The sequence below is a fragment of the Pseudomonas sp. efr-133-TYG-5 genome (genome assembly GCF_030209175.1).
GTDB lineage: Bacteria > Pseudomonadota > Gammaproteobacteria > Pseudomonadales > Pseudomonadaceae > Aquipseudomonas.
On record NZ_JARVSM010000007.1, the window covers coordinates 278,388 to 331,872 of the forward strand.

60 protein-coding genes and 2 pseudogenes (1 of these 62 running past the window's edge) are annotated in these 53,485 nt (G+C 62.5%); 29 read left to right on the forward strand and 33 right to left on the reverse strand.

From position 1 onward, the window contains the following. The 6 genes in view from QRN70_RS23270 to QRN70_RS23295 are tightly spaced (at most 11 nt apart) and all read right to left on the reverse strand, a layout consistent with a single transcriptional unit that may run on beyond the window. A protein-coding gene (locus QRN70_RS23270) for a response regulator (protein ID WP_285420231.1) crosses the window boundary here: on the reverse strand, positions 1-646 show its 5' portion. It extends 17 nt beyond the left edge of the window; the window shows 646 of its 663 coding nt (coding positions 1-646); its start codon is at positions 644-646; its stop codon lies beyond the left edge, outside the window. 11 nt (positions 647-657) lie between these two features. Next, positions 658-1,302, reverse strand: coding sequence for a tetratricopeptide repeat protein (locus tag QRN70_RS23275; RefSeq protein WP_285420232.1), 645 nt, complete (start codon positions 1,300-1,302; stop codon positions 658-660). Further along, positions 1,299-2,108 (reverse strand): SDR family oxidoreductase, encoded by an 810-nt coding sequence (locus tag QRN70_RS23280; protein WP_285420233.1) that lies wholly within the window; start codon positions 2,106-2,108, stop codon positions 1,299-1,301. The genes QRN70_RS23275 and QRN70_RS23280 overlap by 4 nt, the downstream gene beginning before the upstream one ends. Then, entirely contained in the window at positions 2,095-2,769 is a 675-nt protein-coding gene (locus QRN70_RS23285; protein ID WP_285420234.1) for an iron-containing redox enzyme family protein, read from the reverse strand. Before QRN70_RS23285 ends, QRN70_RS23280 begins: the two co-directional genes overlap by 14 nt. Continuing rightward, entirely contained in the window at positions 2,766-4,247 is a 1,482-nt protein-coding gene (locus tag QRN70_RS23290) for an AMP-binding protein (RefSeq protein WP_285420235.1), read from the reverse strand. Before QRN70_RS23290 ends, QRN70_RS23285 begins: the two co-directional genes overlap by 4 nt. Next, positions 4,237-4,914 (reverse strand): thermostable hemolysin, encoded by a 678-nt coding sequence (locus tag QRN70_RS23295; RefSeq protein ID WP_285420236.1) that lies wholly within the window; start codon positions 4,912-4,914, stop codon positions 4,237-4,239. The genes QRN70_RS23290 and QRN70_RS23295 overlap by 11 nt, the downstream gene beginning before the upstream one ends. A gap of 205 nt (positions 4,915-5,119) precedes the next feature. Between QRN70_RS23295 and QRN70_RS23300 the strand changes: the two genes are divergently transcribed. The 5 genes from QRN70_RS23300 to QRN70_RS23320 all read left to right on the forward strand — a co-directional run bounded on the left by QRN70_RS23300 (position 5,120) and on the right by QRN70_RS23320 (position 8,204). Beyond that, complete coding sequence (locus QRN70_RS23300) at positions 5,120-5,674, forward strand: cytochrome b (protein WP_285420237.1); 555 nt, start codon at positions 5,120-5,122, stop codon at positions 5,672-5,674. Positions 5,675-5,882: 208 nt separating this feature from the next. Further along, positions 5,883-6,098 carry a DUF4287 domain-containing protein gene (locus tag QRN70_RS23305; RefSeq protein WP_285420238.1) on the forward strand — a complete coding sequence of 72 codons (216 nt, stop codon included), beginning with the start codon at positions 5,883-5,885 and terminating at the stop codon, positions 6,096-6,098. Between the two features lie 23 nt (positions 6,099-6,121). Beyond that, positions 6,122-6,613, forward strand: coding sequence for a GNAT family N-acetyltransferase (locus QRN70_RS23310; protein ID WP_285420239.1), 492 nt, complete (start codon positions 6,122-6,124; stop codon positions 6,611-6,613). A 39-nt stretch (positions 6,614-6,652) separates the two neighbouring features. Next, a complete protein-coding gene (gene dapF, locus QRN70_RS23315; protein ID WP_285420240.1) occupies positions 6,653-7,483 on the forward strand; it encodes a diaminopimelate epimerase in 831 nt (276 codons plus the stop codon). A gap of 355 nt (positions 7,484-7,838) precedes the next feature. Continuing rightward, on the forward strand, positions 7,839-8,204 hold the full coding sequence (locus tag QRN70_RS23320) for a DUF6124 family protein (protein ID WP_285420241.1): 366 nt from the start codon (positions 7,839-7,841) through the stop codon (positions 8,202-8,204). Positions 8,205-8,260: 56 nt separating this feature from the next. On the opposite strand, the gene QRN70_RS23325 is transcribed toward QRN70_RS23320, so the two are convergent. Beyond that, a complete protein-coding gene (locus QRN70_RS23325) occupies positions 8,261-8,656 on the reverse strand; it encodes a hypothetical protein (RefSeq protein ID WP_285420242.1) in 396 nt (131 codons plus the stop codon). A gap of 235 nt (positions 8,657-8,891) precedes the next feature. Here QRN70_RS23325 and QRN70_RS23330 point away from each other — a divergent pair. Together QRN70_RS23330 and QRN70_RS23335 are read left to right on the forward strand one after the other, a co-directional pair. Beyond that, positions 8,892-10,432: pseudogene (locus QRN70_RS23330) on the forward strand (phospholipase effector Tle1 domain-containing protein). Then, positions 10,432-11,085, forward strand: coding sequence for a DUF2931 family protein (locus tag QRN70_RS23335; RefSeq protein ID WP_285420243.1), 654 nt, complete (start codon positions 10,432-10,434; stop codon positions 11,083-11,085). The pseudogene QRN70_RS23330 and the gene QRN70_RS23335 overlap by 1 nt, the downstream one beginning before the upstream one ends. A 122-nt stretch (positions 11,086-11,207) precedes the next feature. On the opposite strand, the gene QRN70_RS23340 is transcribed toward QRN70_RS23335, so the two are convergent. From QRN70_RS23340 to QRN70_RS23350, 3 genes are read right to left on the reverse strand one after another with little or no spacing between them, the layout of a single operon-like run. After that, positions 11,208-12,308, reverse strand: coding sequence for a DNA alkylation repair protein (locus QRN70_RS23340; protein WP_285420244.1), 1,101 nt, complete (start codon positions 12,306-12,308; stop codon positions 11,208-11,210). Position 12,309: 1 nt separating this feature from the next. Next, a complete protein-coding gene (locus QRN70_RS23345) occupies positions 12,310-12,915 on the reverse strand; it encodes a glutathione S-transferase (RefSeq protein ID WP_285420245.1) in 606 nt (201 codons plus the stop codon). Between the two features lie 60 nt (positions 12,916-12,975). Next, positions 12,976-13,896 (reverse strand): MurR/RpiR family transcriptional regulator, encoded by a 921-nt coding sequence (locus QRN70_RS23350; protein ID WP_285420246.1) that lies wholly within the window; start codon positions 13,894-13,896, stop codon positions 12,976-12,978. Between the two features lie 450 nt (positions 13,897-14,346). Here QRN70_RS23350 and QRN70_RS23355 point away from each other — a divergent pair, with 450 nt between their 5' ends. From QRN70_RS23355 to QRN70_RS23365, 3 genes are all read left to right on the forward strand, one after another. Then, positions 14,347-14,751, forward strand: a complete 405-nt coding sequence (locus tag QRN70_RS23355) for a TraR/DksA family transcriptional regulator (protein ID WP_065260998.1) — start codon at positions 14,347-14,349, stop codon at positions 14,749-14,751. A 224-nt stretch (positions 14,752-14,975) separates the two neighbouring features. Further along, complete coding sequence (locus tag QRN70_RS23360; protein ID WP_285420247.1) at positions 14,976-16,580, forward strand: methyl-accepting chemotaxis protein; 1,605 nt, start codon at positions 14,976-14,978, stop codon at positions 16,578-16,580. 113 nt (positions 16,581-16,693) lie between these two features. Next, positions 16,694-16,897: a hypothetical protein gene (locus tag QRN70_RS23365; protein ID WP_285420248.1), complete on the forward strand. Its 204-nt coding sequence runs from the start codon at positions 16,694-16,696 to the stop codon at positions 16,895-16,897. Positions 16,898-16,937: 40 nt separating this feature from the next. On the opposite strand, the gene QRN70_RS23370 is transcribed toward QRN70_RS23365, so the two are convergent. Together QRN70_RS23370 and QRN70_RS23375 are read right to left on the reverse strand one after the other, a co-directional pair. Then, positions 16,938-17,174 (reverse strand): DUF2789 family protein, encoded by a 237-nt coding sequence (locus tag QRN70_RS23370; protein ID WP_285420249.1) that lies wholly within the window; start codon positions 17,172-17,174, stop codon positions 16,938-16,940. Between the two features lie 63 nt (positions 17,175-17,237). Further along, positions 17,238-17,498, reverse strand: coding sequence for a hypothetical protein (locus tag QRN70_RS23375; RefSeq protein ID WP_285420250.1), 261 nt, complete (start codon positions 17,496-17,498; stop codon positions 17,238-17,240). A gap of 401 nt (positions 17,499-17,899) precedes the next feature. On the opposite strand from QRN70_RS23375, the gene QRN70_RS23380 reads away from it, so the two are divergent. The 3 genes from QRN70_RS23380 to QRN70_RS23390 all read left to right on the forward strand — a co-directional run bounded on the left by QRN70_RS23380 (position 17,900) and on the right by QRN70_RS23390 (position 19,718). Then, positions 17,900-18,370, forward strand: a complete 471-nt coding sequence (locus tag QRN70_RS23380; protein WP_285420251.1) for a hypothetical protein — start codon at positions 17,900-17,902, stop codon at positions 18,368-18,370. A gap of 5 nt (positions 18,371-18,375) precedes the next feature. Next, the gene (locus QRN70_RS23385; protein WP_285420252.1) at positions 18,376-18,573 is read left to right on the forward strand and encodes a hypothetical protein; all 198 of its coding nucleotides are present in this window, start codon (positions 18,376-18,378) and stop codon (positions 18,571-18,573) included. Positions 18,574-18,701: 128 nt separating this feature from the next. Continuing rightward, on the forward strand, positions 18,702-19,718 hold the full coding sequence (locus QRN70_RS23390) for an ABC transporter substrate-binding protein (protein ID WP_285420253.1): 1,017 nt from the start codon (positions 18,702-18,704) through the stop codon (positions 19,716-19,718). Positions 19,719-19,841: 123 nt separating this feature from the next. Here the strand turns inward: QRN70_RS23390 and QRN70_RS23395 are convergent, their stop codons facing one another. After that, the gene (locus QRN70_RS23395; RefSeq protein ID WP_285420254.1) at positions 19,842-21,974 is read right to left on the reverse strand and encodes a TonB-dependent receptor; all 2,133 of its coding nucleotides are present in this window, start codon (positions 21,972-21,974) and stop codon (positions 19,842-19,844) included. Positions 21,975-22,064: 90 nt separating this feature from the next. Further along, positions 22,065-22,451, reverse strand: coding sequence for a DUF2946 domain-containing protein (locus QRN70_RS23400; RefSeq protein ID WP_285420255.1), 387 nt, complete (start codon positions 22,449-22,451; stop codon positions 22,065-22,067). A gap of 94 nt (positions 22,452-22,545) precedes the next feature. On the opposite strand from QRN70_RS23400, the gene QRN70_RS23405 reads away from it, so the two are divergent. Further along, complete coding sequence (locus QRN70_RS23405; RefSeq protein ID WP_285420256.1) at positions 22,546-22,986, forward strand: DUF3995 domain-containing protein; 441 nt, start codon at positions 22,546-22,548, stop codon at positions 22,984-22,986. Positions 22,987-23,082: 96 nt separating this feature from the next. Here QRN70_RS23405 and QRN70_RS23410 read toward each other — a convergent pair whose 3' ends face one another. From QRN70_RS23410 to QRN70_RS23440, 7 genes and pseudogenes are all read right to left on the reverse strand, one after another. Next, positions 23,083-23,445, reverse strand: coding sequence for a Na+/H+ antiporter subunit G (locus QRN70_RS23410; protein ID WP_285420257.1), 363 nt, complete (start codon positions 23,443-23,445; stop codon positions 23,083-23,085). Then, positions 23,442-23,720 (reverse strand): K+/H+ antiporter subunit F, encoded by a 279-nt coding sequence (locus tag QRN70_RS23415; RefSeq protein ID WP_090284207.1) that lies wholly within the window; start codon positions 23,718-23,720, stop codon positions 23,442-23,444. Before QRN70_RS23415 ends, QRN70_RS23410 begins: the two co-directional genes overlap by 4 nt. Then, positions 23,717-24,205, reverse strand: a complete 489-nt coding sequence (locus QRN70_RS23420) for a Na+/H+ antiporter subunit E (RefSeq protein ID WP_285420258.1) — start codon at positions 24,203-24,205, stop codon at positions 23,717-23,719. The genes QRN70_RS23415 and QRN70_RS23420 overlap by 4 nt, the downstream gene beginning before the upstream one ends. After that, positions 24,202-25,881 carry a monovalent cation/H+ antiporter subunit D gene (locus tag QRN70_RS23425; protein WP_285420259.1) on the reverse strand — a complete coding sequence of 560 codons (1,680 nt, stop codon included), beginning with the start codon at positions 25,879-25,881 and terminating at the stop codon, positions 24,202-24,204. The genes QRN70_RS23420 and QRN70_RS23425 overlap by 4 nt, the downstream gene beginning before the upstream one ends. Then, complete coding sequence (locus QRN70_RS23430) at positions 25,878-26,222, reverse strand: Na+/H+ antiporter subunit C (protein ID WP_003192163.1); 345 nt, start codon at positions 26,220-26,222, stop codon at positions 25,878-25,880. The genes QRN70_RS23425 and QRN70_RS23430 overlap by 4 nt, the downstream gene beginning before the upstream one ends. After that, positions 26,222-29,140, reverse strand: a complete 2,919-nt coding sequence (locus QRN70_RS23435) for a monovalent cation/H+ antiporter subunit A (protein ID WP_285420260.1) — start codon at positions 29,138-29,140, stop codon at positions 26,222-26,224. The genes QRN70_RS23430 and QRN70_RS23435 overlap by 1 nt, the downstream gene beginning before the upstream one ends. A gap of 226 nt (positions 29,141-29,366) precedes the next feature. Beyond that, positions 29,367-30,396 (reverse strand): annotated as a pseudogene (locus tag QRN70_RS23440) (DMT family transporter). Between QRN70_RS23440 and QRN70_RS23445 the strand changes: the two are divergent. The 3 genes from QRN70_RS23445 (at position 30,391) to QRN70_RS23455 (ending at position 34,090) form a co-directional block, all read left to right on the forward strand. Beyond that, the gene (locus tag QRN70_RS23445; RefSeq protein WP_285420262.1) at positions 30,391-30,954 is read left to right on the forward strand and encodes a helix-turn-helix domain-containing protein; all 564 of its coding nucleotides are present in this window, start codon (positions 30,391-30,393) and stop codon (positions 30,952-30,954) included. The pseudogene QRN70_RS23440 and the gene QRN70_RS23445 overlap by 6 nt on opposite strands. A 228-nt stretch (positions 30,955-31,182) precedes the next feature. Then, positions 31,183-32,586 carry an LLM class flavin-dependent oxidoreductase gene (locus QRN70_RS23450; RefSeq protein WP_285420263.1) on the forward strand — a complete coding sequence of 468 codons (1,404 nt, stop codon included), beginning with the start codon at positions 31,183-31,185 and terminating at the stop codon, positions 32,584-32,586. 64 nt (positions 32,587-32,650) lie between these two features. Further along, on the forward strand, positions 32,651-34,090 hold the full coding sequence (locus QRN70_RS23455; RefSeq protein WP_285420264.1) for an FAD/NAD(P)-binding protein: 1,440 nt from the start codon (positions 32,651-32,653) through the stop codon (positions 34,088-34,090). On the opposite strand, the gene QRN70_RS23460 is transcribed toward QRN70_RS23455, so the two are convergent. The 3 genes from QRN70_RS23460 to ppnN form a co-directional block, all read right to left on the reverse strand. Continuing rightward, complete coding sequence (locus QRN70_RS23460) at positions 34,084-34,302, reverse strand: hypothetical protein (RefSeq protein WP_285420265.1); 219 nt, start codon at positions 34,300-34,302, stop codon at positions 34,084-34,086. The genes QRN70_RS23455 and QRN70_RS23460 overlap by 7 nt on opposite strands. A gap of 108 nt (positions 34,303-34,410) precedes the next feature. Continuing rightward, entirely contained in the window at positions 34,411-35,145 is a 735-nt protein-coding gene (locus QRN70_RS23465) for a substrate-binding periplasmic protein (protein ID WP_285420266.1), read from the reverse strand. A 161-nt stretch (positions 35,146-35,306) separates the two neighbouring features. Next, positions 35,307-36,680 (reverse strand): nucleotide 5'-monophosphate nucleosidase PpnN, encoded by a 1,374-nt coding sequence (gene ppnN / locus QRN70_RS23470; protein ID WP_285420267.1) that lies wholly within the window; start codon positions 36,678-36,680, stop codon positions 35,307-35,309. Positions 36,681-36,906: 226 nt separating this feature from the next. On the opposite strand from ppnN, the gene QRN70_RS23475 reads away from it, so the two are divergent. Beyond that, the gene (locus QRN70_RS23475) at positions 36,907-37,428 is read left to right on the forward strand and encodes a DUF3087 family protein (RefSeq protein ID WP_285420268.1); all 522 of its coding nucleotides are present in this window, start codon (positions 36,907-36,909) and stop codon (positions 37,426-37,428) included. On the opposite strand, the gene QRN70_RS23480 is transcribed toward QRN70_RS23475, so the two are convergent. Further along, complete coding sequence (locus QRN70_RS23480) at positions 37,425-37,811, reverse strand: DUF2784 domain-containing protein (protein WP_285420269.1); 387 nt, start codon at positions 37,809-37,811, stop codon at positions 37,425-37,427. The genes QRN70_RS23475 and QRN70_RS23480 overlap by 4 nt on opposite strands. A 155-nt stretch (positions 37,812-37,966) precedes the next feature. Between QRN70_RS23480 and QRN70_RS23485 the strand changes: the two genes are divergently transcribed. The 3 genes from QRN70_RS23485 (at position 37,967) to QRN70_RS23495 (ending at position 39,187) form a co-directional block, all read left to right on the forward strand. Beyond that, positions 37,967-38,665, forward strand: a complete 699-nt coding sequence (locus tag QRN70_RS23485; protein ID WP_285420270.1) for an AzlC family ABC transporter permease — start codon at positions 37,967-37,969, stop codon at positions 38,663-38,665. Continuing rightward, complete coding sequence (locus QRN70_RS23490) at positions 38,662-38,976, forward strand: AzlD domain-containing protein (protein ID WP_285420271.1); 315 nt, start codon at positions 38,662-38,664, stop codon at positions 38,974-38,976. Before QRN70_RS23485 ends, QRN70_RS23490 begins: the two co-directional genes overlap by 4 nt. A gap of 64 nt (positions 38,977-39,040) precedes the next feature. Beyond that, positions 39,041-39,187, forward strand: a complete 147-nt coding sequence (locus QRN70_RS23495; protein WP_285420272.1) for a hypothetical protein — start codon at positions 39,041-39,043, stop codon at positions 39,185-39,187. A 46-nt stretch (positions 39,188-39,233) separates the two neighbouring features. Here the strand turns inward: QRN70_RS23495 and QRN70_RS23500 are convergent, their stop codons facing one another. The 4 genes from QRN70_RS23500 to QRN70_RS23515 form a co-directional block, all read right to left on the reverse strand. After that, a complete protein-coding gene (locus QRN70_RS23500; protein ID WP_285420273.1) occupies positions 39,234-39,506 on the reverse strand; it encodes a hypothetical protein in 273 nt (90 codons plus the stop codon). Between the two features lie 272 nt (positions 39,507-39,778). After that, positions 39,779-40,459 carry an SOS response-associated peptidase family protein gene (locus tag QRN70_RS23505; protein ID WP_285420274.1) on the reverse strand — a complete coding sequence of 227 codons (681 nt, stop codon included), beginning with the start codon at positions 40,457-40,459 and terminating at the stop codon, positions 39,779-39,781. A gap of 51 nt (positions 40,460-40,510) precedes the next feature. Next, on the reverse strand, positions 40,511-41,350 hold the full coding sequence (locus tag QRN70_RS23510; protein ID WP_285420275.1) for an ABC transporter permease: 840 nt from the start codon (positions 41,348-41,350) through the stop codon (positions 40,511-40,513). Between the two features lie 62 nt (positions 41,351-41,412). Continuing rightward, positions 41,413-42,393, reverse strand: coding sequence for an aliphatic sulfonate ABC transporter substrate-binding protein (locus QRN70_RS23515; RefSeq protein ID WP_285420276.1), 981 nt, complete (start codon positions 42,391-42,393; stop codon positions 41,413-41,415). Between the two features lie 295 nt (positions 42,394-42,688). On the opposite strand from QRN70_RS23515, the gene QRN70_RS23520 reads away from it, so the two are divergent. The 3 genes from QRN70_RS23520 (at position 42,689) to QRN70_RS23530 (ending at position 45,048) form a co-directional block, all read left to right on the forward strand. Next, the gene (locus QRN70_RS23520; RefSeq protein ID WP_285420277.1) at positions 42,689-43,636 is read left to right on the forward strand and encodes an ABC transporter substrate-binding protein; all 948 of its coding nucleotides are present in this window, start codon (positions 42,689-42,691) and stop codon (positions 43,634-43,636) included. 149 nt (positions 43,637-43,785) lie between these two features. After that, on the forward strand, positions 43,786-44,685 hold the full coding sequence (locus tag QRN70_RS23525) for a polysaccharide deacetylase family protein (protein ID WP_285420278.1): 900 nt from the start codon (positions 43,786-43,788) through the stop codon (positions 44,683-44,685). Between the two features lie 120 nt (positions 44,686-44,805). Further along, positions 44,806-45,048, forward strand: coding sequence for a DUF1652 domain-containing protein (locus tag QRN70_RS23530; protein WP_285420279.1), 243 nt, complete (start codon positions 44,806-44,808; stop codon positions 45,046-45,048). Positions 45,049-45,052: 4 nt separating this feature from the next. Here the strand turns inward: QRN70_RS23530 and QRN70_RS23535 are convergent, their stop codons facing one another. Continuing rightward, positions 45,053-45,415, reverse strand: a complete 363-nt coding sequence (locus QRN70_RS23535) for an NUDIX hydrolase (RefSeq protein ID WP_285420280.1) — start codon at positions 45,413-45,415, stop codon at positions 45,053-45,055. 220 nt (positions 45,416-45,635) lie between these two features. On the opposite strand from QRN70_RS23535, the gene QRN70_RS23540 reads away from it, so the two are divergent. Further along, on the forward strand, positions 45,636-45,824 hold the full coding sequence (locus QRN70_RS23540; RefSeq protein WP_285420281.1) for a DUF2188 domain-containing protein: 189 nt from the start codon (positions 45,636-45,638) through the stop codon (positions 45,822-45,824). Positions 45,825-45,879: 55 nt separating this feature from the next. Here QRN70_RS23540 and QRN70_RS23545 read toward each other — a convergent pair whose 3' ends face one another. Next, complete coding sequence (locus QRN70_RS23545; protein WP_008085812.1) at positions 45,880-46,119, reverse strand: hypothetical protein; 240 nt, start codon at positions 46,117-46,119, stop codon at positions 45,880-45,882. A gap of 175 nt (positions 46,120-46,294) precedes the next feature. On the opposite strand from QRN70_RS23545, the gene QRN70_RS23550 reads away from it, so the two are divergent. From QRN70_RS23550 to QRN70_RS23560, 3 genes are all read left to right on the forward strand, one after another. Further along, a complete protein-coding gene (locus tag QRN70_RS23550) occupies positions 46,295-46,504 on the forward strand; it encodes a hypothetical protein (RefSeq protein WP_285420282.1) in 210 nt (69 codons plus the stop codon). A 72-nt stretch (positions 46,505-46,576) separates the two neighbouring features. Next, complete coding sequence (locus QRN70_RS23555) at positions 46,577-46,912, forward strand: hypothetical protein (RefSeq protein ID WP_285420283.1); 336 nt, start codon at positions 46,577-46,579, stop codon at positions 46,910-46,912. A 206-nt stretch (positions 46,913-47,118) separates the two neighbouring features. Further along, on the forward strand, positions 47,119-47,718 hold the full coding sequence (locus QRN70_RS23560) for a DUF6338 family protein (RefSeq protein WP_285420284.1): 600 nt from the start codon (positions 47,119-47,121) through the stop codon (positions 47,716-47,718). A gap of 139 nt (positions 47,719-47,857) precedes the next feature. On the opposite strand, the gene QRN70_RS23565 is transcribed toward QRN70_RS23560, so the two are convergent. Then, the gene (locus QRN70_RS23565) at positions 47,858-48,742 is read right to left on the reverse strand and encodes a LysR substrate-binding domain-containing protein (RefSeq protein WP_285420285.1); all 885 of its coding nucleotides are present in this window, start codon (positions 48,740-48,742) and stop codon (positions 47,858-47,860) included. A gap of 159 nt (positions 48,743-48,901) precedes the next feature. Between QRN70_RS23565 and ydiJ the strand changes: the two genes are divergently transcribed. After that, entirely contained in the window at positions 48,902-51,931 is a 3,030-nt protein-coding gene (gene ydiJ, locus QRN70_RS23570; protein WP_285420286.1) for a D-2-hydroxyglutarate dehydrogenase YdiJ, read from the forward strand. Positions 51,932-52,001: 70 nt separating this feature from the next. On the opposite strand, the gene QRN70_RS23575 is transcribed toward ydiJ, so the two are convergent. Continuing rightward, the gene (locus tag QRN70_RS23575; protein ID WP_285420287.1) at positions 52,002-53,393 is read right to left on the reverse strand and encodes an aldehyde dehydrogenase family protein; all 1,392 of its coding nucleotides are present in this window, start codon (positions 53,391-53,393) and stop codon (positions 52,002-52,004) included. Positions 53,394-53,485: the final 92 nt, after the last annotated feature.

A 53,485-nucleotide genomic window follows, 5' to 3' on the forward strand; every position in this document is an offset into this window, starting at 1 on the left:
CCAGATAACCGACGCCACGAATGGTGCGGATCAGCTCGGTGGAGAATTTCTTGCGCAAGTGATGGATGTGCACTTCCAGGGTGTTGCTCTCGGCTTCTTCGCTCCAGCCGTAGAGCAGTTGCATCAAGTGATCGCGGGTGATGACCCGCCCTGGCGGCGACAGCAGTTCGTGCAACAGCTGATATTCCTTGGGCGTCAGCGCCACGGGTTGACCGTGATAGCTGACCTGCTGCGTGCCGGGGTTGAGGCTGATCCCGGCATGTTCGATCAACGCCTGGGCGCGGCCGGCGCTGCGTCGCAGCAAGGCGCGCAGGCGAGCCTTCAACTCGTTGAGGTCGAAGGGTTTGACCAGGTAGTCGTCGGCGCCGGCGTCGAGCCCGGCGATGCGGTCCTCGGTGGCGTCGCGGGCGGTGAGAATCAGCACCGGCAGGGTCGAGCCGCTGTCGCGCAAGCGCCGCAGCACTTCGAGGCCGTCCATGCGCGGCAGGCCGAGATCGAGCACCGCCAGATCAAAGGTTTCGCTGAGCAGGGCGTGCAGGGCGCTGCTGCCGTCCTTGAGCCAGTCGACGGTGTAGCCCTCGCGCCCCAGCGCCTGATGAATGCCCTCGCCGAGAGCCACGTCATCCTCGATCAGTAATAAACGCACCTGGACTCCTGTCAGTCGAGTTTCTTGTTCACGTCCGCCAGCAACGCGGCGACTTCTTTGCGGCGCCCGGCATCGGCACTTTCCCGGCCCGGACGCGGCGCGGCCTGCAGGGCTTTTTGCAGCGCCGCCCTGGCTTCAGCGTAGCGTTTCTGACGGTAGAGGTGATCGCCCCAGAAGTACAGCGTGTCGATGCCGTCGGGATTGAGTTGCAGCGCCTGTTTGAGCAGTTGTTCGGCCTTGTCGCTGTCGCCAAAGCCGATCGGCCAGCCCGGCACCCGGTCATACAGTGCGGCGAGGCTGGTGTAGGCCGAGCCTTGCAGGGCTTTCGGGTCCAGGGTCAGCGACTTTTCCAGATCGCCCTTGGCCTGCCTGGCCTTGGCCAATGCGCCGAGCCCGCCCTCGGCTCCGGCCCAGCTGCTGGTGACGATGGCTTGCCAGATCCACGCTTCGGCCACGTCCGGGCGCTCGGCGGTGAAGTGGCTGGTTTGCGCCGCCAGTTGCTCGAACGCGGCCGGGCGCTGTTTCTCCGGGATCTGATATTGGATTTGCGCCCAGCGCTGCTGGATGCTGTCGAGGCGTTGCTGATCGGCGGCGTCCAGCGCCCAGACGCTTTGGCTGAGGACGCCGAGCAGCACGCAGGCGAAGAGTCTTTTCATGATGTTGGCGGCTCGTGGTCGGTTTTTTCACTGAGGCGACGGATCAGCGGCAATTGCTTGCGCAGGCCGCGATCCACCAGGTGCGGCAGCAGGCTGTTGAGGCGCACGAAAAAGCGCTCGGGCCAGCCCAGGTACAAGTCGCGGCGATCCCCGGCGATCGCATGAACCACCGCCGACGCCACGGCTTGCGGGTCGTCGACGTTGGCCTTGAGTGCGTCGTTCAGCGCTTGCGCGGCGGCACTGTTCATCGCGGTGCGGGTGGCGCGCGGCGCCACGTAGAGCACGCTGACCCGGGTGTCGGCCAACTCGCGGCGCAAGGCTTCGGAAAACCCGCGCAGGGCGAACTTGCTCGCGCAGTAACTGGCGTAACCCGGGTAGCCGATCGAGCCATAGGTCGAGCCGACGTTGACCACCATGGCGCTGTCGGCTTGCTTGAGCAGCGGCAGCAGCAGTTTGCTCAGGCAGATCGGCGCGCTGATGTTCACCGCGAGCATCGCGTTGATGTCGCTGTCGTCGAGCTGTTCGAGCATGGCGAAATGATTGACCCCGGCGGCGTTGATCAGCAGGTTGATGCCACCGATGCCTTCGGCGGCAGCCAGCACTTTGCGCCGGTCGCTGAGGAACGTCAGGTCGGCGGCGACCCAGCACAGGTTCTGCGGATAGCGCTCGAGCAGCGGCAGCAACGACGCCTGATGCCGCGCCACCGCCAGCACCCGCGCGCCGGCCGCGCACAGTGCCTCGGTGATCGCCAGACCGATGCCACCGCTGGCGCCGGTCAACACCACACGGGCTTCATGCAGCTGCATGGTGAGCCTCCGCGTCGCGCGGCAGGCCACGGAACATATCGGTGTAGAGGCGGTAGACGACTTTCGAGGCGTGAATCACCGCTGCCTGATCGTCCGGGTCTTCGAGTCTGTTCATCAGACGGCGGTAGGTTTGCATGTGCTCGATGTCGAGCGAGCCGTGGGAGCTGAGGTAGCTGAAGGCGGTTTCCGGCAGCGCCAGACGCTCGCGAATGCTGCCCGCCGCGTGGGTGGCCAGGGCGATGCTGGTGCCTTCGAGCACGTTGACCATGCCGAACAGACCCACCGGATTACCCCGGGCGATCAGGTCGTAGAGGAAGCTCACCATCAGCTCGATCGGCAGCGACGGCTGGCCGTCACGCACCGCCTCGCGATCGCCGCCACACGCGGCAATGTCGTTGAGCACCCACTGTTCGTGGCCGTATTCATCCTCGATGTACTCGCACACAGCCTGGCGCAGCCATTCCAGGCGCGTCGGCAGGCGGGCGCCGCAGGCCATCATCAGCGGCACGGTATGGCGCACGTGGTAGTAGGCCTGGGCGAGGAAGGCGCGATAGCTCTCCAGGCTGACCCGGCCTTGCAGGGCATCGAGAATGATCGGCAGGTTGAACAGCTCATGGCGTTCGGCATGCGTGGCTTCTTGCAGGGTGTCGAAAAAACTCATGATGCGGACTCCTCGGAAAACGTCGATTCGGTGAGTTGCGCGCGGTATAGCGCGACGATGGCGTCGCGGCGCGGGCGGCCGTTGGCAGTGAGCAGGCCATTGGCGGCGGTGAAGGGTTGCGGCAGGCGCGTCCAGTGATGCACCTGGGCGTACTCGGGCAAGGCCTCGTTGGCTTCGGCGACGGCGGCGGCCAGTTCGGCGTCGGAGCAGTCCGTACGGTGCGGCCAGAGCAGGGCGTGGTTGTGCGGCAGCGCTTCGCCGTAGACGAAGGCCTGGGCAATGTGGCGGCGCTGGGTCAGTTCCGCCTCGACCCATTCCGGGTTGACGTTGCGCCCGTAACTGGTGACGAACTGATGTTTCTTGCGGCCCTTGAGGTAGAGGAAACCTTCCGGGTCGAATTCACCGAGATCGCCGCTCGGCCACCAGGCTTCGGCATATGCCGGTTCGCCGAGATAACCGAGCAGGGTCGAGCCCTTGATCAGTACCTCGCCGTCTTCGGCCAGCCGCACCTCGACGTGGGGCAGGGGTTGGCCGACGCTGCCCGGGCGCCGCGCACCGGGGCGATTGAGGCACACCACCGAGGCGCATTCGGACAAACCGTAGCCTTCGTAGACCGGCACGCCGACCCGTTGCGCGCGGTGCAGCAGATCCTCGGCAACCCGTGCACCGCCGACGGCGGCGAAGCGCAGATTCTGCGGGTCGAACGCTTTCTGTTCGGCGGCGCTGACCAGCAGCAACAGCAACTGCGGCACCAGGATCAGGCTCTGCGGCTGACGCCTGGCCAGGTAACCGAGCAGGCGCGGCACCTCGACGCCGCTCGCAGCGTGAATGCCGAGGGTTTTCTGGCTCGGCAGGCTCAGCATTGCCCCGGCGTACAGCGCCGCGTAGCAGCCAAGGTTCTCCAACAGGATTGCCAGCGGCAACAGCGCCACATGATGCTGCGGCGCCGTGGCGAGACTGGCTTGCTCCAGCTCGCGCGCCACGCGCAGCAGGCTGTCGGCGCTCAGGCACACCCCTTTTGGCGTGCCGGTGGTGCCGGAAGTGAAGGTCAGTTTGGCCGTGCCGGCGGGCATGCGGCTGGGGCCGCTGAAGGTGCGGCACCAGAACTCGCCGCGTTGCTCATAACCGGCGGCGAGCAGTTCCGCCGCCAGTTCCGGTTCGGCAATCACCCGCTCGGCCTGACTCTGTTCCAGGCAATGCGCGCGCTGCGCCGGGCTGAAAAATGGCGGCAGGGTCACGCAGGTGAGGCCTTCGAACAGCACCGCCAGGTCCCAGAGCATCGCTTCGACGCCGTTGTCCAGCGCCAGGGCGATCACCTGCACCTGCTCGTCGCGCAAGCGCTCCTGGCGGTAGAGCAATTCGGCGTACAGCGTGGTGTAGTCGAGCCTCAGCGTGTCGCCCCACAGCGCGATACGGTTGTCGTTGCGCCCGGCATAGCCGCGCAGGGTTTCCTGGAAGCGTTGCAGTTCAAGCGACATGACATGCCCCTTCGATGGCCGTCGGCAATCCGAGCCGGGTAAACAGTCCGATGTTGCGCAAATGGATGAACCCGGCGCGGATGTTGCCGACGTGCACCCAGGGTTTGCTCTGGTAATAACTGCCCCAGTGTTGACGCTCGTCACCCAGGCGTTGCGGGTCGGCGGCGCACAATGTCACTGGCTTGAGGCCCAGGCGATGGAAGCTGTTGACCAGGCCGATGTTGCCGGTGAACGTCACCCACTCCAGGCCGCCCATGGCCAGCAGGTAAGTGAGGGCGATGATGCTCAGGCGCGCGCTGCCGGTGTCGCTGGCGGCGAGGTTGCCGACCTCGACGATGCCGCGCCGGTCCACCCTGCGCTCGGCCGTGGCGCTGATCAGCGGCTCTATCGGCTCGTCGAGGTAGCGTTCGAGAAACAGCGGCTCGAGATGGGCACGGCGCACGCCGGCCACTGCGCACAACTGACCTTCAGCGTTGTGCACGCCAAACAGCTCGGGCATGAAATGGCGGATGTCGGCCCCGTGAGCCTTGCGAAAGCGTTGCTGGATGAAGTCTTCGAACAGCGTGCGCAAGTCGTCGCCAGGCAAGGCCGCGGACAGGCTCATCGACGGCGTTTCGGCGTGGCCGAAGTGCAGGGGCAGGGGAATGTTCCAGTCGGTATCGGGCATGGGCCGAGCGCCTCCCTCAAGGGTTTGAGCGCAGTATCCGAGCCATTTCTTAACGAAGTCTGAAGGTGAAAAAAGGTTAATCTTGGGGCAATCTTCAGACTGTCTTAAGACTGCAAGGGCAGGGTGGCACCGTCGGTTCGCCCCGCAACCGGATCGAGACGGCCGAACGACTTGGCCGTCGCTCATGACAATCACGAGGCGCCTTATGACCCGCGACACCGCCGTAAACCGTTATGGAAAACTCTCGATCACTTTGCACTGGCTGATGCTGGCGCTGTTCGTCGGCGTGTATGCCTGCGTCGAAATCAAGGGCTTCATGCCCAAGGGCAGCGAAGCGCGCGGCCTGCTGATGGGCTTCCACGGCCTGTTCGGCGCAAGCATTTTCGTCCTGGTGTGGCTGCGCCTGTTCGCTCGCCTGACGCCGCGTCCACCGATCACCCCGAAGCCTCCAGCCTGGCAGACCGGCATCTCGCACCTGATGCACCTGGCGCTGTACGGGCTGATGATCGCCACGCCGATTCTCGCCTGGCTGATGCTCGCCGCCGGCGACAAACCGTTCCCGTACTTCGGCTTCCATCTGCCGGCGCCGGTGGCCGTCGACCCGGACTTTGCCAAGCGCCTCAAATACTGGCACGAGCTGCTGGGCAGCAGCGGTTACTGGTTGATCGGCCTGCACGCGGCGGCGGGGCTGTTCCATCATTACTGGGTGCGCGACAACACCCTGGTGCGCATGTTGCCGGGTCGCTCCGGCAGCCGTTGATTCTGGAAAAAACCCGTAGGCGCAACTGCGCCTGCGGGGGGCGTGGTCGGGTGTTCAGGTTTGCTGCGGGGTAGTCGATGGAATCTGCGCGATTTCATCGGATGCCGGTGGCGCGCGGCACTTGTCGGAATCGCCCGATGCGTCCACTCTATCCGGCGACGACCGCAAGCGTTAGCCAACGCTTCGTCGCGATCAGGGAGCTTGCCGCATGAGCGAAGATGCAAAAGCCACAGGTCCGGCCTCGTACTTTCCCGCCATCGAGAAAAAGTACGGCCAGCCCATCGACCACTGGCTGCAGCTGCTGGCCAGCGTCAGCGAGAAAAAACACATGGAACAGGTCGCCTGGCTCAAGACCGAACACGGCCTTGGCCACGGCCACGCCAACGCACTGGTCGCCCACCATTTGGCCGGCGCGAAAAAGTGAGCGCTCAAGGATCGAGGCCAACCATGAGCTTGCACCACAGACCCGTTACCGCCGCTGACGTCGCCACCCTCATCGGTTTTCCGCAGGGCGTACAGGAACTGTTTTTCATGTTCCCGAAAGCGCAGTACCCGCTGACCGAAGAGCAGATGCACACGGCGATCGGCCAACGTTTCGACTCCACCGTGTTCGAGCTCGACGGCGCCGTCGCAGGCTTCGCCAATTTCTACCGCGCCGAACGCCAGGGCATCTGCTGCATCGGCAACGTCATCGTCGCCCCCGGCGCACGCGGCCGAGGGGTGGCGCGCTACATCATCGAAACCATGACCGCGCGGGCCTTCGAACACTGGGATGCCCGCGAAGTGCAACTGTCGTGCTTCAACGAAAACACCGCCGGGCTGCTGCTGTATCCGCAGCTGGGCTTTGTGCCGTTCGCCATCGAAGAGCGCCCGGCGCCGGGTGGCGGGCGCTCGGCGTTGATCAACATGCGCCGCCACAGACACCCGCCGGCAGCGTGACAGACGCCCCTTCGCCCACGTGCCGACAAGGAACGATCGATGTCGCTGAGCTTTCATAAAATGCACGCCAATGGCGACGACTTCATCGTGGTCGATGCGCGCCATAGGGCCAATCCGGTCACCGCCGAACTGGCCCGACGCCTGGGTGATCGCCATCGCGGCATCGGCTTCAATCAACTGGCGGTGTTGCTCGATTGCGCGGACGCCGACGCGCGCCTGGTGTTCTGGAATGCCGACGGTTCGCCGCTCGATGTCTGTGGCAGCGCCACCCGTGGCGCGGCCGATCGGTTGATGCGCGAAGCAAGCAGTCGAACGGTCACGCTGCGCACCGCGCGTGGCTTGCTCACCTGTGAGCGCACTTGCGCCGACAGCATTTGCGTCGACATGGGCGCGCCGACCTTCGCCTGGTCGCAGATTCCCCTGGCGCATGCGCTCGACAGCGCGCACCTGCCGCTGGCCGGCGAGCCTGCCGCGTGCAGCATGGGCAACCCGCACTGCACCTTTTTCGTCGACGACCTGAACACGGTGGACATCGCCAGCCTCGGCCCGGCGCTGGAAAGCCACCCGCTGTTCCCGCAGCGCACCAACGTGCACTTCGTGCAGGTCATCGACCGCCAGCACATCCGCCTGCGCATCTGGGAACGCGGCGGCGGCATCCCGCTGGGTTCCGGCTCCTGCTCGTGCGGCGCCGCCGTCAACGGTATCCGCCGCGGCTTGCTCGACCACACCGTCGCCGTCGAATGCGACGGCGGCACGGTCACCGTGCACTGGGCCGGCCACGGTTCGGTGACTCTCAGCGGCCCGGTCGAAACGACGTTCTGCGGCACCCTCGCCGAAAGCCTGCTGCAGCCCCATCCCGACCGCGCGTAAACACGAAATGTAGCGCTTGTTTAAAAGCGTCCTTCAGACCCTGCCGAAAGGCTACAACGCCTTGCGCCATCCCCTACGACTGCGCCAGAATCCGCCGGCTTGTGCGTCTGGGGCGCGGGTTCTATCGTTTCCTCGTCACTGAAAAAACAGTGATCGGGTTTGGTAGCCCGAGTTAACTAGTCGCATAGCGTCATCATTTTCGGACTCTCTTCGGGTCTGCGCTTTATGGTGGCCATGCGCAGGGCACCTTCGGGTGCGCCGGGTCCTAGTTACCGGTCTACCAACCTTCGTATGGCCGCCACCCTTCGTTTGGTAGCGAAGATGGGGGCTCCTTTTACCAACTAGGAGTTTCACCATGATCAAACCAACGCCGAATCCCCCGGAAACCGACCCGGCATCCCCCTACGAATCCGCCCACTCGAAGAAATTCCACGAAGCCGCCGAGCGCGCCCTCGACCACTATCTGTTTCCCTCGACCGCCCACCAGGCCCCAACCCCCAGACAACCCGAACCCATGTACCTCGCCAACCCGAAGTACAACGCCGAATCCCTCCTGGTCAACGCCAGCGAAACCCTCGGCAGCGCCAGCGAAATGCTCAACCACTTCGCCACCCAACTCAACACTTCCCAGCGCAAGACCCTGCTGGGGATTGCGCAGGTGGTGATGCTCGGTGAGTTGGCGGTGAATCAGGCGTTGGATCATGTTGAGGTGCGCGAGTAACAAACCCTCTGTGGCGACCGGTTCAGGCGTCGCCACAGAGCAAGCGTCTTGGTGTTCTAGAAATTGACGACCTTGGTCGCGGTAATCCGCGGATCGCCGCCGTCGGACTTGTCAAAGATAAACAGCGCCTTGAACTCGGCGCCCCGGCTGTTCTTCACATCCAGGACACCGTGCTTGTTATAGGTTTTCCACGTTCCGTCCTGGATAAGGCTGTCTGGAGAGTTGATCGTCAGCTCTCCATATTGCCCCCGCGCCGTGAAATTGATATTTGCGCTATTCCCGCCCTCGTTGGTGCCTTTGTCGATTCGGTATTGCTCAAGAATGATTTCCAGCCTCTGTTCGAACCGGCGGAAATTTACCCTCAGTTCACCGACAAAACCCGCTGTCGTCGCCGTCAGATAGACAGTGGCCCAGCTGCTGGTTTTTTCTGCATTGTTGTTGTGCTCAGACATGTCCGTTCTCCATGAAGGATCAACCAAAAGATCATTGGCCAGCGTGAAAACTACCGACAGACTGCAGCACTCGCCACTGTCATAACTGACAGGTTTTTAGAGCAATTCTTCATTGTTGCAACCGTGAAAGGTTCTAACCTGCTGCCAGCCCGCTGGCCCATGGCCACGCCTTGCGGGCCTGCGCTGCGACTGTCACTCTTGCGCCGTTCACAAAGGATCTGAACAGGAATCATGGATGAGTGGCTACGTACCCAACCCGCCGAAAAACCATCGCTACGCTGAAGCCAAACCCGTCGACATTCACGCCCAGCGCTGGGCCGAATACGAAAAGCACGGGCAAGCGCCTGCCCCCAAAATGAAAAAGTCGGCATCGCCCTGCGCATCGGCGTGTTCTTCGACGGCACCGGCAACAACGCCAACAACGCTGCCGCAGGGTTGCTGTGTGGCGCCCATCATCCGATTTCGCCGAAGGATATCGATGCCAGCTGCAAGCCGTACATGAGTGATCCGGATAGCAGCTATGGCAACGATCCCAGCAATATCAAGAAGCTCAGCGATTTGTATGAAACTCCCGAAGCCGCCGAAGGCGAAGGGTCGCAAAAACAGGCTTTTCGCATGGTGTACGTCGAAGGTATCGGCACCCGCGCGGGTGAAAAGGACAGCACCTTGGGAGCGGCTGCCGGACGTGGCGAGACAGGTGTTGCGGGGCGAGTTCAAGCTTCCTTTGTATTGATTGAACAGCGTATCAAAGAAGCGATTGACGAGAATCCGGGTAGTGAAATTACCTCGCTGACCTTCGATACCTTCGGCTTCAGCCGAGGCGCGGCAGCCGCACGCCATTTCGCGAATGAAGTCGTGCGTGGCAAACGAGGCCCTCTGGGAGAAATCCTTCGTAGCCACTCGGACATTCTCAGCTCCAGGTTCAACGACCAATACAATGGCGATCTCAGGATGGGCTTTATCGGCCTGTTCGACACCGTGCCATCCATCGCCGGATGGTCAAACTTGGGCAACATCAAAAGTCCCGTCGCAACGGGCATCAAGCTGTATCTGGATCGGCGATTTTTCACCGATGTCGTCCAATTGGTCGCGCGCGACGAGCGCCGAGGCAACTTTGCCCTCAGCCGTGTCGCACCCGATCATCAGGAGATCGTCCTGCCCGGGGTCCATTCCGATATCGGCGGGGGCTATCTGGAAGAGGCTGGGGAATGTGTACTTGTCAGTCCCATGCAGACACTTTTGGTGTCACTGACCACTGATGTCTCTACCACTTCGATTTACCAAGATGCGTTGAGAGTACGAAACCAGTGGATCACGAATGGTTGGCCCGCCGAAATGCTGGAGATCGTGACGCCACCTGCGTTGATGATGCCCAATAGCTCTGAGGATCGATTGAGTCCTCGCGTCAAAAGGGTCTATGCCGCTGTTCAGTTAAAGCGCACTGTCAGTGGAATGTTGTCGAGAGTATGCCTGCGTGTAATGCATCAACAAGCGAAGGCTAAAGGGGTACGGTTCAACGATATTCCCGCAACTTCAGCGTTCGCGATTCCCGCAGAACTCCAGGCCATGTGTGATCGGTTTATTTCAGGAGACTACGGCACCACCCCGCAGGAAGAGCAGATCCTCAAACTCAAGTACATTCATACCTCTGCCAACTGGAATCATCCACTTGGCAGAAGAGATGGAAGTGGCGTGCGCGCGGTGTACATCAACGCCCCCACGCCCGACGACGTACGCGTAAAACACCCACACGTACCTGATTGGACTCTTTGGTGATGAAATCAATTGTAATTCTGGGATGCATCCTGTTCGTGGCCGGCTGCAGCGCAGAACCGCTTTCAGCGAAAAACGATCCCAAGTCTCCATGGTGGGAACTTGGCTTTACTGAACCTCGCTATATGAAGGTTTGGGTAGAGGACACATCGGTCGAGGACATCAAAGGAAAGACGCTTCTGCACACCGGTGGCGGCTCTGCGTCGGGTGGGCAACCAGAGGATGGTACGGAGTCCGCTCGAGGTTGGCACGGTCTGGGCAGCTCCGCGAAAGCCGTGGTGGGCGCTGATCTACCCAAACGAATCTTCGTTCGCTGGCAATCCATCGTCGAACCTCAAACCTATCGCGTGTGGGTGGATATCCCTGAGAAGGCCAGACAATTGATGCTGACGTCGGTCAACCAGCGATGCGCAAAAACGCCCGAGCAAACGGCTACTTACATTTCTTCCGTCTATCTGGGCCTGGCACCCGGTGGTGTGGTTCAGGTTTGGGTCAGAGACGCCTGCCACCATCCTGTCAAAGTAGCCAGGGCCCAAGCAGAGATCGAGCCGCTGGGGCCTGACCAAGGCAAAAACCAAGGCCGTTACGCTTATCCTGTCGACGAAAAATCCAAGCGCTATATCGAGAAGTTCGGCATTCCGTACGGCAGTTGGTGAACCTGGGCTTTTCTCAGAATGAGCAGCTATAGATAGCCGGTGGGTGATTGTGCGAAGGCAGCGGGCGGGCTTGCTCGTAGACCCATGCTCATTCGGCTATTCAGAATCCCCCAGGTCGTCGGCTATGCAATGACAAAGGCCGAACCGCCCAAAACCTCGCCATTGACCATCACCCGCACCTCATGCCGTCCTCGATGATGCTTGCGTGTCGTGAAGTCCTTGATCTGCTGACTGCGCCGTACTCCCTCCAGCGCATACCCCGTCAATTCCAGCGTCTTCAACTTGAACACCTTGGCCGACGTTCCACCATTGGCCTTCACATAATCAATCGCGTAATCGATCACCAGCCGCTGCGTCTCAGGCACGGTCGACTTCACCGTGAACGACAAGGTAATCGTCTCGCCGAGTTGCACCTCAGCCGGTGCCACTTTCACCTCCAGCAGCTCAACTTCAGCCTTGTTGCCCGCGCCGATCACGGTCAATGCGCGTGGGTTGCCCTGTTTGATCAGGCTGCGCAGGGCGTGTCTGGCGATCCAGGCGCTGTGTTTGTTGTCCAGCGACCAGCCTTCGACGGTGTCGAGCACCCATTCGGGGTGGACTTTTGTGATGTCGTTGAGGTGGTTGGCCACGGATTTGCGTACGTACAGGCTGTCGTCGGCTTTCAGGGTGTCGAGGATGCCGGCGGCCAGGTTGGGGTTGGCCTGGATCGGTTCGAGGCGGAATGACCAGGGCAGGCGCGGGCGGCTGCCTTCGCTGGCGAGGCGGCGGACGTGCGGGTTGTCGTCGAGGGCCCAGTCGTGCATGCGCTCCAGCGTGCGTTCGAGGTCGCTGCGCAGGAAGTGGCGGATGGCGAATTCCGAGGAGCCGAACGCGGTGAAGTATTCGAGGGCGTCCAGCGAGGCGTCGAAGGCGTGGCCGCCGTAGCTCGCCACGTAGTGCGGCAGGCACATGCTGACGAAGCCGCTGTTGAGCCGAGGGGCAAGGGCGCGCAGGACTTCGAGGGAATCTTCGTAGTCCAGCGGCAGCACGGCGTGCAGGCATTCGCTGACACGGGCCAGGCGTTGCATCACCGAGAGCTCGGCGAGGCCGCTGTTGGCCTGTTCAAGAAAACCCTTGGCGTTGAACGCCGGGTACACAGCGCTCATTTGCGTGGCGATATGTTGCAGGCGTTCGGCGTTGAAGATTTCCTTCAGGGCCGGGTTGGCGGCTTCGCTGGCGCTCATGTCAGTTCATCGGCGTGCTGGTGAACGCTTCGAGGCTCTCGGCGTACGCAGTGTACTGGGCGATGCGCGGGAAGCGTTCGGCGCTGATCTGGTCGGGCACGACGAGGTCGGTGAAGCTCCACGCGACGGCGAGGCTGATGCCGTCCTGCGCGAGGCTGCCGTCGGTGGGCAACGGCTGCAGTTGCAGCGCTTGCTCGAGGGCGCTGAACGCGGCGGCGAGCTGGCCTTCGACGCGCTCGACCCACGGCTGGTATTGGATGTCGGCCGGACGCAGGTTGCGCTCGTAATACAGCTGCACGGCTTTTTCGCACGCGGCGAGGCTCAGGCCGATCAGGCGCAAGGCCTGCACGCGTTGCGGCAAGTCACGCGGCAGCAGGGATTTGCCCGACAGGGCTTCGAGGTAATCGAGAATCAGCGTCGAATCGATCAGCACCTGGCCGTCGTCGAGGAGCAGAGTCGGCGCCTTGACCACCGGGTTGATCTGCTGGAAACGCTCGAAATGGCGGAACACCGACACCGGTTCATGTTCGAGGCTGACGCCCAGGCACTTGGCGGAGATCGCCACGCGGCGCACGTAAGGGGAGTCGAGCATGCCGATCAGTTTCATGACGCGTTCCTTCAAGTCGAACCGGGGGAGGGCATAACCTAGCCCAGCCGCCGGTAAATGTCAGTCCTCGAAGCCGACCTGCTCGTGAATTTCCTCGATCTGCAACCCCAGGCGATAGGCCACCGCGATAAACAGTGCCTGGCACAGGCACAACGTCGCGCTCAGCGAGCGGAACGCAAACGAGCTGCCTTCATTGACCAGCAGCACGGTGTTCGCGCCTTTGGCCAGCGGCGACAGGGTGCTGTCGGTGAGGATCAGGCTGTCGGCGTTTTGCTGGCGGGCGTAGCGCAGGCAGTGCTGGGTTTCCTTGGCGTAGGGGGTGTAGCTGATGGCGATCACCAGGTCGTTGGCTTGCACACTGCGCATTTGCTCGCGATAGCTGCCGCCGATGCCCGAGACCAGGTGAATGCGCTTGCGTGTGTGTTGCAAGTTGTAAACCAGATAGTCGGCGACGGCGAAGGAGCGACGCACGCCGATGACATAAATGTTGTCGGCGCCGACGATCAGGTCGATGGCTTTGGTGAAGGCGACGTCGTCCAGTTCCAGGCCCAGGCGTTCGATGCCCGCCAGTGTGGCGTCGATGCAGTCACGGGCGAGGGCGCCGTCGCTGGTCTTCTGCGATTTGTTGGCGATCATGCTGCGGATGCGTTGCTGGTGGTTCTGCACCGGCGTGGCTTTGTCGGTGTAGGCCTCGCGGAACAGCGCCTGCATTTCGCTGAAGCCGCTGAAGCCGAAGCGCTGCGAGAAACGCACGATGGCCGACGGGTGCACTTCGCATTCACGGGCGATGTCGCTGATGCGGTCGACCATGATCCGCTCGCTCTGCTGGCTCATGTAGCTGGCGATGCGCTTGAGCTGGCGCGGCAGGGTGTCGTACTGCTCGGTGATCAGTTGCAGCAGACGCCCGGCAGTGATCGGGGGGCTGGCGAGGTCGCGTTCGGGCGCGTGTTCGTCATTGGCCGGCTGATCGGGGCGGGTCATGGGCAGTCCTTGTGGCTGATCGACGTTGGGGCTACGGGCCTGAGAATAGGCGGGTTGCGGGCAGTCTACCGGTTGATTTGCGACAGCTTTTGTCGCGGCTGCGCTGCTGAAACGATGCACTGCGCGGACTGCATGGCTGAAAAATATTGCGACAAAACGCCGCCCGACCGCCGTTTGTCTTCTATATACAGCCGCTCGACTGAATTTCTTGCTATAAACGCACTCCGATGACCGCCACGATGCCTGTGTCAGAGCAGTTTCCGGGTGTTGTCGGACAAATTCCCTGTATTTACAGTTGCTGAGGCCTCAAACGGGCCTTAGACTGCCGCCCCTTCGTAAATTGAGTGCCGGGTGGCGTTTGCAATAAACGATGCCTTTTCGACGACCGCACGCGGTTCGCCGGAACGCTCCCTAATTCGCCTTAATGCACGTTTTTTTATAGAGATATCAATGACAAAGGACAAGTTGCTGGCCATGCCGGCAGATGACTACATGAACGCCGAGCAGCACGCTTTCTTCACCGAGCTGTTGCAGAACATGAAAGTCGAAACCCACGAGCGCATTGAGCAAAACCGTATCGCTATCGAAAGCCTGGACACCCCGGCTGACCCGGCGGACGCGGCATCGGTCGAAGAAGAGCGCACCTGGCTGGTGAACGCAATCGACCGTGACCAGCGCATGCTGCCGCAGCTGGAACAAGCCCTTGAGCGAATCAAGGAAGACAGCTTTGGCTGGTGCGACGACAGCGGCGAGCCGATCGGCCTGAAACGCCTGCTGATCAGCCCGACCACCAAGTACTGCATCGAAGCGCAAGAGCGTCACGAGCAGATCGACAAGCACCAGCGTCAGGCTTGATGGCTGAGACGACCCCTTGATTGCGGGTCGTCGCGAAAAGATCGCAGCCTTCGCCAGCTCCCACGGGGCTGGCGAAGGCTGCGATCTTTGCTTTTTGTCGTCCACGATATTTCGCGCCGTTCCATTGACCTGCCACAGACCCCACGACTAACGGACCATGGATAATGGCGTTGTAGTGGCGTTTAATGCAGCCACAACAATGAGAACATGCGTGGGGTAACGAAATGACGAGAGATGGATCTCTGGTTGCGGCTCTGCCTGCACCAGTTGTTTTGCCGAGAAACCGCTGGCTCGCTCCGAGCCTGCAGAGTGTCGCCCTGCTGCTGTTGCTCGCCGGCATGACGCTCGGCGAGTGGCCCTTGTACGTGGGCATGCCGTTGGCGGTGCTGATCGTCTGGCTGCCGCGCCTGCGCTCGCGCAAGCCTGTCGCTGCCCAGCCGCTCGACAGCGGCAGCGCGATGGCGGAACTGACGCGCGATCTTTCCTACAGCACCAGTCATAACGCGCTGTCAGCGGCGGGCGTGGCGTTTTCCGTCAAGGAACTGGCCAGCAAGCTGCAATCGCAACTCGACGCGGCCGCGCAGATTGTCAGCAATGCCGAGGTGATGATCGCCACGGAGCAGGCCACCTCGCAGCTCAGCCGGGAAGCGCTGGGGGCCGCCAGCGAAGCCCACCACAGCAGCGCGGCGGGGCGCAGCGAGCTGGTCGATTCGATTGCGCGCATGCGCCAGCTCAGTGAACGCGCCAGTGCCAGCCGGGAAATGATCGAAGCCTTGAGCCAGCGCAGCGACGATATTCAACGTGTGACGCTGGTGATTCAGTCCATCGCCAGCCAGACCAATCTGCTCGCCCTCAACGCCGCGATTGAAGCCGCCCGCGCCGGCGAGCATGGTCGTGGTTTTGCGGTGGTCGCGGATGAGGTGCGCGGGCTGGCGGCGCGCACGGCGTCGGCGACCGGCGAGGTCGGCGAGATGGTCGCCGACATTCAGCAGCGCACCGCGCAGGTGGTGGAGCAGATTCGCCAGCTCTCGGATGATCTGCACAGCGGTGTCGAGCAGGTCGAGCACACGGGCGAGCATCTGCACAACATCGCCCGGCTGGCGGCGGGTGTGGAAGGTCAGGTCGGCGAAATCGCCCGGGGCGCGCAGACCAATCGCGAACAACTCGACAGCCTGTTCACTGCCATCGAGCAGATGCGCAGCGATCTGGCGATCAGCGACCAACAAACCCGCCGCCTGGCCGAAGCGGCGGTGCTGATGGAAGGGCAGGCGGAAACCATCAGCGAGCGCCTCGCCGAGGTGGGCCTGGATGACTATCACCAGCGCGTCTATGACCTGGCCCGCGAGGGCGCGGCGCAGATTGCCGCGCGGTTCGAGGCCGATATCGATCAGGGGCGGATCAGCGCCGAGGATTTGTTCGACCGCCAATACCAGCCGATTCCCAACACCCAACCGGCGAAGTTCCAGACCCGTTTCGACCGCTACACCGATCAGGTACTGCCGGCGATCCAGGAGCCGCTGCTGCCGCGTCATGAAGGTCTGGTGTTCGCCATTGCCTGCACGCAGCAGGGGTATGTGCCGACTCACAACCAGATTTTCAGCCAACCGCTGACCGGCGACGTGCAGGTCGACACGCTGCACAACCGCACCAAGCGCAAATTCGCCGACCGCACCGGCATCCGTTGCGGCAGCCATCAGCAAGCGGTGCTGTTGCAGACCTACACCCGCGATACCGGTGAGCTGATGCATGACCTGTCGGTGCCGATCATGGTCAAGGGCCGGCACTGGGGCGGTTTGCGCCTGGGCTATAAACCGGAGCATCCGCGCTGAGGCATTGTTGCGCGCTGTGCAACTATTCTGTGCAGCGTCGTTGCTGTTTCCTCTTGATCGAAGTCATTAATATGCCTACTTAGTTAGGTAGCTAATGAATTTGAGAGGTCAACATGCAAAGCCGAGTCGATGTCGCGGTGATGATTGGCAGTGGTGTACCCGCTGCGTTGCGAGCGATGGGGCAGAGTGTCTGCTGGGTGGTGCTGCTCAATGGCGAACGGCGCGGCACGGCGTTCGCCAGCCGCGACGAGGCGGAAGAATGCAAGGCTGCGTGGCTCGCGCAATTGAACATCGGCCCCCACGACAGCCTGCATTAACACCAGTTGCCGGCGTCGGCGAGCCGGCGCCGGCAGGATTTTATTTGCCGTCGTGCAGGCGCACGTTGAGCTCGTCGACCATCACGGCTTCCTCGCCGTCGGCACGCAGCCATTCCTTGAGCAACTGGGCTTGTTGCGGGCTCCAGAAATCGGCATCGATCAGTTTGGTGCCGGCATCCAGCGGATGGGCCTCGATGAAGTCATCGATGGCACTGCCGTCGGAGGGCAGGCCGAGTTGATCGAACAGGGTTTTCAGGTCGTAAGCAGGCAGTTCCATCATGTGCTCCTAAAGCGGGCGCCGGGATGGCGCGATCTGATACTCACTGTATCTGAGGCAGGCTCACGCCAGGAGTTCGATCCGAGATTCAAGCGAGCGGGCCAGGGCGCATGCGGCGTTGTGACTGCCGCGGAAACCTCTGACACGCCCGGTGGCGGTTTCCCTGATATGAAAAAACGCGGTTCCGGCGGGCACCACTTGGAACATCGGTGGTCTGGTAGGGTGCTGCGCTGCCGATAACCCCTGTAGCGAGGGCAAAGGCAGGGCACGGGAGGTGGCGTTGGGGGCGCCGGCAGGCAGAAACAGATGCGTCAGAGTGCACATATGAAGTCCTTTTCATGGATTGACCCGCATTTACAGGCTGCAGCGGGTAGTCGCGACCCGCATCGCTGCTCTAGAATCGCCAACACCTGTTGACGACATGACGTTATCTAAAGCAATTTTCTGCCGGCGATATGTCGGAAATGTGCTTTTCTTGGTGAGTTTTTTCCCTAAAGTTCGAAGTCAGTTTTCTCTGGCTGCCTGTGACGCGTTTTCCTTCAACCTTTGGCGAACGTCGGTGCAGGTTTCGCGCGTGGTATTCCAGTAGTCTTGCGAACCATCGCGATGGATGAGCGTTCCGCTCCCTCCAGGCATTTATTTGTGTATGTGGCATGACCACCGGGCCGTTTTGCGCCGTGGGCGTTTTTCGTGTACGGCACTCTTTTCAGATTGGGGATGTTTCTTTGGCAGTCAGTAATCTCGATATGCATGCTTTGTTCGTGCTGGGTGATTTGCGTGCAAAGCTGGTCAAGCAGTTTCAATCGCGTTTTGTTTACGTCACCGAACAGAACCCGGAAGGCATTTATGTCGCCGAACTCGATACCGAATCGGCCCTGGTGGTCGATGACAAACCCGGGCTCAAGCTCAAGGTTGGCGATCACTTCAGCGCTTCGGTGCTGCCGAGCCGCGAGGGTGGCAAGCTGGAGATCCGTTTTCGCGAGATCAAGCTGACCGTTTACGGCATCGGCGACTACGCCTTTGTCGACACAGCCGACGGCCACGGCATCGTGCTCAAGGAAGGCCATAGCGCGGTCACCGTGTTCGCCGCCCACGAGCAATTGCAGGAAGGCCTGACCAAGACGCTGAAAGCCGTCACCGCCAAAGCCGCCAAGTGGCGCAAGGGCGAACTGGTGTCGTTCAAGGCCAGCGAGTGACGGTGGTGAGCCGCGCCGATTTCCACCAGCAACACCTCGACCGTGCCCGTGAAGAAGCGCAACGCCTGTTCGCCTCCAAGGCCGAACTGCAAGGCGCGTGGCTGGGCTGGGTGGCCTCGCAGATCTACACCTTGCGCCCGGCGGAATACGCCGCGATGGTCAGACGCGAGCTGCAACGCTTGCAGGAAATGTCTGATTCGTAACCTCGTCCAGTGCATGGCCCGGAAAAACCAGGAACCTCGTCTACAGTCAGTTGACTGAGTATTCAGAGGCTTGCGGTCTTCTGTCAGGCCATCCTGCTATTGCTGTGAACAGCACGAGGTGCAAAAGCATGAACGGATTTCGACGGTTGCTGGCCGCAGGTGTGGCCACATTCGGTTTGCTGGCGACGGTGCCGGCGGTCAACGCGGCGCCTGCGCCGATTCACTTTGCCGACCTGAACTGGGAAAGCGGCAGCCTGATCACCGATGTCCTGCGGATCATCGTCGAGAAGGGCTACGGGCTGCCCACCGACACGCTACCGGGCACCACCATCACCCTGGAGACTGCGCTGGCCAACAATGACATCCAGGTCATTGGCGAAGAGTGGGCCGGGCGCAGTCCGGTGTGGGTCAAGGCCGAAGCCGAGGGCAAGGTCGCCAGTCTCGGCGATACGGTCAAGGGCGCCACCGAAGGCTGGTGGGTGCCGGAATACGTAATCAAGGGCGACCCGGCCAAGGGCATCAAGCCACTGGCACCGGATCTGCGCAGCGTCAGCGATCTGAAGAAATACAAGGACGTGTTCAAGGACCCGGAAAACCCGAGCAAGGGCCGCTTCCTCAACAGCCCGATTGGCTGGACGTCGGAAGTGGTCAACAAACAGAAGCTGACCGCCTACGGCCTGCAGGATGACTTCACCAATTTCCGCAGTGGTTCCGGCGCGGCGCTGGACGCCGAGATCAGCTCGTCGATTCGTCGCGGCAAACCGGTGCTGTTCTATTACTGGTCGCCAACACCGTTGCTCGGCAAGTTCAAACTGGTGCAGCTCGAAGAACCGGCCTTCGACGCCGAAGCCTGGAAGACCCTCACCGACGCCGACAATCCCAATCCGAAACCTACCCGTTCGCTGGCCTCGAAACTGTCGATTGGCGTGTCCACGCCGTTCCAGAAGCAGCACCCGGAAATTGCCGGGTTCTTCAGTAAGGTCGACTTCCCGATTGACGACCTGAACAAGGCCCTGGCCGACATGAGCGAGAAACACACAGCGCCACGGCAAGCGGCGGAGGCGTTCATGAAGGCGCATCCGGACGTCTGGCAGGCGTGGGTGCCGAAGGACGTGGCGGACAAGGTTGCCGCCAGCCTGCAATAAGGTAGAGCCGTCGTTTACGCGACGGCCACCTGCAGGTGCCGGTAAAGCGTGCAAGCTGTTGACGTTGATTGTCAGCGGTCAACCGAACGCAGACTTCGCCAGCTCCTGCAGGGTGTTGCCAGGCTAGAACCGCGTCTGCACCGCCAGCTCGAAGGTGCGTGGCGTTCCCAGGTAATACGCCGGCGAGACATGGGCAAATTCGGCATACACCTCATTGGTCAGGTTGCGCACGCGTCCGGTGACGGTGGTGTGCGCATCGACCTTGTAGCTGAGAAAACTGCCAAACAGCGTGTACGACGGCACGGTCAGGGTGTTGGCCGTGTCGGCGAACACCGATGCCACGTAGCGTGCATCGACCCCACCTTGCCATTGCGGCGAAAAATCATAGCTCAACCACAGATTGCCGACCCGCTGCGGAACATTGGTCGGTGTATTGCCCTTGCGTGAAACCACCACCCCGGCGGCATTCTTCTCGGTGAAGTCGTCGTACTGCGCATCGACCCAGGCGAAATTGCCCTCGGCCAGCAGCTTGTCGGTGATGCGCAGGGAGCTGGCAATCTCGATACCTCTGGACGTCTGCTGGCCAACCGGAATGCTGCTGGTCGGGTCCAGTGGGTCGGTGACGGCGAAGTCCTTGCGCTCGATGGTGTACGCCGCCACGGTGGCCGAGCCGCGCCCCTGCAGGTAGTCGAACTTGCTGCCGATTTCCCATTGTCTGCCGGTGGACACGTCGAAGTCTTGGGTGCCGTTGGGCTGTTCGGCGGCGGTGCTGTATTGCACGTAGACGTTGGCCGACGGCAGGAACTGGTAAGTCAGGCCGACGCGCCCGGTGACCGGCTGCCAACTGCGCTTGAGGTGATGCGGATTGCTCGCGGTGACGGTGCGATGGTTGGTCACGTCGAGGTCGATATCGTCGTAACGCAGGCCCGTGAGGAGCGCCAGTTTGTCGCTCAGCGCCAAACGGTTTTCGGCGAACAGGGCTTTGGTGGTGACCTCGTTGGTCTTGTCGCTGACGAACCCCGGCATCGTTCCGGGGATGTCGTAGAAATGCCCCGGCCGGTAGTTGTTCGGGTCCACGCTGCTTGTGCCTTTGACGTTGAGCGGCGAGTTGGTGGTCTGGTTGACCTTGTACTCGAAGCCGCCGGACCACGTGGTGTCGAGACCGAACAGGCTGTTGTCGTGGCGCAGTTCGAACTGGTTGCCGTTCTGCTCGCCCTGATGCCGCACCTGATACGCCGTAGAGCGGTTCACTGCGCTGTTGTCGGCGTTGTACTGATAGGTTTCCAGGTTGCGGTAATCGCGCTGGCTGTCGAGGTGGTACAGGGTGTTGCGCAGCGTGGTGCTGTCGTTGATCCGGTAGTCGACGATCGAGCGCACCCAGATCGTTCGCTGCTCGTAGCGGCCGTCCTCGACGTTGTAGTTGTTGAAGCGGTTGTGCTTGTCGATCTTCAGTTCGCCGGCCTTCGGGTTGAGCACCGGCGTGCCCCAGTACGGGCTGTCCTCATGCTCGTCCTGATATTCCACGGCCAGGGTGTGCGACAGGTTCGGCGTGAGGTCACTGAGCAGGGAAAACGCCACGCTCCAGGCATCGCGCTGCTGGCGGTCGATATAGCCATTGCTGGTGTTGTGGCTGACATCCAGGCGCGCGTAGTGCTGCACCTCGGCGCTCGGCTCGGTCAGTGCATGATTGACGCCGAACGCGGTCTCGCGGGTGTCGTAGCTGCCGTAGCTGACGCGACCTTCGACGGTCTGCTCGTCGCGGCTCGCCAGTTTGGTCACGTAGTTCAGCGAGCCGCCGACCGAGCCGGCGCCGTTGATCAATGACGATGGGCCGCCGACCAGTTCCACCCGCTCGTAGATCCAGGCGTCGACCGGCCGCGCCAGGCCACCGGAGACGTTGACGCCGTTGAACATCTGGGTGATCTGGCTGCTGGTGAAGCCACGATAGGAAACGAAGCCGCCGAACCCCGGTGGAGCACTGGCGTTGACGCCGGGCAGGGTGTTGGCGGCGTCCTGGAAGTTCTGCGCGCCGTGGCGTTCGATGTCGTTGCGGTTGGCCACGGCCACCGAGGCCGGGGTATCGCGCACGCTCAAGCCGAGGCGCGAGGCCATGCCGCTGGCTTGATCGAGGCTCAGGCCCGGTTCGAGAGCCGATTCGCCATCGATGGTGATCGGCGCCAGTTCCACGCTGGATTGCGCCCAGGCGTTGACGGACAGGCAGCCGCACAGGGTTGTCAGCAAGGTGAGATGTTTCATGGGTGAATCCTGAATGCTTGTCTAGGAATCAGCGCACAGGCCAACGCCGCGCATCGGCGCAGTGGGCTGAACGGAACACGGCAAGGACACTCAGGCGAACGGTGGGGCGCGAGGGTTGGCTGAAGGCCAGGTGAAGCGGGCGGGGAGGTCGGCGCTGACAATGGCCGGCAGCGGCGGGCTGTGTTGTTCCGGGAGGATCGCCAGGGTCAGGCTGGAGTTGAACGCCGGGCCCATGCCGCCGGTGGAGCACAGCGGACATCCGAAGGCCTTGGCCAGGGTCGGCAGTTGTTCTTCGTCAGGGTTGGCGGCGAGTGGCGCTTGCGTCGCCGGGTCGACTGCGCAGAACTGGCCGCCGATACCGTTGAGCTGCATGCCGACCATTTGTCCGTGACCGATGCTGCAGGCGAACACGTTGAACAGGACGCAGCAATAGAGCATCCAGGCCAGCAGTGAGCGATCGGAACGGGTGAATTTCATGGGGCGGCACTTTACCCCACCGCCGACCGGTCGTGCACATCAAAAAATGCCGACTAGGATGTTTTGTTCAAATCCCTTTCAAGGATTCTCGACCATGACCTTTGTGTTGGCTCAATGGCTGGTGACGATATTCGCGGCGATCAGCCTGGTGCATGTGTATTGGGCGCTGGGTGGGCAATGGGCAGCGGTGGCGGCGGTGCCGCAAGTGCCGGTGCAGGGTTTGGTGACGACGGTGCGACCGGCGTTCAACCCGTCCGGCTGGATGACGTTGCTGGTGGCGGGGGCGTTGCTGGTGATTGCCGGGCTGGTGTGCCTGCGCGTCGGGTGGGGAATGCCGGCGGTGCAGCACCCGGCGCTGCAATGGGTGATCAGCGCGATTGCCTTGCTGATGTTCGCGCGGGCGATTGGCGATTCGAATCTGGTGGGTTTCTTCAAGGAAGTGAAGGATTCGAGGTTTGCCCGGCTCGATACCTGGTTGTATTCGCCGCTGTGCGCGGCGCTGGGGGCGGGGTTGCTGGCGGTGGCCTGGGTTTGAGGTGACTCGCAAGCACGGATCGCAGCCTTGGACAGCGCCGAGGTGGCAAAGCCAATGTCTGTAGGCGCCACCCTAGGCTGCGATCTTTAAAAGGACCTAACCGCCGCTCTCGGTTCGGCGGCTGCTGACCTCGGCCGGTACATCATCCCCGGCCATGCGCTTGCGGAACAACGCTGCCCGCGCCAGCAGCAGGGTGGTCACCGGCACGGTGATCGACAGCAGGATCGGGATCAGCCACGCATGCAGCACCGGACCGGACTTCAGCGCGGAAAAACAGATGATCGATGCCAGCGCCACGCACCACGCGCCGATGGTCGAGGCCAATGCCGGCGGGTGCATGCGCTGGAAGTAATCCTTCATGCGCAGCAGGCCGAGGGCGCCGATCAGGGCAAACACACCGCTGAGCAGCAGCAGGATCGCCACCGGGATTTCCACCCAGAGAGACAGTTGCGCATTCATTCGATCACCTCGCCACGCAGGAGGAATTTCGCAAGGGCAAACGAGCCGACGAAGCCGAACAGCGCGATCAGCAGCGCCGCTTCGAAGTAGGTATCGCTGGCGTAGCGAATGCCCAGGGTCAGCATCATCAGCATGGCGACGATGTACAGGTAGTCCAGCGCCAGTACCCGATCCTGCGCCGACGGCCCTTTGAACAGGCGAATCAGGGTCAGCACCATGGCCAGGGAAAACAGGAACAGCGTCAGCAGGATCGCGTTCGACAGCAACGGGCTCATTCGAAAATCTCCATCAATGGCTGTTCGTACGTTTCCTTGAAATGGCGGATGAATTGCGCCTCGTCATCCAGGTCCCAGACGTGCAGCAGGAGGATGCTGCGATCCAGCGCCAGTTCCGACCACACCGTGCCGGGCACCACCGTGCAGATCATCGCCAGTGCGGCCAGGCCGTTGGCGTCGCGCAGGTCCAGCGGCACTTTGACGAAGCGCGAGCGCAGCGGACGGCGACCGGCATTGAGCACGCCCCAGGCGACGATCAGGTTGGACATCACCACGTCACGGCCCACGAGCAGGAACAGCCGCAGGATCGTCAGCGGGCGGCGGACGCTGACCTGTTTCGGGCGCAGCTTGCGCATCATCAACGGGGCGCAGAACCCCAGCGCAGCGCCGAGCAACAGGTTGCCCGGACTGACCGACAGGTTCAGCACCAGCCACAGCAGCCACAGGGCCAGGGATAACCACGGCGCAGGGAACAGACGCTTCATGGTTGTACCTCCAGCAGCGCAGCCTTGGCTTCCGGGCTGGGTACGGCGCGCGTGCCGAGCACCGCCATCACGTACTGCTGAGGATTGTTCAGCGCGTCGGCCGCGGCCTGGGTGTAGCGCAGCAGCGGTTCAGCCTTGAAGGTCAGGGCGATGCTCAGCCCGAGCAGGAGGAAAATCGGCGCGCATTCGAGTTTGCGCAGCAGCGGCGACGGGCGCTCTTCGGGCGTCCAGAAACGCTGGATGCCCACGCGCGCGAAGGCCATCAGCGAGCCCAGCCCGGTCAGGATCAGCAGCGCCAGCAAGGCCCAGGCTGCCATCGAGATCGGCTCGGCCACGCCCAGGCCCGCCGGATTGAGCAGGGCGCCGATCAGGTTGAGCTTGCCGATGAACCCGGACAGCGGCGGCATGCCGATAATCAACAGCGCGCAGGCAATGAAGCTCAGGCCGAGGAACGCCATGGTCCATGGGATCACCTGACCGACCACGGCTTTCTGCTCGTCGTCGAGGTTGATGCCCTTGGGCGGTTGCAGGGATTCCTGTGGGCGCGGCAGCAGTTCGCTCTCGTCCTCGAGCGGGATCTCGTTGGCCGAGCGCGAACGTTCGATCAGTTCCGCCAGCAAGAACAGCGCGCTCAGGGCCAGGGTCGAGCTGACCACATAGAACAGCGCCGCGCCGATCAGGTTCGGCTGGGCGAAACCCACTGCCGACAGCAGAATCCCCGCCGACACCAGGATGCTCAGGCTGGCCATGCGCTCCAGGCGTTGCGCGGCGATGATTGCCACGCCGGCGCAGACCATGGTGGCCATGCCGCCGTAGATCAGCCACTCGCCACCGAAGTAGGCCGAGGCACCGGCCTGACCGGAGAACAGCAGCGTCCACAGCCGCAGCAGGGTATAGACGCCGACCTTGGTCATGATCGCGAACATCGCCGCCACCGGCGCGCTGGCCGAGGAGTAGGCCGGCACCAGCCAGAAATTCAGCGGCCACATCCCGGCCTTGGCCAGGAATGCGACCGCAAGGATGGCCGCCCCGGCATGCAACAGACCACGGTCGGCTTCTGGCACCAGCGGAATCTTCAGCGCCAGGTCGGCCATGTTCAGCGTGCCGGTGACGCCGTAGATCAGCGCAGCACCGATCAGGAACAGCGACGAGGCCAGCAGGTTGATCGAAATGTAATGCAGGCCCGACGACACCCGTGCCCGCCCCGAGCCGTGCAGCAGCAGGCCATAGGACGCCGCCAGCAGCACTTCGAAGAACACGAACAGGTTGAACAGGTCGGCGGTCAGGAAGGCGCCGTACAGCCCCATCAACTGGATCTGGAACAGCGCGTGGAAGCTCGAACCGGCGCCGTCCCAACGCGCCATGGCGAACAACAGTGCGCTGACTCCGATGATGCCGGTCAGCACCAGCATCAGCGCCGACAGCCGATCGACCACCAGCACGATGCCGAACGGCACTTGCCAGTTACCCGGCAGGTAGACGCCGATGGAACCGGGCACGCCGGTGGTCTGCGTCCATTGCAGCAGCATTACCGAAATGAACAGGCCAACGATGCTGGAGAACAGGTTGATCCTGGCTTTCAACGGCCGGTGCTTTTCGCCGAGCATCAGCATGATCGCGGCGGTCAGCAGCGGCAGCAGGATCGGCGCGGCGATCAGGTGAGTCATCGCCATCATTCTTTAGGCTCCCGGCCATCGACGTGGTCGGTACCGGTCAAGCCCCGGGAAGCCAGCAGCACCACCAGAAACAACGCGGTCATGGCGAAGCTGATGACGATGGCCGTCAGCACCAGGGCCTGTGGCAGCGGGTCGGTGTAATTGAGCAGATCCTGCGGCACGCCATCCTTGATGATCGGCTCCTTGCCGATGAACAGACTGCCCATGCTGAAGATGAACAGGTTGACGCCGTAGGACAGCAGGCACAGGCCCATCACCACCTGGAAGGTCCGTGGCCGCAGGATCAGCCAGACGCCGGACGCGGCGAGCACGCCGATGGCGATTGCGATGACTTCTTCCATCAGACGGCTCCTTTGCTGGCGACGGATTTGGGCAGGGCGGCGGTCTTGTGACCCCGCACCGATTGGTGGGCGAGGGCGGTGAGGATCAGCAAGGTCGAGCCGACCACCACGGCGTACACGCCGACGTCGAAGAACAGCGCGCTGGCGATATGGATGTCACCCAGCAGCGGCACGGCGAAATGCCAGGTATGCGTGGTGAGGAACGGATAACCGACCGCCATCGCGCCCAGACCGGTGACCGTGGCGAACAACAGCCCGGTGCCCATCCAGCGCAGCGGCCGCAGGCTCATCTGCGCTTCGACCCACTGAGTGCCGGCGACCATGTATTGCAGGATGAACGCCACCGACATCACCAACCCAGCCACAAAACCGCCGCCCGGTTGGTTATGCCCGCGCATGAACAGGTAGAACGACACCACCAGGGCAATCGGCAGCAACAGGCGCACCAGCACCGCCGGCACCATCATGAAGCCCAGCGCGGTGTCGCTGGCCGAGCGCGGGTTGACCAGATCGGTTACCACGTCCGGTGCCAGCAGACGTTGCTGCGCGGGCAGTTGCAGGCTTTCTTTCGGCGGGCGGAAGCGTCGCAGCAGAGCGAACACGGTCAGCGCCACCGCTACCAGGACGGTGATTTCACCGAGGGTGTCGAAGCCACGGAAGTCCACCAGCATCACGTTGACCACGTTGCTGCCGCCGCCCTCGGGCAGGGCGCGGCTGAGGTAGAACGAGGAAATGTCGTTGGGCGTCTGCCGGGTCAGCATCGCGTAGCTCAGCAAGGCCATGCCGCCGCCGACCGCAATCGACAGTAACAGGTCGCGCAGGCGTCGCACCTTGGCTTTGCGCAGGCTACTGGGCAACGGCGAAACTTCTTCGATCCGCCGCGGCAGCCAGCGCAGACCAAGCAGAATCAGCACAGTGGTTACCACCTCGACCACCAGTTGCGTCAGGGCCAGGTCCGGCGCCGAGAACCAGACGAAAGTGATGCAGGTCATCAGGCCGCAGACGCTGACCATGGTCAGGGCGGCGAGACGGTGATACTTGGCCTGCCACGCGGCGCCGAGCGCACAGGCAATTGCCAGCAGCCACAGGGTCACGAACACGATCGAACCGGGGATCTTTGGCCGATCGCCCCAGCTCAGGCTGCTGTGCAGCATCGGGATCAACCCGGCGAGCACCGCCGCCAACACCATCAGGAACAGCTGCGCCTGCAGGCGTTTGGTGCCGATCCGCCGCTCCAGCCGTCGGGCCAGGCGCATCATCGCCACCAGGCTGCGCTCGAACAGGCGCTTGCCGTTGAAACGGCCCACCAGCGGCGGGTACTTGAAGCGTCCGCGTTTGAGCTGATTGCGCAGCAGCAGGTAGACCAGGATGCCGCCGGACATGGCGATCAGGCTCATGATCATCGGCGCATTCAGACCGTGCCAGATCGCCAGGCTGTATGGCGGCAGCACGCCGCCCACCACGGGCAACGCGGCGGCAGCGAGCAACGGGCCGACCACCTGCGCCGGGAAAATCCCCACCAGCAGGCAGGTGAACACCAGCAGTTCGACTGGCGCACGCATCCAGCGCGGCGGTTCGTGTGGGGTGTGCGGCAGGTCGGTGGCGGTCGGGCCGAAGAACACGTCGACCGTGAAACGCAGCGAATAGGCGACGCTGAAGGTGCCGGCGATGGTCGCGACGATTGGCAGTGCTGCCTCGACCCAGGCCGTGGCATTGATGAACACCGTTTCGGCGAAGAACATCTCTTTCGACAGGAAGCCGTTGAGCAGCGGCACGCCAGCCATCGACGCACTGGCAACCATGGCCAGGGTGGCAGTGAACGGAATCAGTTTGAACAGGCCGTTGAGCTTGCGGATATCGCGGGTGCCGCTTTCGTGGTCGATGATCCCGGCGGCCATGAACAGCGAGGCCTTGAAGGTCGCGTGGTTGAGAATGTGGAACACCGCCGCCACGGCGGCCAGCGGGCTGTTCAGGCCCAGCAGCAGGGTGATCAGGCCCAGGTGGCTGATGGTCGAGTAGGCGAGCAGGCCCTTGAGGTCGTTCTGGAACATGGCGCAGTACGCGCCGAGCAACAGCGTACAGGCCCCGGCGCCGCTGACGATGTAGAACCATTCTTCACTGCCCGACAGCGATGGCCACAGGCGCGCCAGCAGGAACACCCCGGCCTTGACCATGGTCGCCGAATGCAGGTAAGCCGAAACCGGGGTGGGCGCCGCCATGGCATGCGGCAGCCAGAAGTGGAAGGGGAACTGCGCACTTTTGCTCAGTGCGCCAATAAGAATGAGGGGAAGCAGGATCGGGTAGAGGGCATGTGCGCGAATCAGATCGCCGGCGGCCAGGACCTTGTCCAGGTCATAGCTGCCGACGACATGGCCGAGGATCATGACCCCCGCCAGCAGGCACAATCCTCCGGCGCCGGTGACCATCAACGCCATGTACGCGCCACGGCGGGCGTCGTGGCGGTGGTGCCAGTAGCCGATCAGCAGGAACGAGAACAGGCTGGTCAGCTCCCAGAAAAACACCATCTGGATCAGGTTGCCGGAGATCACCAGGCCGAGCATGGCACCCATGAACGCCAGGAAAAACGCAAAGAAACGCGGCACCGGGTCGTCCGGCGACATGTAGTAACGGGCGTACAGGGAGACGAGGGTGCCGATGCCCAGCACCAGCATCGAGAACAGCCAGGCGAAGCCGTCCATGCGCAGGACGAAGTTCAGGCCCAGGCTCGGCAGCCACATGAATTCTTCGCGGATCACGCCGCCGTGGGCGATTTGCGGGTACAACAACGCGACCTGGACGGTGCCGATCAGGGCGACCAGGCCAGCGAGCAGGGATTCGGTATTTCGCGCGTTGTGCGGCAGCACCGCTGCCAGACAGCTGCCCACAAAAGGCAGAAGCAGTAGAACTATCAGGGACATAGGCTTCTAATCTGCGGAAGTTTGTGAAGCATCATACGTGCCAGCTCCCGGATCACCAAACGCGAGGATGTCTCAGAATCCTACAAAATAGTCGCAAAACTTCTGTTTGGCCTTGTTTCAAGGCTGATGCGGGCATAAGAAAAATCGCAGCTTCCGGGATTCCCGGCAGGCCTGTGCATTCCCCGGCAGGCGCTGGCGAAAGCTGCGATCTCAGGAGGATGCGGAGTCAGCGCTCGGTTTCCTGCTCGAGATTCTCCAATACCTCTTCGGCATCCTTGCCCTTGGTTTTCAGCTCGCTGACGATCACCGCCGCCACGATCAACCCCGCGCCGAGCAGGGCAATCGCCGGCAAACGCTCGCCGGCGATGCGCCCGACGATGCCTGCCCAGACCGGCTCGCCGGCGTAGATCAGGGTGGCGCGGGTGGGCGAAACGCTTTTCTGCGCCCAGTTCATTGCCACCTGAATGGCCGCACTCGCCGCGCCTAGGCCCAGCGCAGAGGCCAGCAACAGCCAGGAGAAATCCGCGATCGCCTCGCCGGTCGGCACCACCATCAGGAACGCCAGCAGCGACGTCACGGCCAGCTGCACCACGGTCACCCGACGCACATCGACCTGACCGGCGTAGGTGCTGATCAGAATGATTTCCGCGGCTATCGCGATGGCGCTGATCAGCGTGGCGATTTCTCCGGCGCTGAAATTCAGCGCCGCGCCGGACGGCCCCGAGAGCAGCATCAGGCCGCTGAACGCGAGCATGATGCCGATGCTCGGCATCAACCCCGGCCGCCGGCCCAGCACCAGCCACTGCAGCAGCGGCACGAACGGCACGTACAACGCGGTAATAAACGCCGACTGACTGCTCGGGATGCTCTGCAGGCCAACTGTCTGCAAGCCATAGCCGAGCATGATCGCGACACCGATGAACGCGCCGGCCTTGAGTTCGAACAGGGTCAGCGCGCGTAGGTGTTTCCAGGAAAACAGCGCGACAATGCTCGCCGCCGCGGCAAAACGCAGGCCGACGAAAAACATCGGGCCGCTGACGGTCATGGCGTGCTGCACCAACAGAAAGGTGCCACCCCAGACCATGGTAATCAGCACCAGAACGCACTCGGCTGTGCTGAACCGGAAGAACCGCGAGGAGTTTCGAGGAGAGTGGGCTGACATCATGACCTTGCGCGCTGTGGAAGAGGGGACGCACAATGCGCCAAATGTTGCGCAGTATACTGCCCAACCCCAGCCAGTGAGCAATATAGTGCACAAAGATTCCACGCAACGGGCGTCCGTCCTGCAACACGTCAGCCAGAACGTACGCCGCCTGCGTCATGCCGCCGACATGAGCCAGGCGACCCTGGCCGAAAAGTCCGGGGTCAGCCGGCGCATGCTGGTGGCTATCGAGGCCGGTGAGAAGAACGTCAGCCTGACCACCCTCGATCGGGTCGCCGAAGCCCTCGACGTGGCGTTCAGCGATCTGATCCAGGCCCCCGACAACCGCGATCCGAGCCGCATCAACGAGTTGGCCTGGGCCGGCAGCATTCCCGGGAGCAAGGCGGTGCTGCTGTCCAAGGCAACCGCCACCCGCGAAGTCGAGCAGTGGGAATGGTGCCTGCAACCGGGTGAGGTCTATCCCTCGCAACCCGATGCCGACGGTTGGAGCGAGCAGATTTTCGTCTTCGCCGGTTGCTTGACCCTGATGCTGGGCGATCAGCCGCAGACCATCGCTGCCGGCGAGTTCTTCATGTTCGCCAGCAACCAGCCGCACAGCTATCGCAATGACGGCGACGTGGCGACGCGCTTCGTACGCAACGTGGTGATCTGACTGTTGCCCGGCCGACAGTGAATAAACATTTTGCGTATTTCGACTTCAATCAATTTTCAGCTATGTCTCGCAACTTACTGAAAAACAAGGAAATCATCTTCAGGCATGACTTCTGCAATCGTTTCCTGATCTTTATCCGGAAAACGACGGAGTCGACCTCATGACCGCCTCAAAACCCGCCTTCGCGCGCCTTGGCATTTGTTCCTGCAAACCGGGGAGCGCCGTCTGATGCCGCGTGAAATCCGTCTCAACGCCTTTGACATGAACTGCGTCGGCCACCAGTCGCCAGGCCTTTGGGCGCACCCGCGCGATCGCTCCTGGCAGTACAAGGACCTGGAGTACTGGACCGATCTGGCGAAAATCCTTGAACGCGGCAAGTTCGACGGCTTGTTCATCGCCGATGTGCTGGGCATCTACGACGTCTACAACGGCAATGGCGAGGCGGCGATCCGCCAGGCGGCACAGGTGCCGGTCAACGATCCGTTGCAATTGATTCCACCGATGGCGCTGGTCACCGAGCATCTGGGGTTCGGCCTGACGGCGTCGCTGTCGTTCGAGCATCCGTATCCGTTCGCCCGGCGTCTATCGACCCTCGATCATCTGACCAAGGGCCGCGCCGGCTGGAACATCGTCACGTCGTATCTGGAGAGCGGGGCGAAGAACATCGGCCAGCAAGCCCAGACCGAGCACGACGCGCGTTATGACTTCGCCGAGGAATACCTGGAGGTCTGCTACAAGCTCTGGGAAGGCAGTTGGGAAGAGGGGGCGATCCTGCGCGACCGCGAGCGGCGAATCTTCAGTGACCCGAGCAAAATCCACGAGATCCGCCACCACGGCAAACATTTTCAGGTGCCCGGTATTCACCTTTGCGAGCCATCGCCGCAGCGCACGCCGGTGCTGTACCAGGCCGGGGCGTCGAGTCGCGGCAAGCAGTTCGCCGCCGAGCATGCCGAGTGCGTGTTCGTCGCCGCGCCGTCGAAAGTGTTGCTGAAGAAAACCGTGGCTGACATCCGCCGCCGCGCCGCCGAGGCCGGGCGCGATCCGGCGAAGATTCTGATTTTCAATCTGCAGACGGTGATCCTCGGCGAAACCGACGCCAAGGCCAAAGCCAAGTTCGAGGAATACAAATCCTGGGTCAGCTACGAGGGCGCGATGGCGCTGATTTCCGGCTGGACCGGCATCGATTTCAGCCAGTTCAAGCCGCACGAGCCGCTCAAACACGTGCACACCAATGCCATCCAGTCGGCGGTCGAGGCGTTCTCCACGGCCGACCCGAACAAAGTCTGGACCCCCAACGAACTGGCCGACTGGGTCGGCATCGGTGGTTTCGGCCCGCTGTTCGTCGGCAGTCCGGAAACGGTCGCCGACCTGTTGCAGGAGTGGGTCGACGAGACCGACGTCGATGGCTTCAACCTGGCCTATGCGCTTACCCACGAAACGTTCATCGACGCCGTGGAATTGCTGGTGCCGGAGTTGCAGAAACGCGGGGTGTACAAGACCGAGTACGCAGCGGGGACCTTGCGCGAGAAGCTGTTTGGCGAGGGTGTGCGGCTGCCGCAGGGCCATCCGGGGGCGGGTTATCGCGATCTCGTCGGGTTGCGGCAGCAGGCCTCAAAAGTGCGGTCCGCGTAGACGCTCGCGTGGGCAAACCCTTAAGGTTGCAGCAACCGGCCAACCCCTCAGCAGCGAGAACGGCATGACCCCAACCCCATCCGGACAGGCGACCAGCGCCATCCGTCACGCCGACGTCCTGATCATCGGCGGCGGCCTCAGCGGCACAATGCTCGCGGTGCAACTGCTGCGCCTGCCCGGGCGGCGGCAGATCCTGGTGATCGAGCCGCGAGCCGAGCTCGGTCGCGGCGAGGCCTACAGCGCCGTGGAACTGGGCCACACCCTCAACGGCAATGCGGCGCGCATGAGCGTCGACCCGGATAACCCCGACGACCTCACCCAATGGCTTACCGCGCACATCGCCGCCGGTGGCTGGCCGGAGTCGGATCAGCAGCATGTGCCGGTCAGTGAGCTGTTCCCGCCGCGCGGCCTGTTCGGCGTCTATGTGCAGCAGCGCCTGGCCGAGGCGCGGGTCGTCGGCGCGCAGCACGGCTCGAGCGTCGAGCACTTGCGCGCGGAAGTGGTTGATGCGCAGGTTTCGGCGACTACGGTGCAACTCAGCTTGAGCGACGGTCAGCAGCTGCAAGGCGCCCAGGCTGTGCTCGCCATCGGCATGTTCCCCGCCGCGCGCACGCCGCAGACCCGCTCCAGCGGCCTCAACGCGGCGGCCCTGGATCCCTGGGATGTTGCCGCCATGCGCGCGCTCGATCCGCAGTCGACGGTGCTGATCATCGGCTCGGGGCTGACCATGGTCGACGCCGTGGTGTCGCTGGAGCAGGCCGGGCATCGCGGACCGATCGAGGTGTTTTCCCGTCACGGTCTGTTGCCGCATGTGCGTCGGCAGCCGCCGGCGTGGGTCGATTTTCTTGCTGAAGATCCGCGCATCCGCACCCCGCGACAGTTGCTGCGCGAATTGCGCCGGCATTGTCGCGCGGCCATCGCGCAGGGCATCGACTGGCAGGCGCCGCTGGACACCGTGCGTGCGCACATCGGGCGTTTGTGGAGCCAGGCCAGCGATGTCCAGCGGCGGCAGTTCGTCCGCCACGTCCGGCCGTGGTGGGAAAGCCATCATCACCGTTCACCGCCATTGAGCGCCGAACTGGTGGCGCGCTTGCACGCCGAGGGGCGGCTGAGGATTCAGGCTGCTTCGTACCAGGGGCTGGAACCTGCGCAGGAACAGCGGGTGAGTATTCGCATTCGTCGTCGCGGCGAAGCGCAGACCCGCGTGGTGCACGGCGCGGCGCTGATCAACTCCAGTGGCATCGAATACGACTGGCGCCGCGTTGCGCGACCGCTACCGCAGCAGCTGCTGGCTCGCGGACTGGTTCGGCCGGGGCCGTTGGCACTGGGAATCGCGGCAGCGCTGGACGGCGCGGTGCTGGATGCGCAGGGGCAGGCGTCGCAGCGATTGTTCGCCATGGGCCCGCCGTTGCGCGGGATGTGGTGGGAAAGTACCGCCGTGACCGATGTGGCGTTACAGGCCAAGGCGCTGGCCGCGCGGCTGGCGCGGGAGGTCACTCAGTAGCGTTGCGCGAGCCCGGCGTCGATCTGGGCGACGACAAGGTCGGCCGATTCTGCGCCGCCCTGGTTGTCGCGATTCACGGTATCGACATTCAGGGTGCCGCTCTGGCCGACGTGGGTGGCCGCCACCGCCGAGCGCGGCTCAAGCTGATTGGCGATCGCGGAGGTGGCGCCGATCAGCGCGACGATGAATCCGAGGGCAATAAAGTCTTTCATGGGGTTGCACCCGAAAGTGGGAAGAAGATGCAGGCCACTTTAGGGCGATAGCGTCGAGAAGAAAAAACACCTTTGCAGATAGTTGTTATCGAATGTGTTGATGTCAGCTCAGCGCGGGATGACGTCGACCAGCCAGCGCTGGCGCAACTGCTCGAGACGGCCGTTGTCGCGCAGGGTTTCCAGCGCCTTTTGCCAGCGCGCCACCTGCTGTGGATCGGTCTGCCGCGAGAAGGCGATGTAGGTGTTCTGCTTCATCAGCGGCAATTGATATTGCAAGCGCCCGGGCTCCATGCCCTGTTCGCGCGCGAGGGTGGCGCAGGAGAGCGTGTCCGACACCACGAAGTCAGTCCGCCCGAGGCTGAACAGGCGCATCATCTGCTCCGGGGTTTCCACGCCATACAGGTTGTCCAGACCCTGTTGCTGCAGGTAGCTGTAGGCCAGCCATTTGCGCGGCACGGTGATCCGCCCCAGGCGATCGGCCTCGCGCAGGCTGCGCACTGGCGGTTGCCGGCTGGCATGGGCGTAGAGCGCGGTTTCCATCTCGACCAGCGGCCCGACCCATTGATAACGATCATCGCGCTCATCGGTGCGCAGTACGGTGAACACCCCGGTGTTCGGTGTTTCACTGGCCACGTGCAAGGCGCGCAGCAGGGGCAATTGCTGCAGCTGGATACGGTCGCCGGTCTGTTCTGCCAGGGCTTGCACCACGTCGACCCCGAACCCGACCAACTGCTCGCCCTGGCGGAAATGCAAGGGCGGGTGGTTGTCGGTGAGCAGTTGCAGGTCTGCCGCGTGGGCCGTGACGGCCAGCAGCAAGAGCAGACAGGCGGCAAATCGTTTCATGAATCGTCCCTGAACAAATCAATCGCGCAGCTTATTACGCAGCACGAGAGCTGTCCCGGGGAATTGGCGGGGCTTTTGTGTCAGATGCCACGGTTTATCGGCAGTGGCATCCGCGAGGGCAGGAGCGCGTTCGGCTCGCTCCTGCCGGTCTGGCCAAGGCTTCAGGCCACCACTTTGTAGCACGGCACGTACGCCGCGCCACCCGGCAACTTCATCCGGTGCTGGGCGACGAAGGCTTTGAGCAGCAGGTCCAGCGGTTGCATGATCGCCGCATCGCCACGGATCTGGTACGGCCCGTGTTCCTCGATCAGGCGGATGCCCTTGTCCTTGACGTTGCCGGCGACGATCCCGGAAAACGCCCGGCGCAGGTTGGCCGCCAGTTCATGGGCGGGCTGGTCGCGGTGCAGCTTGAGGTTGGCCATGTTTTCGTGGGTCGGGTCGAACGGACGCTGGAAGCCTTCGTCGATCTTCAGCAGCCAGTTGAAGTGGAACGCGTCGTTGCGCTCGCGGCGGAACTGCTTCACCGCTTTCAGGCCGGCGGTCATCTGCCGCGCCACTTCGGCCGGGTCGTCGATGATGATCTCGTAGTGCTGCTTCGCGGCCGCACCGAGGGTGGCGGTGACGAAGGCGTCCAGTTGCTCCAGATACGGCGCGGCATGTTTCGGCCCGGTGAGGATCACCGGGAACGGCAGGCCCTGGTTGTCCGGGTGCATGAGGATGCCCAGCAGGTACAGGAACTCTTCGGCGGTACCGGCGCCACCCGGAAAGATGATGATGCCGTGGCCGACGCGGACGAAGGCTTCCAGGCGCTTTTCGATGTCCGGGAGGATCACCAGTTCGTTGACGATCGGGTTCGGCGCTTCGGCGGCGATGATCCCCGGCTCGGTCAGGCCGAGGTAGCGCCCACCGTGGATGCGCTGCTTGGCGTGGGCGATGGTCGCGCCTTTCATCGGGCCTTTCATCACGCCCGGGCCGCAACCGGTGCAGATGTCGAGGCTGCGCAGGCCCAGTTCGTGGCCGACTTTCTTGGTGTATTTGTATTCTTCGGTGTTGATCGAGTGGCCGCCCCAGCACACGACGATTTTCGGTTCGACGCCAGGGCGCAGGGTGCGGGCGTTGCGCAGCAGGTGGAAGACGTAGTCGCTGATGCCCTGCGAAGTGCTGAGGTCGATGCGCTGGCTGTCGAGTTCGTTTTCGGTGTAGACGATGTCACGCAGGGCGCTGAACAGCATTTCTCGGGTGCTGGCGATCATTTCGCCGTCGACGAAGGCATCGGCCGGGGCGTTGAGCAGCTCGAGGCGTACGCCGCGATCCTGCTGGTGAATGCGGATTTCGAAGTCCTTGTAGGCTTCCAGGATGGTTTTCGCGTTGTCGACGTGGGCGCCGGTATTGAGAATGGCCAGGGCGCACTGGCGGAAGAGGGTGTAGGTGCTGCCGGATCCGGCTTCGCTCAGTTGCTGAACTTCACGTTGAGAAAGGGTTTCCAGGCTGCCCTTCGGGCTGACCGAGGCATTGATTACGTGTCGTTGGGTCATGCAAAGATCCTTAAAACGATGTCACTGCCCGGGTTGGGCCAATGGCATCCGAATAGTGTGTTCCCATGAATGAAGATGGCACGGTCTGCGTGGTATCGCCATGTCCCTCGTTGGACGATGAAAAGATGAAAAGGAGCTCCAGCATAGCTAAATCCCCGACAGAGGCGATAATGCGCCGGCGAGTTTTTTCCGTTGCCCTTTTTGTCGCTCAAGGAAGTCATCACCGATGTTCGAGATTCAGCCGATGGACGCCGTCACCTTTCGCCAGCAGACCCGCCGCAGCACGCTGATCATTGCCGTGCTGTTCCTGGTGCTGGCCATGCTGTTCTCGACGGCGGCGGTGGCGCTGTTCGGCGAACCCGGTGGCGACAATCTGCGGTTCAACGTCGGCGGGGTGTTCGTGGCGTTCCTGCTCACCGGCGTGCTGTTGCGCGGGCAGTTCTGGCAGCAGACGTGGATGGCGCCGGCCGTCTACAGCTGGCGGCTCAAGCGCAGCCTGATGAGTGTCACCAATGTCATGCATCAGGTGACGGCAGCGGTGGAATGGGGCGATGTGACGGCGATCAAGGTGCTGCGTTTCTATCACCTGGGGTTGATCCAGATGCATGAACTGGACGGCAACTTCAGCGATCATGGGCAATTGCAGCGGCAAGTCGAAGAACACAAGGCGCGGATGGAGGCGCTCGGCATGGACACCGAACAGACCCGCCTCGATCCGGCCTGGCTGCAAGCCCTGAAGGCGAATTAAAACGCAATGCGCGCGGCGCGGCGCAGTCGCCACCGGCGGATCAGGCGACCGTACACCAGCAGGTTGATGATCAGTACCACGCTGCCCAGGGCCAGCTGGATCTGCGGGGTCAGCCCGGCCGGGTAGATGATCGGCCAGACGTAGTGCTCGATGAAGCCGCCGGCGTACTCGGTTTGCCCGGCGGCGTGGCGCATGAGGTTTTCCCAGTAGGTCAGCGGGCAGGTCAGGTGCAGCACTTCGACCATCACCCCCCACGTGGCTGCCGGCAGGTGCAACAGCATCAGCCGTGGCCACTTCAACACCAGCAGCCCGCCGAACAGCACGAACACAATGAACAGCAGATGAAACAGCACCAGCCCGTCGGCGGCAATTCGATAAAGCATGGGGTCTTCCTGACGCGGTTGTGAATGCCTGCCATGTTACGCCGCCCGGTGACGGATGGCCGAGGGGATTTGTGCCAGGTGCGCAAGATTGTTCAAGCCACGAACCGCTGTTTACTGGCAGAGTCCGTGGTCTTGTCTCACGGTTGAAGAGCGTTATGTCTGACTCACTTATGCCGCGCAGCGCCTTTCTGCGCGGTGCGGCGGCGATCATGCCGTTATCCCTGGCCACCGCGCCGTGGGGCCTGCTGGCGGGCTCCATGGCCATCGAGGCCAACCTCACGCCGCTGCAGGGCCAGGGCCTGTCGAGCATCGTGTTTGCCGGCGCTGCGCAACTGGTGGCGATCGGCATGCTCAAGGGCGGCGCGGGGATTTTTTCGATTCTGCTGACCACGCTGCTGCTGACCTCGCAACACTTGCTGTATGGCATGAGCATGCGTTCGGTGATTGCGCCGCTGCCCGGGCGCTGGCGGATCGGCCTGGGCTTTCTGCTCACCGACGAATTGTTCGCCCTGACCAGCCAGCACGACCGCCAGCAATTCAATCGCTGGTATGCGCTGGGGGTCGGCCTGACGTTTTATATCGCCTGGAACCTGTTCACTCTGGCCGGGATCGTCCTGGGCAGCAGCATTCCCGGTCTTGAACACCTGGGCCTGGATTTCTCGATTGCCGCGACGTTCATTGCCTTGATCACTCCGGTGGTGCGTGATGTGCCGACCGTGGTCTGCGTGGCGGTGTCGCTGTTCTGCTCGGTGTTGTTCAGTTACTGGCAGTGGGGCTCGGCACTGGTGTTGTCGGGACTGGCCGGGATGGCCGCAGGGTTTGTCTGCAACAAACTGTACCGGGGGCGCACATGATGATTTGGGCCGTGATTGTCGGCATGGGCGTTCTGGTGTTTCTCAACCGCTACGTGTTTCTCGAGCCGCGTTTACCGCTGCGATTGAGCAGCAATGCACGGCAGTTTCTCGGCTTTGCCGTGCCGGGCATGTTGACCGCCATCTGCGGGCCGATTGTGTTCATGCCGGATAAGCAACTTAATCTGCACTGGGACAATCCTTACCTGCTCAGTTCGCTGGTGGCGATCGGTTTGGTGATTTACACCCGCAATACGCTGCTGAGCATGCTGTTGAGCATGGCGTTCTTCTTTCTGCTGCGCTGGTGGCTGTAGGTTGCCCTGATGAATCTGTTCTACGCTTTAAGGATGAATGATGACCTGTCCAGCGAGGTGAACAATGGCAACCGAGCAAAAACGTCCGGATGAAGAGGATGAACCGAGCGAAGAAGAAATCGAGCGGGAAAAACACAGACAACAGACCTGGAAGCACGACGACAGCCGCGAGCTGTCCGACCGTGACCAGGAGCGCCCCCTGAAACCCTGAGCCATTTGACGAAAAAGCCCCGCATTGGCGGGGCTTTTTCGTTGGGTCAAAGATCTTCCAGCTGAGTGAAGTCGGGGTGCGAGGCCCGATAACCCAAGGTCTTATCGATCCACGCATTGAGCTCGTTGACCATCACCGGCGGATGGCCAGGATAGGCTTGGAGGGTGGTGCGCAGGATGCGCTCGATCTCGGGTACGTCACGCAGGTTTCGAGTCTTGATGTAGTGGCCGATAAAACAGTCGAGTTGAAAGCGTTCTGTCATCGACAGATAGATACACTCCAGGCCATTAGCCTGTTTGATTGCAAAATCGTCGCGCAACTTAGTTCTCTGCAAGGCTGGTCAAGTTTGTCGGGGATTCCTGGTTTGTTGACTCTTTGGTCAACTGGTATACCAATCGGAAAGGCGGCGCGCATGCTATCCGTAGTGTTTGTAAATGTATGTATGACGATCGAAATGTCAGACAGGCGGTTAGTTTCGCTCGAACGGCTGTTTTAATTGTCGTCTCACTATTGAAACAGTTGTTGTAACGGCACTGTTGCACTTGTGCAGAAGTGTTCCTCTAACAATAAACGCGTCGGATCGACAGTTCTTTACTCCAGCGCCTCGATCAGATTCGCCCCCTGATTGCGTGAGTTGCCCACCGCTTTGCCGACTTTGTGCCACTGGAACACTCCACTGCCTTCCCCTTCAAACAACAGCAGCTGTTCGGCACGCTCTGGCGGTGTGGCCGGGTCGAGCCATTCGCGCGCCCGATCAGCGCCGAGGACGATCGGCCGTCGATCATGAATATCGAGCATGCCGCCCTCGCTGTCGGCGGTGATGATGACGAAACCGTCGTCCTCTCGGCTGGCTTCCCCGGGTGCAGGAAACTGGCCGATGGCGGCACAGAAAATCGCTTGTCGGTCGGCGCGGTGGATCAGCCAGGGCTGGCGACTGTTGTCGGGGCTATCGACCCATTCGAACCAGTTGTCGACCGGTACGATCAGCCGCTGCCGCCAGATCGCCCGGAAGAACGCGCCATGGGCGACTTTCTCCACCCGTGCATTGATCGGTGCCGCGCGATCCCTGGCCCAATGCGGGCGCCAGCCCCAGCGCAGGTTGTCGGCGTACAGCCGCTGATCGTGTTGATGAAGGACCGCCAGCGCCGTGGTCGGCGCTGCGTTGTAGCGCGCCAGCGGCGCGTCGCCGACGTGGTTGATCAACGCGTCGGGAATGCTCAGCACGGCGACGAAGTCGTGTATGCCCCGGTACTGCGAGAGTCTTCCGCACATGGCCGAACCTGCGCCAGACAATTGCCAGAAGCTTGAGCTTAGTTGCCGGTTTCAGTCCTTGCCGTCCTGCCCGGTGAACGTGTCGCGCCAGCGCAGCCAGCGGCGTTCCAGCAAGGCCAGCAAGCCGTCGCTGAATTTGCCCAGCAGGGCGAGGACGATGATCGCCGCCAGCACGATGTCCGGGCGCGAAGTTTCCCGGCCGTCGCTGAGCAGATAGCCCAGGCCCTTGGTCGCGGCGATCAGCTCGGCGGCCACCAGGAACATCCACGCCAGGCTCATGCCGCTGCGCAGCCCGGTAAACAGGCCGGGCAGGGCGGCGGGCAACAGAATCCGCCGCACCAGTTGCAGGCGGCTGAAGCCATAGATGCGTCCGACCTCGACCAGTTTGCGGTCGATGTTGCGGATCGCCGCGACCACGTTGACGTACACCGGAAAGAACGCGCCGATGGCGATCAGAACGATTTTCGATGTCTCGTCGATGCCCAGCCACAGCAGCAACAGCGGCACCCACGCCAGGCTCGGGATCGAGCGTAGTGCGGCGAAAGTCGGCTCCAGGTACGCCTCGGCTTCGCGGCTCAAGCCGACCCATGCGGCAAACACCAGCGCCAGGCTCGCGCCGATGGCGAAGCCCAGCAACACGCGGATCAGGCTGGCACCGATGTGCTTGTACAGGGCGCCTGTGGCCAGATCGCTGAGGGTCAGGGCGATGTCGCTCGGGGCGGGCATCTGATAGGGCGGCAACCAGCCGATGCGCACGATGAATTCCAGCGCGACGACAATCAGCAGCGGTAACGCCAGGCCCTTGAGGCGGCGGCGCCAGGTCGGGCTCAGCGTGGCGCGCGCTCGACGCGGCAGTGCCAGGGCGATACGCGCGGGCAGGTCATTGCTCATGGGCATTTTCTCCGCTCACGACGAAGCCGCGCCGGGCGCGGATTCGTTGCAAGCCTGATCGGTTACTGGGCGGCGACGCTCTGCTGGGTATCGATCAACTGGTCGATGACCTGATCGACGTTGACGCCCCGGCGCACCAGTTCTTCGGAAACCAGGATCGGCGCCGCGGCTTTCGAGGCCAGCACGTCCTTGGCCGTGAGTTGCGGGCTGCTGAGGTCGGTACGCGACAGTTGCAGTTTGGCCACGTCGAGCGGCAGGCCGGATTCCCTGGCGAGCAGGCTGGCCAGTTGATCCGGGTTTTTCACCGACCATTCGCGCGCCTGTTCATAGGCCTTGATCACCGTGTCGATGGTTTGCGGGTGCTCCTTGGCGTACTTCTCGGTCACGCTGACCACGCCGTAGCTGTTGAAACCGGGGTTGCGGTAGAGCAAACGCGAACCGGCCTGCACCTGGCTGGCGGCCATGTGCGGATCGAGCCCGGCCCAGGCGTCGACGTCACCTTTCTCCAGCGCGGTGCGACCGTCCGGGTGCTGCAGGTGGACCAGTTCCACGTCGTCTTTTTTTAACCCGGCCTGTTGCAGGCTGCGCAGGGTGAAGAGGTACGGGTCGGTGCCTTTGGTGGCAGCGATTTTCTTGCCCTTGAGGTCGGCGACGCTCTGGTACGGCGAATCCTTGCGCACCACCAGCGCGGTCCATTCGGCGCGGCTGTAGACGTACACCGATTTGATCGGGCTGCCATTGGCGCGGCTCAGGACGGCGGCGAGGCTGGCGGACGACGCGAAATCGACACCGCCGCTGTTGAGGTACTCCAGCGAACGGTTGCTCCCCTGGCTGAGCACCCAGGTGATTTTGCTCTGCGGCAAGGCTTGTTCCAGATAGCCGAGATGCTTGAGCGCCAGACTGACGGGCGAATAGTAGGCGTAGTCCAGGTGCACTTCGGCGGGTGGAGTGTCTGCCGCGTGGGCCACGGGTTGCAGGCTCAGCGCCATGGCGCAGGCTGCCAGCAGCGTTTTGATTCGGGACAGGGGTAAGCGTGACTGCATGGGGAGCGCTCCGGCCAGTTGACAGATTCTTATGTCCAAAAAGTGATTTTTTTTAATGCTTCCTGCATGAATGGAATATTGCAGGCTCTGTGCCATGTCCCCGCGAGCCCTTGATTTCCTAAGCGCTGGCTAGTTTTGACCTGTATTCAAGTGTTGCCAGGGCAACACTGTGGCGAGCGACTGTTGCACCGCCAACAGCACACACTGCGACTGCTTAGCTTATGCATTAATAGAATTTAAAATCGGCGTTATAAGAGCGTTATGGTCTATAAAAATCCTTCTCGCAGGACTCGCCATGAAGCTCGCCCGTTTCCTTCGCACCACGTTGACCGCTGCGCTGTTTGCCTCGCCTGTTGCCTACGCGGCCGAGCCGTTGGTCTTGCATGTCGGCGATCAGAACTACTACAACATCCGCGCCTCGATTGAAGCCTCCGGGGTTTTCAAGGACGCGCCATACCGCATCGACTGGAAACACTTCCAGGCTGCCGCCCCGTTGGCCGAGGCGCTGCAGGCCGGCTCGCTGGACCTGGGTTTCCTCGGCGATTCGGGGTTTTTGTTTCTCGCCGCGAAACAGGCGCCGGTCAAACTCATCGGCGTGTCGCGGCAGAACCCGGACACCATCGCCTTGCTGGTACCCAAGGATTCCCCGGTGAAAACCATTGCTGATCTCAAGGGCAAGAAAGTCGCCTATTGGCCTGGCGCCTGGAGCCAGCAATTGACGTTGCGCGCGCTGGAGCAGGGCGGACTGCCGGAAGATTACGTCGACTTCGTCAAACTGATGCCGATCGATGCGGCGGCTGCGCTGCCACAAGGCAGCATCGATGCGTTTCCGGTGTGGGAACCGTACATTTCCCAGCAGATCGTGTTTTCCGGGGCGCGCCCGATCCTCACCGCAAAGAACCTGATGCCGGGGCTGAGCGCGATTGCCGCGTCGACTCCGTCAATCGATAGCAAGCGTGAGGCGATTGCCGATTTCCTCGGCCGCTTGAAGCAGGCCCGTGCCTGGGTCGACAGCCACACCGATGAGTACGCCGACCTGTGGGCGAAAAAGGCCAACCTCGACCTGCAGGTGTCCCGGCACTGGCTGCGTCAGGCAAACATGAGCGTGGGCCCAGTGGATCAGCAGGCTGCCGCCGATCTGCAAAGCACCGCCGACTTCCTGTTCAAGGTCAAGGCGCTGCCGGCACCGCTGGCCACCGCCGGCCTGATCGACACCTCGTTTGAGCAGGCACTGGCACACTGAGCGAGCGCCGGAACCAAACCCTGTGTACCCTTATCCAAGCTCGGCCCTGACTGACGGGGCGCCAGGGTGCGGGTCGCAGGGAGGCAGCAGCGGCGAAGGAGTTTTGCCAATCGACAATCAGCGTGCAGCGGTCGGGTTCAAGGCAAAACATGAAACTGTGGTTCAAGCTTTTCTGCGCAATGGCCATCGCCGTCGGGTTGGTCGGGTGTATCGCCGCTCCCATTGCAATGACCCCGCAGACCGCCGCACGCCTGCAGACGCAGGCACCGGTGCGCTTCCTGCTGACCTTCGATGACGGCCCCAGTGCCTCGAGTTTCTGGAACCCCAGCAGCACCGTACTCGACAGCCTTGAACACAACGCGCTGCAACCGCACATCAAGGCAGTGTTCTTCGTCCAGACCGGCGCACCCAGGGCCGGCAACAGTGAGATCGGCCGGCAGATCATGCGCCGCGAGCACGCTGAAGGGCATGTTCTGGGCTTTCACACCGCCACCCATTGGCACACCAACCATCGCTCGCTCAAGCCGCAGGCGCTGGAGGATTCGCTGACCCGTGGCAGCGCCGACATCGCTGCGATCACCGGCGCACCGCCAATACTGCTGCGCCCGCCATTCTGGAACTATGACAAACGCACCTTCGCCGCCTATCAACGACATGGTCTGCACGTGTTGCTCACCGATCTGAGCGCCAATGACGGCAAAGTCTGGGGGTTCAACGCCAGCCCTCGGCGGCGGGCGAACATGCTGCGCCAGCTCTCGGAGGTCCGTGAGCGAATTGCCCTCGGGCAATTGCCGACGGTGGACGGCGTGATTCCGGTGGTGGTGACGTTCCATGACCTCAATCGCTACACCGCACGGCATACCCGCGAATACCTGCAGATCCTGCTCGACAGCGCGGCAGCCACTGGCGTGCGCCTGGCGGACCGGCCGTTCTACGACGACCGGGCGGCGCTGGAACGGGCGGCGTTGGCGCGCACCGTGCGCGAGGCCGGCGAACCGGTGCAATTGCCGGGGATCTGGAACTGGATCTGGGATCGCGACGCGCATTGAAGTGCGCGTCGCCAAGATGCGATGCGGTTGGCATTTTCCGCCCGCGTGGCCGGGAGCAGGGCGGCAGAAGCTCATCTATGCTCAACGGGTCGACCGACCATCGCCTGCGAGGCGTCCGCCATGCTTGCCATTGCCGATATTTGCCGCATCGTCGAATCCGGCTTTTCGCCGCTGTGCTGCGATTGCACCGAAACCGCGCAGGGGCTGCTGCAGATCAAGGTCTATGAGCCCGGTAGCGGGCGCGTCGACCTGCTGCTCAACGGGGTATCTGCGGAACACCTGGTCACCATTCGTGACATTTCCAACTTCATTGGCGAGTTGCGTACCGAGCTGAGTGCCGGGCGCCGCGCGTTCGCCGGCTAGGCCGTCAGAGCCGGCGCCGGAAGGCGCGGACGATGTTCAGTGTGGCTTCGCTGACATTGAGCGTGTGGATCGCGTCGAGTGGATGCCACATGCAGTCGTCGATTTCGTTTTGCGGGCGCGCCTGCTCAGGGTTGCGCACATGCGCTTCGTAGACGTGGTGGCGGGTGCCGCCGCTCTGCAATTCCATCAGACACAGCATGTCTTCGGCGTTCAGTCCGGTTTCTTCCTGCAATTCACGCACGGCCGCGCCGGCACGGGTTTCGCCGGGCTCGACCTTGCCGCCCGGCAATGTCCAGCGACAGTGGGGCTTACGCACGAGCAGGACATGTCGGTCCTGCTCGCAAATGACGGTTGCACGTACTTTCATGGGGCACTCGATTGCGGTCTGTCATGAATCTGTCACGAAATTGCAATATTCGAGCCGTGGCCCGGTTTAGAGGTTCCCTTGGGCGTGTGAGTGTTGGACGGCGGAAAAAGTGCCGGTCGGTTGACGTTATTGCCGGGGCGACGTCTGGTCGGCACAGGGTTTTGCTTCGGGTGTAAGGTAAAAACGTCAAGTCGGACCGGATGGTCAACAGGAGGTGTCTATGAGCATGCCGATGCTGAACAGGATGCACATGAATGGCTACGACGTACTCAGCGTCAACAATGGCCCGTGGCGGGTCTGCACCCAGGGCGATCGACTGGCCTCGTTCGCCAGTCGCGAGGAGGCCCTGGCGTATGCCGCCGCACTGCCGGGCAACCGAGCGCGTGCACGCAGTCACAAGGCAAGTTGAGCGCCGGTAATGAAAAAAGCCCCGCCATTGCGGGGCTTTCTGTTGGGTGAGCGCTTCAGTGGACTTTCGTCCGGCTGATGGCGCGGGCCTTCACTTCCTTGGCATACAGTTGCAGGCGTTCCTCATCGCTTTGCAGTACCTCGCAGGACCTGAGCACCGTTTGTGCGTCCGCCTCGTTACCGGATTTGCGCAACTGCTCGGCGATGCGCTTGAGGTCGACCGCCGACCAGCGCAGATCGGATGCCACGCTTTGCAGGTCGCGCTGAAGTTCGTGTTCGTATTCGTTGAGCCGCATGATCACCTCCGGAACATTCTCGGTAGAAGAGATTAGTCGCATTTTTCCGATCCGGGGCAAGGTGCATCCGTCGCCGCGCTGAACGTCGCCGATTGACCTGCCATTGGTCGGAGCGGGTGCGCGCTTGGGCATAATCGCTGTCGTATGGAAACGACCAACCGACGAGGCTGCGCCCATGAGCAATACGGATGATTTCAGGTTCCATGCCCACGCGTTGGTGATCGACCTGGATGCCGCGACCAGCGAGATGATGAAGCTGATCAGCGCCCATGAACTGAGCGGGCCGGAGTGGGACCGGGTGACCCAGTGGCAGCACGAAGCCTACGAACGCTGGATGACATTTCTCAACGAACGGGATGACCCGGGCGCCGGTTCCGCGGGTTGACGGCAGTGCGCCACGATGGATGTCCGACCAGTTACAGGGTACATTCGCGTTTTTTCAGATGAAGGATTCACCATGCGGATGTTGATCGGGGGACTGCTGCTGACAACGCTGGCCGGTTGTTCATTGCCAGCGTCGATGGTTCCGGGCGAACCGAACTTCAGCAAGATCAGCGGCAAGGCTCCCAAGGAATACGCGGCCTGCGTATTGCCACTGTGGCAGCAGGACATTCCCAAGACGTCGCAGACTTCGATTTCCAACGGTTATCGCATCACCGCGCCGAGCATTGTCACCGCCGACGAGATTCTCGATGTGGTGAAGTACAAGGATGGCAGCCGAGTATCGCTGTACCAGGGGCCGCCATGGGCCAAGTCCGCATCGCTGCGCAAGTCGGTGCGAGAGTGTCTGTGAGGGCGAGGTAAAAGATCAACAGCCCTTGCCACGGTGCTGATGATGGCTTCGAAGTGCGCGGAGCTGACTCTGCAGGACGCGTAATGCGCGGTGACAGTTGAGCGCCAGTGGTTTTCCAGCGTGCGCTAGGCTTCTTGATGCCGGTCCCTTGGGGCCGGCATCGCTGTTTGTGCAGGCCTGGTTTATGTATCGAGGAGCCATTGATCATGGATGATCTGGTGAAGGAAGTGATTCCGTTGTTGCAGTACCTGATCCCGGGATTTGTCTCGACCTGGATCTTTTACACCCTGACCGCGTTCAAGCGGCCGGACACGTTCGGGCAGATTGTGCAGGCGTTGATCTTCACGTTTGTCATTCATGGGGCGGTGTTGGGTGTGGGGGCGATTTGTCTGTGGGTGGGGGCGAAGGGGTTTTCTGTAGGGCTTTGGGATGCCAAGGCGCAAGCGTTCTGGGCTTTTGTCTTTTCCGTTTCGCTTGGCTTTCTTTCTTGCTCTCTGGCTTCGAATGACAAATTGCATTCATGGTTACGGTTTCGAAATGTAACTAGAAAAACTTCATTTCCGAGTCAGTGGTACAGCACGTTTGCCCGCCACGATCGGCTCATTACGCTGCATTTGAACGATGAAAGGCGTCTGTTTGGCTGGCCTTGCGAGTGGCCGGCCGAACCTGCCAGTGGGCAGTTCGTCATGCAGAATCCGAAATGGTTGGGCGAGGATGGCGTCGTGCAGCCTTTTGACGCCGATTTGTTGGTGATAGATTCCTCGAAAGTTCAGTGGGTTGAATTCACTACCGTCAGAGAGGCCTAGCCATGACCGCCGAAGCACCGCGTCCGATGCCGCCCGAGGTAGCCCGCTATCTGGGTTCGAACGATAAAAACTCGCCGCAAACTGCCAGAGGGCCAAGTGCGCCGCCGCCACCCAAACGCTAGTCACCGGCGCCTGGTATTCACAGCGTCTGCACCAACCAATCGCGAAACGCCTTCAACGACGGCAGCGTTTCATTGCGGGGCGGATAGACCAGGTAATAGCTGCGGCGGCTGCTGATCGGCTCGCCGAGTTGCAGCAGTTCGCCGTTGTGCAGTTCGTCTTCCACCAGAATCCTTGGCACCAGGCCGACACCGATGTTGGCGCGCACCGCCTGGATCAGGTGCGAGGTCATCTCGAAGCTCGGCCCGATGCGCATGCTGCGATGGGGCAGGGCGTGATGGCTGAACCATTCGGCCCAGGCCTGGGCATTGCTGCTGACATTGAGCAGCAGTTGCCCGGCGATGTGCTGGCCGGCGGCGCGGCGCTCGGCTTCGGACAATTGGGCGCTGGCGATCACCACCAACTCCTCGGTGTGCAGCGGATGCGCGGTCAGCCCTGGCCAGTCGCCGGCGCCCACGCAGATCGCCGCGTCGATTTCGCTGGTGTCGAAATCGATGGCTTCAATCCGCGAATGCAGGTGCACGGTCATGCCCGGATGCGCGGTGTAGAAATCCTTGAGCCGCGGCAGCAGCCATTTCGAGCCGAAGGTCGGTAAAGTCGCCAGGCGCAGACTGTGCACGCCGGAGCCAAACGCCATCGCCTGCAGGGTCGCGCTGCGGATCTGCCCCAGCGCTTCGGACAGCTCGCGCTGATACATGCGCCCGACATCGGTCAGGATCACCCGCCGGCCTTCGCGGCTGAACAGGCGCATGCCGAGCATCTTTTCCAGAATCTGCACCTGCCGACTGACCGCGCTCTGGGTCAGCGACAGTTCGTGGGCGGCGCGGGTGTAGCTTTCATGGCGCGCGGCGGCCTCGAAGGCCAGCAATAACGACATGGAAGGGGTGAGCGTTCGCGGATTCATTCGTAAAGGTCATCAATAGCGGGTCGAATTTACGGTTGTCCCACCGGCCGTCAGCAATGAACATGGGCGGTATGAGATGGCGGAGCCTGACGCAATCATTCGTTGCGTACAACTGTTCACCGCCACACGGCCCGATTTTGACCCGAGATACCCCGACCGATGATTGCCCAGCTGTCGCCCGCAAGCGCTTTGACCGACGATTACCAACAGTTCCTCAACACCCTCAAGGCCAGCGGCTTTCGCGGTGAAATCAGCGCTGATTACGCCAGTCGCGTGGTGCTGGCGACGGACAACTCGATCTATCAGCGCTTGCCGCGGGCGGCAGTGTTTCCCAAGGACGCCGACGACGTCGCGCTGCTGGCCCGGCTGATTGCCGAACCGGCCTACCGTCAGGTGATCATTACCCCTCGCGGCGGTGGTACGGGTACCAATGGCCAGTCGCTGACCGACGGCATCGTCGTCGACCTGTCGCGACACATGAACCGCATCCTCGAAATCAACGTCGAGCAACGCCGGGTGCGGGTGCAGGCCGGGGTGGTCAAGGATCAGCTCAATGCCGCGCTGAAATCCGCCGGACTGTTCTTCGCCCCCGAACTGTCGACCTCCAACCGCGCCACCGTCGGCGGCATGATCAACACCGATGCCAGCGGCCAGGGCAGTTGCACCTACGGCAAGACCCGCGACCACGTGCTCGAACTGCACATGATCCTGCGCGGTGGCGAACGCCTGCACGGGCGGCCGCTGGACGACAGCGAGCTGGCGCAAGCCTGCGCCCGTGAGGACCGGGTCGGCGAGGTATACCGCTGCGCACGGCAGATCATCGATGAGCAGGGCGAACTGATCCAGCAAACTTTTCCTGACCTCAACCGCTGCCTGACCGGTTACGACCTGGCGCACCTGCGCGAGGCCGACCAGCGCTTCAACCTCAACAGCGTGCTGTGCGGCGCCGAAGGCTCGCTGGGCTTTGTCGTCGAGGCGACGTTGAACGTTTTGCCGATTCCCAAGCACACCATGCTGGTGAACATCCGTTACGCCGGGTTCATGGATGCCTTGCGCGATGCCCGCGCGTTGATGGCGCTCAAGCCGCTGTCGATCGAGACCGTCGATTCGAAAGTGCTGCTGTTGGCGATGCAGGACATCGTCTGGCACGGTGTCGCCGAGTATTTCCCGCAGAGCGCCGAGCGGCCGACGCTGGGGATCAACCTGGTGGAGTTCTGCGGCGACGATGCCGACGACCTGCAACGCCGGGTCGAAGCGTTCCTTGAACACCTCAACAGCGACCGCACGGTGGAGCGCCTGGGGCATACGCTGGCGATCGGCCAGGCGGCGGTGAACAAGGTCTATGGCATGCGCAAGCGCGCGGTCGGCCTGCTCGGCAACGTTGCCGGGGAAGCGCGGCCGCAGCCGTTTGTCGAAGACACCGCGGTGCCACCGCAACACCTGGCCGAGTACATTGCCGAACTGCGTGACCTGCTCGACAGCCACGGTTTGCAGTACGGCATGTTCGGTCACGTCGATGCCGGTGTGCTGCATGTACGGCCGATTCTCGATATGAAAGATCCGCAGCAAGCGGCGCTGGTGCGCCCGGTTTCCGATGGCGTCGCGGCGCTCACCCAGCGTTACGGCGGCCTGTTGTGGGGCGAGCACGGCAAGGGCTTGCGCTCGGAATATGCCCCGGCGTTCTTTGGCGAACTGTATCCGGCGTTGCAGGCCCTGAAGGCGGCGTTCGACCCGTACAACCAGTTCAACCCCGGCAAGATCGCCACGCCTGCGACTGTCAGCGCGGCGCTGTCGAAAATCGACGAAGTGACCCTGCGTGGCGAGCTCGACCGGCAGATCGACGAGAAGGTCTGGCAGAGCTACGGCGCGGCCATGCACTGCAATGGCAATGGCGCCTGCTACAACTTTGACCCCGACGACGCCATGTGCCCGTCATGGAAAGCCACCCGCGAGCGTGCCCAGTCGCCGAAGGGCCGAGCCTCGCTGATCCGTGAATGGTTGCGTCTGCAGGGCGCGGCGGGCGTCGATGTACTGGCGGACAGCAACCGTCGGCCAGCGTTTTTCACGACATTGCTGCAGCGCTGGCGCAACAGCCGTGCCCAGGCCGAGGACTTTTCCCACGAAGTCTATGACGCCATGGCCGGGTGCCTGGCGTGCAAGTCCTGCGCGGGGCAATGCCCAGTGAAGGTCAACGTGCCGGAATTCCGCTCGCGCTTCCTTGAGCTGTACCACACCCGCTATCTGCGCCCGGCGCGCGACTATCTGATCGCCTCGCTGGAGTACAGCATCCCGTACATGGCGTGGATTGCGCTGCTCTACAACGGTTTGATGGGCGCTGCGTTCAGCCGCAAATGGCTCGAACGGCTGGGCGGCATGGTCGATGTGCCGCTGCTCAGTCGTTTTGATTTCCACGCGGCGCTGCGCCGCTGGCAGGTGCAACCGGCGACCGTGGCGACGCTCTCGGCTCTGACCCAGGCTCAGCGCGAACGCAGCGTGGTCCTGGTCCAGGATGCGTTTACGCGCTACTTCGAGGCACCGCTGCTGGCGGATCTGCTCGAGCTGATTTCGCGCCTCGGTTATCAGGTCTACCTGGCGCCGTTCAGCGCCAACGGCAAACCGCTGCACGTGCAGGGGTTCCTCGCGGCGTTCAATCGTGCGGCGCTGCGCAATGCCCGGCAACTGCGCGAGCTGGCCGCCATCGGCGTGCCGCTGGTGGGTCTGGACCCGGCCATGACCCTGGTCTATCGCCAGGAATACCTCAAGGTGCCGGGCATGCAGGATTGCCCCGAGGTCGCGCTGCTGCAAGAGTGGTTGCTCAAGGTGCTGCCGCAGAAAAGCGCTCAGGGCGGCGCCAACGCCTTCCGCCTGCTGGCGCACTGCACCGAGAAAACCAATGCACCGGCGGCCACGCGCCAGTGGGAGCAACTGTTCGAACGCGTCGGTCTGAAACTGGCCACCCAGGCCACCGGTTGCTGTGGCATGTCCGGAACTTACGGCCACGAAGCGCGCAATCGGCAGCACTCGGCAGTGATCTTCGAGCAGTCGTGGGCTCGCCAGATCGAGGCACCGGCGGAGCACGGCGAGGCCCTGGCCACCGGTTATTCGTGCCGCAGTCAGGTCAAGCGCGAGGCGGATCAGCAGCTGCGCCATCCGTTGCAGGTGCTGCTGCAAAGGCTACGGCAGGCTTGAGCAAAGCTGTCGCGGCCTGAATGAACAACGCCCGGAAGCAGGCTGCTTCCGGGCGTTTTTTTGCATCGGCTCAGCGACGATCCAGCCACACGGTCTGGGCGTTGCAGAACTCGCGTACGCCGAAGTGCGAGAGCTCGCGGCCGAAACCGCTTTTCTTCACGCCGCCGAAGGTCACGCGCGGATCGCTCGCCGAGTAGCCGTTGATGAACACGCCGCCGGTTTCCAGTTCGCCGGTCAGTTGCTGCGCCAGGGCGACATTGGCGGTGTAGATCGTCGCGGTCAGGCCGAACTCGCTATCGTTGGCCAGGGCCACGGCATGCGCGCAATCGCGGGCGGTGATGATCGACGCGACCGGGCCGAACAGCTCCTGTTGGAACGAGGTCATGCGATCGGTGACGTCGGCCAGCACCGTTGGCTGGTAGTAATTGCCCGACCCTTCGGCCTTGCCGCCGCCGAGCAGCAGGGTCGCGCCTTCTTCGAGGGTGGCACGCACTTGTTGATCGAGCTCGTCACGCAGGTCGAAACGCGCCATCGGGCCGATGTAGGTATCGGCGGACAGTGGATCGCCGACCTTCAACTTGCGCGTTGCCTCGACGAATCGGCGGGTGAACTCCTCGACCACGCCGGCCTCGACGATCAGGCGTTTGGCGGCCGCGCAGACCTGGCCGGAGTTCTGGTAACGGCCGATCACGGCGGCTTGTACGGCTTCGTCGAGGTCGGCGTCATTGAGCACGATGAACGGGTCGGAACCGCCCAGCTCCAGCACGCATTTTTTCAATGCGGCGCCGGCCTGGGCCCCGATGGCCTGGCCTGCACGCACGCTGCCGGTCAGGGTCACCGCGGCGATGCGCGGGTCGGCGATGGCGCTGGAGACGCCGTCCGGCGTGACGTTGATGACTTCGAACACGCCGTCGGCGAAACCGGCACGGCTGAAGGCGTCACGCAGCAGGTAGGCGCTGCCCATTACGTTGGGCGCATGCTTGAGCACATAGGTATTGCCGGCAAGCAGCGTCGGCACCGCGCCGCGCAGCACCTGCCAGATCGGGAAGTTCCACGGCATCACCGCCAGGATCGGGCCCAGCGGACGGTATTCGATGCGCGCCTTGCCACCTTCGACCTGCGTTGGTTCGGCGTCGAGCATGGCCGGGCCGTGTTCGGCGTACCACTCGCAGAGCTTGGCGCATTTTTCGATTTCGCCACGGGCCTGGGCAATCGGCTTGCCCATTTCCCGGGTGATCATGGTGGCCATTTCCTCAGCACCTTCGCGCAGGGCGCCGGCGAGGGCGGTCAGCGCACGGGAGCGGTCCTGCAGCGGCTTGCGCTTCCACTTGTTGAAGGCGAACGCAGCGCGCGTCAGCGCGGCATCCAGCGCCGCGGCCGATTCGAACGGGTAATGGCCGATCTGCTCGCCGGTGGCCGGGTTGATCGAAATGGCGTGAGTCTGGCTGGTGATCGGGTTCATGGCATCGTCCTGCGAATGAAGTGATGGGCCTAGAGTAGGCTGGCGTTTGTTTTCTGGAAACTGAATAATAAAGATCGTTTCTTTCACGATTG

Bases quoted from the DNA above. Each gene is read 5' to 3' on its own strand.
- QRN70_RS23275 (WP_285420232.1), bottom strand. From the start codon at position 1,302: ATGAAAAGACTCTTCGCCTGCGTGCTGCTCGGCGTCCTCAGCCAAAGC.
- QRN70_RS23280 (WP_285420233.1), bottom strand. From the start codon at position 2,108: ATGCAGCTGCATGAAGCCCGTGTGGTGTTGACCGGCGCCAGCGGTGGC.
- QRN70_RS23285 (WP_285420234.1), bottom strand. From the start codon at position 2,769: ATGAGTTTTTTCGACACCCTGCAAGAAGCCACGCATGCCGAACGCCAT.
- QRN70_RS23290 (WP_285420235.1), bottom strand. From the start codon at position 4,247: ATGTCGCTTGAACTGCAACGCTTCCAGGAAACCCTGCGCGGCTATGCC.
- QRN70_RS23295 (WP_285420236.1), bottom strand. From the start codon at position 4,914: ATGCCCGATACCGACTGGAACATTCCCCTGCCCCTGCACTTCGGCCAC.
- QRN70_RS23300 (WP_285420237.1), top strand. From the start codon at position 5,120: ATGACCCGCGACACCGCCGTAAACCGTTATGGAAAACTCTCGATCACT.
- QRN70_RS23305 (WP_285420238.1), top strand. From the start codon at position 5,883: ATGAGCGAAGATGCAAAAGCCACAGGTCCGGCCTCGTACTTTCCCGCC.
- QRN70_RS23310 (WP_285420239.1), top strand. From the start codon at position 6,122: ATGAGCTTGCACCACAGACCCGTTACCGCCGCTGACGTCGCCACCCTC.
- dapF (WP_285420240.1), top strand. From the start codon at position 6,653: ATGTCGCTGAGCTTTCATAAAATGCACGCCAATGGCGACGACTTCATC.
- QRN70_RS23320 (WP_285420241.1), top strand. From the start codon at position 7,839: ATGATCAAACCAACGCCGAATCCCCCGGAAACCGACCCGGCATCCCCC.
- QRN70_RS23325 (WP_285420242.1), bottom strand. From the start codon at position 8,656: ATGTCTGAGCACAACAACAATGCAGAAAAAACCAGCAGCTGGGCCACT.
- QRN70_RS23335 (WP_285420243.1), top strand. From the start codon at position 10,432: ATGAAATCAATTGTAATTCTGGGATGCATCCTGTTCGTGGCCGGCTGC.
- QRN70_RS23340 (WP_285420244.1), bottom strand. From the start codon at position 12,308: ATGAGCGCCAGCGAAGCCGCCAACCCGGCCCTGAAGGAAATCTTCAAC.
- QRN70_RS23345 (WP_285420245.1), bottom strand. From the start codon at position 12,915: ATGAAACTGATCGGCATGCTCGACTCCCCTTACGTGCGCCGCGTGGCG.
- QRN70_RS23350 (WP_285420246.1), bottom strand. From the start codon at position 13,896: ATGACCCGCCCCGATCAGCCGGCCAATGACGAACACGCGCCCGAACGC.
- QRN70_RS23355 (WP_065260998.1), top strand. From the start codon at position 14,347: ATGACAAAGGACAAGTTGCTGGCCATGCCGGCAGATGACTACATGAAC.
- QRN70_RS23360 (WP_285420247.1), top strand. From the start codon at position 14,976: ATGACGAGAGATGGATCTCTGGTTGCGGCTCTGCCTGCACCAGTTGTT.
- QRN70_RS23365 (WP_285420248.1), top strand. From the start codon at position 16,694: ATGCAAAGCCGAGTCGATGTCGCGGTGATGATTGGCAGTGGTGTACCC.
- QRN70_RS23370 (WP_285420249.1), bottom strand. From the start codon at position 17,174: ATGGAACTGCCTGCTTACGACCTGAAAACCCTGTTCGATCAACTCGGC.
- QRN70_RS23375 (WP_285420250.1), bottom strand. From the start codon at position 17,498: ATGTGCACTCTGACGCATCTGTTTCTGCCTGCCGGCGCCCCCAACGCC.
- QRN70_RS23390 (WP_285420253.1), top strand. From the start codon at position 18,702: ATGAACGGATTTCGACGGTTGCTGGCCGCAGGTGTGGCCACATTCGGT.
- QRN70_RS23395 (WP_285420254.1), bottom strand. From the start codon at position 21,974: ATGAAACATCTCACCTTGCTGACAACCCTGTGCGGCTGCCTGTCCGTC.
- QRN70_RS23400 (WP_285420255.1), bottom strand. From the start codon at position 22,451: ATGAAATTCACCCGTTCCGATCGCTCACTGCTGGCCTGGATGCTCTAT.
- QRN70_RS23405 (WP_285420256.1), top strand. From the start codon at position 22,546: ATGACCTTTGTGTTGGCTCAATGGCTGGTGACGATATTCGCGGCGATC.
- QRN70_RS23410 (WP_285420257.1), bottom strand. From the start codon at position 23,445: ATGAATGCGCAACTGTCTCTCTGGGTGGAAATCCCGGTGGCGATCCTG.
- QRN70_RS23415 (WP_090284207.1), bottom strand. From the start codon at position 23,720: ATGAGCCCGTTGCTGTCGAACGCGATCCTGCTGACGCTGTTCCTGTTT.
- QRN70_RS23420 (WP_285420258.1), bottom strand. From the start codon at position 24,205: ATGAAGCGTCTGTTCCCTGCGCCGTGGTTATCCCTGGCCCTGTGGCTG.
- QRN70_RS23425 (WP_285420259.1), bottom strand. From the start codon at position 25,881: ATGATGGCGATGACTCACCTGATCGCCGCGCCGATCCTGCTGCCGCTG.
- QRN70_RS23430 (WP_003192163.1), bottom strand. From the start codon at position 26,222: ATGGAAGAAGTCATCGCAATCGCCATCGGCGTGCTCGCCGCGTCCGGC.
- QRN70_RS23435 (WP_285420260.1), bottom strand. From the start codon at position 29,140: ATGTCCCTGATAGTTCTACTGCTTCTGCCTTTTGTGGGCAGCTGTCTG.
- QRN70_RS23450 (WP_285420263.1), top strand. From the start codon at position 31,183: ATGCCGCGTGAAATCCGTCTCAACGCCTTTGACATGAACTGCGTCGGC.
- QRN70_RS23455 (WP_285420264.1), top strand. From the start codon at position 32,651: ATGACCCCAACCCCATCCGGACAGGCGACCAGCGCCATCCGTCACGCC.
- QRN70_RS23460 (WP_285420265.1), bottom strand. From the start codon at position 34,302: ATGAAAGACTTTATTGCCCTCGGATTCATCGTCGCGCTGATCGGCGCC.
- QRN70_RS23465 (WP_285420266.1), bottom strand. From the start codon at position 35,145: ATGAAACGATTTGCCGCCTGTCTGCTCTTGCTGCTGGCCGTCACGGCC.
- ppnN (WP_285420267.1), bottom strand. From the start codon at position 36,680: ATGACCCAACGACACGTAATCAATGCCTCGGTCAGCCCGAAGGGCAGC.
- QRN70_RS23475 (WP_285420268.1), top strand. From the start codon at position 36,907: ATGTTCGAGATTCAGCCGATGGACGCCGTCACCTTTCGCCAGCAGACC.
- QRN70_RS23480 (WP_285420269.1), bottom strand. From the start codon at position 37,811: ATGCTTTATCGAATTGCCGCCGACGGGCTGGTGCTGTTTCATCTGCTG.
- QRN70_RS23485 (WP_285420270.1), top strand. From the start codon at position 37,967: ATGTCTGACTCACTTATGCCGCGCAGCGCCTTTCTGCGCGGTGCGGCG.
- QRN70_RS23490 (WP_285420271.1), top strand. From the start codon at position 38,662: ATGATGATTTGGGCCGTGATTGTCGGCATGGGCGTTCTGGTGTTTCTC.
- QRN70_RS23495 (WP_285420272.1), top strand. From the start codon at position 39,041: ATGGCAACCGAGCAAAAACGTCCGGATGAAGAGGATGAACCGAGCGAA.
- QRN70_RS23505 (WP_285420274.1), bottom strand. From the start codon at position 40,459: ATGTGCGGAAGACTCTCGCAGTACCGGGGCATACACGACTTCGTCGCC.
- QRN70_RS23510 (WP_285420275.1), bottom strand. From the start codon at position 41,350: ATGAGCAATGACCTGCCCGCGCGTATCGCCCTGGCACTGCCGCGTCGA.
- QRN70_RS23515 (WP_285420276.1), bottom strand. From the start codon at position 42,393: ATGCAGTCACGCTTACCCCTGTCCCGAATCAAAACGCTGCTGGCAGCC.
- QRN70_RS23520 (WP_285420277.1), top strand. From the start codon at position 42,689: ATGAAGCTCGCCCGTTTCCTTCGCACCACGTTGACCGCTGCGCTGTTT.
- QRN70_RS23525 (WP_285420278.1), top strand. From the start codon at position 43,786: ATGAAACTGTGGTTCAAGCTTTTCTGCGCAATGGCCATCGCCGTCGGG.
- QRN70_RS23530 (WP_285420279.1), top strand. From the start codon at position 44,806: ATGCTTGCCATTGCCGATATTTGCCGCATCGTCGAATCCGGCTTTTCG.
- QRN70_RS23535 (WP_285420280.1), bottom strand. From the start codon at position 45,415: ATGAAAGTACGTGCAACCGTCATTTGCGAGCAGGACCGACATGTCCTG.
- QRN70_RS23540 (WP_285420281.1), top strand. From the start codon at position 45,636: ATGAGCATGCCGATGCTGAACAGGATGCACATGAATGGCTACGACGTA.
- QRN70_RS23545 (WP_008085812.1), bottom strand. From the start codon at position 46,119: ATGCGGCTCAACGAATACGAACACGAACTTCAGCGCGACCTGCAAAGC.
- QRN70_RS23550 (WP_285420282.1), top strand. From the start codon at position 46,295: ATGAGCAATACGGATGATTTCAGGTTCCATGCCCACGCGTTGGTGATC.
- QRN70_RS23555 (WP_285420283.1), top strand. From the start codon at position 46,577: ATGCGGATGTTGATCGGGGGACTGCTGCTGACAACGCTGGCCGGTTGT.
- QRN70_RS23560 (WP_285420284.1), top strand. From the start codon at position 47,119: ATGGATGATCTGGTGAAGGAAGTGATTCCGTTGTTGCAGTACCTGATC.
- QRN70_RS23565 (WP_285420285.1), bottom strand. From the start codon at position 48,742: ATGAATCCGCGAACGCTCACCCCTTCCATGTCGTTATTGCTGGCCTTC.
- ydiJ (WP_285420286.1), top strand. From the start codon at position 48,902: ATGATTGCCCAGCTGTCGCCCGCAAGCGCTTTGACCGACGATTACCAA.
- QRN70_RS23575 (WP_285420287.1), bottom strand. From the start codon at position 53,393: ATGAACCCGATCACCAGCCAGACTCACGCCATTTCGATCAACCCGGCC.